The following is a 45,480-nucleotide window of genomic DNA, read 5'->3' as shown; positions in this document are numbered from 1 at the left end:
CCCGCACCCCGGACCATCTCCTGCGCCATCCGGCCGAGCCCCTGCCTCCCGGGGAGGGGCCGGCCGCGCCGGATCCGGCCCCCGCCGACGCGCCGTTCGCGCCCGATACTCGGTCCGACCGGCTCGACGCGCCGGCCGGTGCCGACGAGCCCGCCGCCGGGCCGACGGTCGCTCAGGCCGTCGCCGCGGCCGACCCGGTCGCCGGGATCGCCGACGATCTCGCCGCGGCGCCCGCCGACGCGGCGGTGCCGTCCTGCGAAGCCGTGGCTTTGCCGGTCGACGAGTCCGTGGATCCGGGCGACGGGGGGCTTCCGGAGGCCGGGCCCGACGCGGCTGCCGCGGACGCGGTCTTCGAGCCGATGCCGGTCGATGCCGTCCAGGCCGAACCGCTCCCGTCCCCCGACGAGGCCGGCGCCACGCCCCTCGCCGCGGATGACGGGGCCGGTACGCTCGCCGACCCGGCGTCGCCGGACGAGGCGCACGGCTCCGAGTCCGAACTCCGCGCGGCCTACGGCCTCGACCGCCTGCTCCGCCACGACTGGACCCGGCCGCTGCCGATCGCCGAGATCCAGGACAACGACCCGGAAGCCCCCCGGCCCGACCTGGATCCGGACGCCCCCGCGACGGTCGCCCCGCACGGCGCGGTCGTCGCGGGCGAGCCGGAGGCCCCGTCCGCCGTCCCGGCGCCCCTGGCCGCGGCGGACGACGCCCCCGCGTCTCTTGCCCCCCCATCCCTTGCCCCTGCGTCTCCTGTCCCGGCGGATCTCGCCCTGTCGGCCGGGCCGGTGCCGGGCTTCGCCTCGGCGAGCTTCGGCCTGAGCCTCCCCCTGCACGTTCCGCCGCAGACGGCCGGCGAGGCTGCCGCCGCCGACGCGCCCGACGTGATCCCGCTGCCGGCGCCCGAGCCGCTGCTGGCGCTGACCTACGCCCCCACCCCGCGGGTGCCGGAGGCGCTGTGGCCGACCGTCCCGGTCACCGACCCCGCGCCGGTCGCGGCCGAGAGCCTGCACCTGCCTGTCCCGGCGGCCGACGCCGCAGTCTCCCCCGCCCCGGTCGCCGCCTTCGCGCTGTCGCCGGTGGACTGCTTCGTGCCCGGCGACGACTTCGTCCTCTCGACGGGGGGCTTCGCCCTGCCGCCGCTCGGCTGGGCCGACCTCGCTCCGGACGATGGGCCGGCCCTTGGAACCGAGGCCGGACCGCACGCGCCGGAGCCGCTGGTGGCGCCGGTCGCGACCGCCCGGCCCTTCGTCTACGTGCCGACCGGCCGCGGCGCCGCGCCCGCGCCGGCCCCGAACGCCAACCCGCGCCCGCCGCGGATCATCCTGCCGGTCGGGCAAGCCCAACCGGTGCCGGTCGGGCAGGCGGAGCCGGTGAGGGTCGAACACGCCTACCTGGAGCCGGCCGAAGCCGCGATCCAGGCCGCCGCCGAGCCGCCATCCGCCGAGGAGCCGGCCTGGCTCCCGGCCGACGACGCGCCGGCCTTCGAGGCCGCGGCGCCGTCGCCCGAGCCCGCCCCGGCCTGGCCGGACGAGAGCCCGGTGCCGATGATCGGCGGGTCGGGCTTCGACATCGATCTCGGCCTCGACCTCGACGACCCCGAGGACGACGACGACATCCTGGCGCCGGTGCCGTCCGAGGCCCCTGCCCTGCGCCTGCTGCCGTCCCGGGCGCCCGACGCGCCCTACGCGCTGCCGCCCCTGGAACTGCTCGCCGAGCCGCGGCTGTCGGACGGCAGCGAACTCGACACCGACCTCCTGGAGCGCAACGCCGTCGACCTGCAGCAGGTGATCCAGGATTTCGGGGTGCGCGGCGAGATCCTGGCGGTGCGCCCGGGTCCGGTCGTCACGCTCTACGAGATGGAGCCGGCGCCGGGCACCAAGTCCTCGCGCGTCATCTCCCTCGCCGACGACATCGCCCGCTCGATGTCGGCCGTCTCCGCCCGCGTCGCCGTCGTCCAGGGCCGCAACGCCATCGGCATCGAGCTGCCCAACGCCAAGCGCGAGACCGTGTACCTGCGCGAGCTCCTCGCCTCGCCGGTCTTCGCCGAGACCAAGCAGAAGCTCGCCCTGTGTCTGGGCAAGAACATCGGCGGCGAGCCGATCATCGCCGACCTCGCCCGCATGCCCCACCTGCTGGTCGCCGGCACCACCGGCTCGGGCAAGTCGGTGGCGATCAACACCATGATCCTCAGCCTGCTCTACCGGATGAAGCCGGAGGAGTGCCGGCTCATCATGGTCGATCCCAAGATGCTGGAACTGTCGGTCTACGACGGCATCCCGCACCTGCTCTCGCCCGTCGTCACCGACCCCAAGAAGGCGGTCATCGCCCTCAAGTGGGCCGTGCGCGAGATGGAGGAGCGCTATCGCAAGATGGCCCGCCTCGGCGTTCGCAACATCGACGGGTTCAACGCCCGGGTGGCGGAGGCGCGGGCGCGGGGCGAGGTGATCACCCGGACGGTGCAGACCGGGTTCGACCGGGAGACCGGGGAGGCGGTGTACGAGGACGAGGTGATGGACCTCTCGGCGCTGCCCTACATCGTCATCATCGTCGACGAGATGGCCGACCTGATGATGGTGGCGGGCAAGGACATCGAGGGGGCGATCCAGCGGCTCGCGCAGATGGCGCGGGCGGCGGGGCTTCACCTCATCATGGCGACGCAGCGTCCGTCGGTGGACGTGATCACCGGGACGATCAAGGCGAACTTCCCGACGCGGATCTCGTTCCAGGTGACGAGCAAGATCGACTCGCGCACGATTCTGGGCGAGATGGGCGCCGAGCAGCTGCTGGGCCAGGGCGACATGCTGTTCATGGCCGGCGGCGGGCGCACGACGCGAGTGCACGGCCCGTTCTGCTCGGACGACGAGGTCGAGCAGGTGGTGGCCCACCTCAAGCGCCAGGGCCGTCCGTCCTACCTCGACTCGATCACCGTCGACGAGGAGGCCGAGCCCGAGGCGGCCGCCGAGGCGCCGGTGTTCGATGGGGGCAACTTCGCCGAGCCGGCGGCCGACGTCTACGATCAGGCGGTGGCGGTGGTGCTGCGCGACAGGAAGGCCTCGACGAGCTACATCCAGCGCCGTCTCCAGATCGGCTACAACCGGGCCGCCTCGCTGATGGAGCGGATGGAGCGCGAGGGCATCGTCGGCCCCGCCAACCACGCCGGCAAGCGCGAGATCCTGGTCGAGCCCACCGCCCCGTCGGCCGACGAGGGCTGACAGGGGCGTCAAGCCCCGCAGGTCCCTACTTCCGCCACAGGGCGGGGCTCTAAGATCCGGTGAGCCGGATCCGGCGCCCCGTCCCCCTGCCCGCCTCCACAGGAGAACGCTGCCGATGACAGGCCGTCGCCCCCGATCCCGCCCTCCGGCGGGCGTGCGCCCCGCCGCGGCCGGCGCGGTCCTCGCGCTGCTCGTCGGGACCGGGACGGCCCAGGCGCAGGTCTCCTCCTTCCTCGACGGCCTGTTCGGCCGCAAGGACCCGGCGCCGCAGGCCGAGCCGGCCCCGGTCCCGGCGGCACCCGAGGCCCCGGCCGCCACCCCGGGCGCCGCGGCGGCCGTGCGCGCGCCGCTGCCGCCGCGGCGTCCGGCGGCGCTCGGCGGGAGCCGGGCCGCCCCGGTCGAGGCGGTCGCCGAGTCCCCAGCCCCGGCCGGCCAGCAGGTCGCCGCCGTCGCCACCCCGGTCGCCCTCGACGCCGCCAACCCGGCCTCGGTGATCGAGCGCGCCAACGCCTATTTCAACGGCGTCTCGACGCTGACCGGCAACTTCGTCCAGATCGGCGCCGACGGCCGCAAGATCGGCGGCAAGCTCACCCTGGCCAAGCCGGGCCGCCTGCGCTTCGACTACGACCAGCCCTCCTCGCTGGAGGTGGTGGCCGACGGCACCTCGGTGGCGGTACGCGACCGCAAGCTCGCGACCCAGGACCTGTACTTCATCTCGCAGACGCCGCTGAAATTCCTGCTGCGCGACAAGATCGACCTCGCCCGCGACCTGACGGTGACCGACGTCGCGGCCGATCCCGGCGGCGTGCGCCTGACCCTCGACGACCGCTCGACGCTCGGCGGCACCTCCCGGATCATGCTGTTCTTCGACGCCGACATGAAGACCCTGAGCCAGTGGCGGATCACCGATCCGCAGGGCTACCAGACCACCGTCGTGCTCTCGAACCTCCAGCGCGGCCGCGCCGTCGACGGGATGCTGTTCGTCATCAATTACGGCCGCGCCGAGGACAAGGAACTCGAGCGCCGCATGCAGCAGGCCAAATGATCCTTGCTTGAGGTTTTCCTCCGTTGCGCCTCACCGTCTCGACCTGGAACATCAACTCCGTCCGCCTGCGCATCGACCTCGTCCGCCGCTTCCTCGACGAAGCCAGGCCCGACGTGCTCTGTCTCCAGGAGACCAAGTGCCCGGACGACCGCTTCCCGCTCAAGGAATTGCAGGGCTTCGGCTACCCGCACGTCGTGTTCGCCGGCCAGAAGGGCTATAACGGCGTCGCGATCCTGTCGCGGCTGCCGCTGGCCACCCGCGACGTGATGAGCTTCTGCGAGCGCCAGGACGCCCGCCACATCTCGGCGGCGCTCGGGCCGGAGGCCGGCGCGGCGGCCGGCATCGTGCTGCACGACTTCTACGTCCCGGCCGGCGGCGACGTGCCGGACGCCGCTCTCAACGACAAGTTCGCCCACAAGCTCGCCTTCATGGACGAGCTGCGTGCCTGGGGCGGCCGGCGCCCGTCCGGCCCGGCGATCCTCGTCGGCGACCTCAACGTGGCGCCGCTGGAGCACGACGTCTGGTCGCACAAGCAGTTGCTCGACGTGGTGAGCCACACCCCGATCGAGACCGAGCGCCTGGAGACCCTGCGGGGCGAGGCCGGCTGGGTCGACACGATGCGCCACCTGCGCCCGCCGCCGGAGAAGATTTTTACGTGGTGGAGCTACCGCTCCCCTGACTGGGCCGCCGCCGACAAGGGAAGGCGCCTCGACCACATCTGGGTCACGCCCGACCTCGCCGGCACCGTGAAGGCGGTGACGGTGGCCAGGCACGTCCGCGCCTGGGAGAAGCCGTCGGATCATGTGCCGGTGACGGTGGAACTGGAGTTGTGAACCGCGACCCGGCCTGAAGATGCGCGGCTCGCGCGCCAGGGCGCACGAGCCTCGCATCTTCGGCCAGCGGGGACCTGTCCGGGCCTTATCGATCCGCCTTCTTCCCCGCCGCCTCGCGCTCGGCATAGGCCAGCGTCACCGGCTTGATCTGCGCGAACACCGCCTCGGCCATCCGCTCCTCCTCCTTCAGGGAGAGCGTGAGCAGGTCGAGGTCCTTGCGGTGCCCCGCCGCCTCGGCCAGCGCGATCAGCGAGGTGTAGGCGGCGACCTCGTAGGTCTCGACCGAGTAGTCGGTGTAGAGGTTCTTCAGCACCTCGTCGGAGGTGACGCTGTGGACGAGGGCCGCGACGTTGCCCACCGTCTGGGTCACCACGTCCTTGAGCAGCGAGCGGTCCTCGCCGTGGCCGTGCAGGAGGTCCGACAGGCGGGTGGCCTGCTGGTCGGTCTCGCTCCGGTGCAGCCGCAGGGCCTGGACCAGATCCGGGTAGTTCTCGTAGCGCTCGATCTGCCGTTGCAGCATCTGCGCCGCCTGCTTCTCCAGGGCGTGGGTGTTGCGCAGGGCGGTGATGTAGAGCGTCTGAACAGACTCGCTCCCGGCCAGGGTGTCGGGCGCAGCCGTCGCGGTGCTCGTCATGGCGTGACCTCTGAGGTGGGTTGGAATGCCGGCCCAACGGGCGGGCAGGACTTCGGTTCGACCTTGGCGGCAGCGGGCGGCCGCGTGGCGAAACCGCGCGGATGGCGCCGCGATAAGCGGTGGCCTCGGCGGCCGGATGCGTGTATGGCTTCGCGCAACCTCGCCCCGAACGCGAGGCTTTCCGCCATGGCGGACCGCGCTGGACGACATCCCGGCCCGGCCGAGCCCTGCCGGAAGCGGCCGATCACGCCGCCCCCACCACCCCGACACCCGAAAGGACACGCGATGTCGATCACGGCGGAGCGCAAGACCGCGCTCATCAAGGACCATGCCCGCGGCAGCAGCGACACCGGCTCGCCGGAGGTGCAGGTCGCGATCCTCACCGAGCGGATCCAGAACCTCACCGGGCACTTCAAGACCCACACCAAGGACAACCACTCGCGCCGCGGCCTGCTCAAGCTGGTCTCGCAGCGCCGGTCGCTCCTCGACTACCTGAAGCGCAAGGACGAGGCGCGCTACCGCAGCCTCATCGAGCGCCTCGGCATCCGCCGCTAAAGGCGCGCCGACGCGGTCCGGGCCCGGCTCGGGCCGCGTTTTCGCTTCGCACGCCCCCTTGCCGCGCCCCCGGGGCCGGCGGCGGGGAGGCGGAGCCCCGGGCGGGCCGGAATGGGTCCGGCCGCCCAAACCCCCGGGCCCGGGCGCGACCGCCAGGGCAGGATCGCCGGGGGCTGGCGAGGGTGTCTTGCCCTGCCAGCCCCTCGCCGTCTTGCGCTGGCGCCGCCCGGACCGGTCCGCAGGAAGGCAGAGAAGAATGTTCGACGTTCAACGCGAAGAGCTGCTGTGGGGCGGGCGCAAGCTCGTGCTCGAGACCGGCAAGGTCGCCCGGCAGGCCGACGGCGCCGTGCTCGCCACCTACGGCGAGACCACGGTGCTCGCCACCGTGGTGTCGATGAAGGAGCCCAAGCCCGGCATCGACTTTCTCCCCCTCACGGTGAACTACCAGGAGCGCACCTACGCCGCCGGTCGCATCCCGGGCGGCTACTTCAAGCGCGAGGGCCGTCCCTCCGAGAAGGAGACCCTGGTCTCCCGCCTCATCGACCGGCCGATCCGCCCCCTCTTCGTCGAGGGCTGGCGCAACGACACCCAGGTCGTCGTGACGGTGCTGTCGCACGACCTCGAGAACGACCCCGACGTGCTCGCGATGGTTGCGGCCTCGGCGGCGCTCACCCTGTCGGGCGTGCCGTTCATGGGCCCGATCGGCGCCGCCCGCGTCGGCTATGTCGGCGGCCAGTACAAGCTCAACCCCCTCGTCCAGGAGATGGAGGCGTCGAGCCTCGACCTCGTGGTGGCCGGCACCGACGCCGCCGTGCTGATGGTCGAGTCGGAAGCCAAGGAGCTGCCCGAGGACGTGATGCTCGGGGCCGTGATGTTCGGCCACAAGCACTTCCAGCCGGTGATCGAGGCGATCATCCGGCTCGCCGAGAAGGCCGCCAAGGAGCCGCGCAACTTCCAGCCGGCGGACAACGCCGAGGTCGAGAAGGCGGTGCTGGAGGTCGGCGAGGCCGAGCTGCGCGAGGCCTACAAGAAGACCGTCAAGCAGGAGCGCTACGCCGCCGTCGACGCCGTGAAGGCGAAGGTGATGGCCGCCCTGGTCCCGGCCGAGGGCGAGGCCCGCTTCGAGGCCGAGAAGATCAAGGCCGCCTTCAAGGAGGCGCAGTCGAAGGTCGTTCGCTGGAACATCCTCGACACCGGCTCGCGCATCGACGGCCGCGACGTGAAGACCGTCCGCCCGATCGTGTCCGAGGTCGGCGTGCTGCCGCGTGCCCACGGTTCGGCGCTGTTCACCCGCGGCGAGACCCAGGCGATGGTCGTGGCGACCCTCGGCACCGGCGACGACGAGCAGTTCATCGACGCGCTGGAGGGCACCTACAAGGAGACATTCCTCCTCCACTACAACTTCCCGCCCTATTCGGTCGGCGAGACCGGCCGCATGGGCTCGCCCGGCCGGCGCGAGATCGGCCACGGCAAGCTCGCCTGGCGCGCCGTCCACCCGGTCCTACCGGCTGCCCACGAGTTCCCCTACACGATCCGCGTCGTGTCGGAGATCACCGAGTCGAACGGCTCGTCCTCGATGGCCTCGGTCTGCGGCGCCTCGCTGTCGCTGATGGATGCCGGCGTGCCCCTGCGCCGTCCGGTGGCGGGCATCGCCATGGGCCTCATCCTCGAGGGTGAGCGCTACGCGGTGCTGTCCGACATCCTCGGCGACGAGGACCATCTCGGCGACATGGACTTCAAGGTCGCCGGCACCAGCGAGGGCATCACCTCGCTGCAGATGGACATCAAGATCGCCGGCATCACCGAGGAGATCATGCGGGTCGCCCTCGACCAGGCGAGGGACGGCCGCGCCCACATCCTCGACGAGATGGCCAAGGCCCTCAACGAGGCCCGGCCCGAGCTCGGCGAGCACGCGCCGCGCATCGAGACGATGCAGATCCCGACCGACAAGATCCGGGAAGTGATCGGCACCGGCGGCAAGGTCATCCGCGAGATCGTGGAAAAGACCGGCGCCAAGATCGACATCCAGGACACCGGCACGATCAAGATCGCGTCGTCGGACGGCAAGGCGATCAAGGCGGCCTACAACTGGATCCGCTCGATCGTGGCCGAGGCCGAGGTCGGGGCGATCTACGACGGCACGGTCGTCAAGACGATGGAGTTCGGCGCCTTCGTCAACTTCTTCGGCGCCAAGGACGGCCTCGTCCACATCTCGGAGCTCGCCGCCCAGCGCGTCGCCAAGGTCACCGACGTGGTGAAGGAAGGCGACAAGGTGAAGGTGAAGTTCCTCGGTCAGGACGACCGCGGCAAGATCCGCCTGTCGATGAAGGTCGTCGACCAGCAGACCGGCGAGGACATCACCGAAAAGGTGAAGGCCCAGCGCGACGCCGAGCGCCCGCGCGAGCGCAACGAGGGCGGCAACGACGACGGCCCCCGCTCCTACCGCGGCGGCCGCCGCAACGACGCCGGCGAGTAACCGCCCGCGGCAAGAGCCGGTGAGGCATGAGGCGCGGCCCTTCGGGGCCGCGCTTTTTTGTTGTGCGCGCCGCACGCATGCACAACCCATTGCCCGCAACGGGGAGCAACGCTACGCATTCTATATCAAACTGCGATGGAGCCGATGCCAGTTGTCACGCAGGCGCGAGTCTGGGAGGCAAAGGAAAGATGGCCCCACGCGGCGAACGCCCTCGACGCATGGTACCGGCTGATCAAGGCGTCCGAGCCGTCGGATTTCTCGTCCATGAAGGCTTTGTTCCCAGCGACGGACAAGGTCGGTCGCTTTCACGTCTTCGATATCGGCGGGAATAAGATCCGCCTGATTGCCGCTGTGAATTACAAATTCAAGAAAATATATATTCAATCCATCATGGATCATTCCGAGTACGACAAGGGCAAGTGGCGATGAATCCTCTCGTGAAGCAGGCGGCCGAACATTGGAGGCATGTCGCCCCCCTGCTCGCCATGCCGGCGACCGACGCCGAGTACCGGCGTCTCGTGGAGCAGATGGACGAGGTGCTGGCCTTGGCCGGCGAAGACGAGAACCATCCCCTCGCCCTGCTGGCCTCCCGCATGGGGGACCTGATCGAAGCCTACGACGAGGCGCACCGTCCGATGCCTCCGGTCGCCGGGGCCGAGGCCCTCCGCTTCATCATGCAGGAGCGCGGGCTCGGCCAGGGCGAGGTGCCCGAGGTCGGCCCGCAATCCGTCGTCTCGGAGATCCTGAGCGGCAAGCGCCGGATCAACCTTCGGCAGGCGCGGGCCCTCTCGGCCCGGTTCGGCTTTCCGGCCGGCGTGTTCCTCGGGCTGTAGCCGGCCGGGTCCAGCATGGCGCTCGTCCCGCTTTGGCGCCCTTGCCGTTCGTATCTCATGGGATACGATGGTGCATGATCGAGGTCCGCCGCACCCCCACCTTTGCCGCTTGGCTCGACGGCCTCCGCGACCGTCGCGCAGTGGCGCGGATCGCCGCCCGCCTCGACCGGCTCGCGTTCGGCCACCTCGGCGACGTCAAGCCGATCGGCGGGGGCTTGAGCGAGCTGCGGATCCACCACGGCCCGGGCTACCGGATCTACCTCGCCCAGCGCGGTGGCGCGCTGGTCATCCTGTTGTGCGGCGGCGACAAGAGCACCCAGGCTCAGGACATCGCCGCCGCCAAGCGCCTCGCCAGAACGGAGTGAGTCATGCCCCTCGACACGCAGCCCTATGATACGGCCGAGCACCTCAAGACCGACGAGGACATCGCCCTCTACCTCGAAGCCGTCATGGAGGACGGCGACCCGGAGCTGATCCGTCACGCGATCGGCGTGGTCGCCCGGGCCCGTGGCATGACCCAGATCGCCCGCGAGGCCGGGCTCGGCCGCGAGAGCCTGTACAAGGCCCTGTCAGAGACCGGGAATCCCTCCTTCGAGACGATCAGGGCCGTCCTCAAGGCACTCGGCCTGACCCTGACGGTCAAGCGGTCCGCGGAGGCGTGACGCGGCAGGACCGGCGTCCGGGTGGGATCGCGCCGGTCTCATACGATTTTTGACTGATCGCTTCGCGATGCGAAAATCGGCTATGCTCAAGCGCCGCGCAGGCTTCGATACGATTTTCGGAACTGATCGTCCGAAAATCGTATCATGCGGTTTCCGATTGATCGCTTCGCGATGCGGAAACCGGCTTCGCTCATGCGCCGCGTGGGCTGATGATGCGAAATCCAGAAGCAATCTTCCGGATTTCGCATCAGGCCGTTCCTCCGGGACGTGGCGGCATGACGCTCCGTCCCGTCAATCAGTTGGCCGTGGCCACCGCTTTGCACCGGATCGGCCTGCGGTGTTGCGCATCGACGGACGGCGAGGCCCGGCATGGATCGCGACAGGCTGTTTCTGCTGACGCCCGGCTTCGAGGATCCCGACTATCCCGGACGGCGCTTCTACTGCTGGCACTGCGCCCTGATCGAGGGCGTGCTGGCCTCGTTCCCGGCCTTGGCGACACGCCTCGCCGTCGAGCGGGTCGCGTGGCCGCGTCCGAGACGAGACGTCATCGCGGCGGTCGGCGACGAAAACCAGTCCCTGCCGCTTCTCGTCCTGGCCGAGGGCGTCCGTTCCCGGCACGAGACCGGCGCCTCCCGGGGGCGCGGGTTCGTCGCCGACAAGGACGGCATCCTGGCGGTCCTGGCGGAGCGGCACGGCTTTCCCGATCCCCACCCCTGATCCGCGAGGACCCGTCTCGCCCCCTGGTCGGACGGGCGCGGTCCCGTCGTTGTCGGCCGCGGGCCGCTGCTCCAAGACTCCCCGCGGGCGCGCGCTGATTCGCCCACCGGGGGAGATCCACCATGAGCGACGAACTCGTCTTCTACACCCACCCGATGTCCCGCGGCCGGATCGTGCGCTGGATGCTGGAGGAGGTCGGGGCGCCCTACCGGACCGAGTTGCTGACCTACGGCGCTGGCATGAAGGAATCCGCCTTCCGGGCGGTCAATCCCCTCGGCAAGGTGCCGGCCCTGCGCCATGGCGGCGTCGCCGTCACCGAGACGGCGGCGATCTGCGCCTACCTCGCCGACGCGTTTCCCGAGGCCGGCCTCGCCCCGGCGCCCGGCGATCCGCAGCGCGGCGCCTATTACCGCTGGCTGTTCTTCGCCGCCGGCCCGGTCGAGGCGGCGGTGACCGACAGGGCGCTCGGCGTCGTCGTGCCCGAGGAGCGGCGCCGGATGGTCGGCTACGGCAGCATGGCCGAGGTGCTCGATGCCCTGGAGGCGGCGGTGTCGGCGGGCGAGTACCTCGCCGGCGGGCGGTTCTCGGCCGCCGACCTCTATCTCGGCTCGCACCTGATGTGGGGGATGCAGTTCGGCGGCATCGAGCGGCGCCCGGCCTACGAGACCTACGTCGCCCGCCTCGCCGGCCGCCCGGCGGCGGTTCGGGCGCGGGAGATCGACGACCGGCTGATCGCCGATCGGCCGCAGCCCTGACGGCGCCCGGAGGGAACGACGGGCGAGACGCCGCGTTCGCACCGTGACCGATCCGAACCTTCCGGAGACCCCATGGCCAACGACCTGATCCACGACGTCTTCAGCGGCGAGCCCAACCTGTCGACCAAGGAACGCGCCATCTCGGTGGTGATCGGCCTCGGGCTGGCGGCGGCGGCGGCGCAGCCGCGTCCGAACAAGTGGCTCAGCCTCGCGGCGCTGATCGGCGGCAGCCTGCTGGCGATCCGCGGCGCCACCGGCCACTGCGCCGCCAAGGCGCTGATGGAGCAGCGCAACGACCGCCTCGACTACGCCGCCTGACCGGGACGGCCCCGCCGCGACATCCCGCAGCGAGAAAGCCCCGCCCGGTTCGACCGGGCGGGGCTTTCTCTTGCCCGGGACCGGAGCCCGGCGGGCTCCGGCGAGACCGTCAGATCGTGGTCCGGCGGCGGCCCTGGATGAAGCCCCAGATCGCCAGCACGATGATCGCGCCGACCACCGAGGCGATCAGTCCCGCGCCCTGGTTGGGACCGTACCAGCCGACCGCCTGCCCGAGAAAGGTCGCCACGAAGGCGCCGATGATGCCGAGGATCGTGGTCAGGATGAAGCCGCTCGGCTCGTTCGGCCCCGGCATGATGAACTTCGCGATGACGCCGGCGATGAAGCCGATGATGATGGTCCACAGGATCGACATGGGAATGCCCTTCGGCTCCGCTTGCGGTGATCCAGGAACGCACTGAGGGCGAACGTGGTTGCGGCAACCGCTGCTTGCGGCGGCGGAAATCGGGCCGGGCCCTTTACGCCGGCCCGGTTCCGGCGGCACAAGGCGGCGGGATTTCCGACGACAGGACGGACAGATGACGATCGAGCGCTTCGAGACCGGCACGCGGATGAGCCAGGCGGTGGTGCATGGCGGCACGGTCTACCTCGCCGGGCAGGTCTCCGACGCCGACGGCGTCGAGGCGCAGACCAGGGACATTCTCGGCCAGATCGACGAGCTCCTGGCCCAGGCCGGCAGCACCCGCGAAAACCTGCTGTCGGCCACGATCTACCTCGCCGACATGAGCACCTTCGCCGAGATGAACCGGGCCTGGGACGCCTGGGTGCCGGCCGGTCACGCCCCGGCCCGCGCCACCGTCGAGGCCAAGCTCGCCGGGCCGCAATACCGGGTCGAGATCTCGGTCGTCGCCGCCCGGAGCGCCTGAGCCGTGACCCGCCTCCTGCGCCGTACCCTGCTGGCCGCCACCGCCTTCCTCGCGGCGACCGCCCTACCGGCCGCGGCGCAGGAGCGGGTGGTCAACATCTACAACTGGTCGGACTACATCGACCCCAAGATGCTGGACGCCTTCACCCGCGAGACCGGCATCAAGGTGATCTACGACACCTACGACACCAACGAGATCGTCGAGACCAAGCTGCTCGCCGGCAGGTCCGGCTACGACATCGTGGTGCCGTCGGGCCCCTTCCTCCAGCGGCTCATCCGGGCCGGCGTGTTCCAGCCCCTCGACAAGGCGAAGCTGCCGAACCTGAAGCACGTCTGGCCCGACATCGCGGCCCGGCTCGCGGTCTACGACCCCGGCAACGTCTACGCCGTCGACTACATGTGGGGCACCACCGGCATCGGGGTGAACACCGCGCTGGTCAAGGCGCGGCTCGGGCCGAACCAGCCGCTCAACACCTGGGACATCGTCCTGCGGCCGGAGCTGATCGCCAAGCTCAAGGATTGCGGCGTCACGATGCTCGACGCCCCCGAGGACATCTTTCCCAACGTGCTGGCGGCGCTCGGCCTCAAGCCGGATTCCAAGCGCGTCGACGACCTCGACAAGGCCGGCGAGGCGCTGTTCCGCATCCGCGGCGCGGTGCAGAAGTTCCACTCGTCGGAATACATCAACCAGCTCGCCAACGGCGACGTCTGCTTGTCGGTCGGCTATTCCGGCGACGTCATCCAGGCGAAGAAGCGCGCCCAGGAAGCCAAGAGCGAGGTCGAGGTCGCCTACCTCATCCCGCAGCAGGGCGCGCTGATGTGGTTCGACGCCTTCGCGATCCCGAAGGACGCCGCCCACCCGGCCGAGGCCCACGCCTTCATCGACTTCATGATGCGGCCTGAGGTGGCGGCGGCCAACACCAACTTCGTGTCCTACGCCAGCGGCAACCTGTCGGCCAAACCCCTGGTCAAGCCGGAGATCCTGAACGACCCGGGGGTCTACCCGGACGAGGCGACCTTCCGGCGCCTGTTCACCAACACCGCCTACGACGACCGCACCCAGCGCGTCGTCACCCGGCTCTGGACCCGGGTCCGCACCGGGCGCTGAGCCGGAGTGCTGTGAGTCCGGCTCACAGCGGCCGGAGCGGAACTGCGATATACGGCGCGCCCTAGCTTTGGCACCCTCGGGGAAGCCGACGACCGCCGGGCCGACGAGAGACGACAACGTCCCGTCGCCCGACCCCGGCCCCGCGGGGGCCGGGCGGCGCGGCCGGGAGAGACGCCATGACGCCCGTTTCGCGCCGCCGCCTCATCGTGCTCGGGGCCGCGGGGATCGCCGCCCCGTGGGTCGCCCGCGCCGCCGAGCCGGAGATCCGGCTCAAGTTCGGCAACATCGTCTCGGGGGACCATCCCCTCAACCTCGCCATGGGCCGGGTCCGCGACCGGGTCGCCCGCGAGACCGACGGGCGGGTGGCGATCGAGCTGTTTCCCAAGAACCAGCTCGGCTCCGACGCCGACATGCTGAGCCAGCTCCGCTCCGGCGCCCTCGAACTCTTCGCCCAGACCGGCGTCCTGATGTCGACCCTGGTGCCGGTCGCCTCGATCAGCGGGGTCGGCTTCGCCTTCCCGAGCTACGACAAGGTGTGGGAGGCCCTCGACGGCCCGCTCGGCCGCCACATCCGCGGCGCGTTCGAGAAGGCCAACCTCGTCTGCATGGAGAAATCCTACAACCACGGCTACCGGCAGACGACCTCCTCGACCCGGCCGATCCGCACGCCCGACGACTTCAACGGCTTCAAGATCCGGGTCCCGCCCTCCCCGCTCTGGACCTCGATGTTCAAGGCGTTCGGGGCCGCGCCGGTGTCGATCCCGTGGGGCGAGACCTACTCGGCGATGCAGACCCGGATCGCCGACGGGCTGGAGCAGCCGCTGATCGGGCTCCTCGTCGACAAGATGTACGAGGTGCAGAAGTCCTGCTCGCTCACCAACCACATGTGGGACGGGTTCTGGGTCCTGGCCAACCGCCGCGCCTGGGAGCGGATCCCGCCGAACCTCCGCGAGATCGTCGAGCGCAACATCAACCAGGAGGCGCTGGTCCAGCGCCGCGAGGTCGAGCACCTCAACGCGACGCTGCAGGGCGAGCTGCAGTCGCGCGGGCTCGAATTCTTCAAGGTCAACAACCTCGACTTCCGCCAGCGGCTGGTCGGCGCCGGCTTCTACCAGGAATGGCAGAAGCGCTACGGCGACGAGGCGTGGTCGCTGCTCGAAGCCACCACCGGCAAGCTCGGCTGAGGGAGGCCCCGATGAGCTTCGGCACCAGCCGCTTCGCCGACCTCGACGGCGTCACCCTGCACTACCGCGAGGCCGGCGCCGGCGAGGACGTCGTCGTCCTCGTCCACGGCATCCCGCAGACCTCGCACGAGTGGCGCCACGTCGTGCCGCGCCTCGCCGAGCGCTACCGGGTCGTCGCCCCCGACCTGCGCGGCCTCGGCGATTCCTCGCGCCCGGCCACCGGCTACGACAAGAAGACCCTGGCCGAGGACGTCTGGCGCCTCGTGCGCGATCATCTCGGCGTCGAGCGGTTCTTCCTCGTCGGCCACGACTGGGGCGGGCCGGTGGCGTTCGCCCTCGCGGCGCACCATCCCGAGGCGGTGCGCCGGCTGGCGATCCTCGACGTGGTGATCCCGGGCGACGGCGCCGACTTCTCGCAAGGGGGGCGGCGCTGGCACCACGCCTTCTTCCGCACCCTCGACCTGCCGGAGGCCCTGTGCCACGGCCGCGAGGAACTGGTGGTCGGCTGGCTGTTCGACCATTACGGCCACCGCCCCAACGCCATCTCGCCCGAGGACCAGCGCGAGTATTTCCGCACCTACACCACCTTCGGGGCGTTCCGGGCGATGCTCGGCTTCTACCGGGCGCTGCCGGTCGACGCCGAGGACAACCGGGCGATCCTGGCCCGCAACGGCAAGCTCCGGATGCCGGTCCTGGCGCTCGGCGGCGGCGAGAGCTTCGGGCGCGGGATGGAGTGCATCGAGTCCCTGCGCCGGGTCGCCGAGGACGTGCGCGGCGGCGTGGTGCCGGAGTGCGGCCACTGGATCCCGGAGGAGCAGCCGGAGCGGCTGTGCGACGCGCTGCTGGGGTTCTTCGGCGAGGCGGGGTAGGGTTCGAGGCGCGGGCCGAGCGAGGCCGGTTGCCGCATCGCGAAGCGATCACCCGGACATCGTGTGATACGATTTTTGGACGATTCGTTCAAAAATCGTATCACGAGCCCGCGCGGCGCCTGAGCGAAGCCGAAATCCGCATCGCGAAGCGATCACTCGGATTTCGTGTGACGGCTGTCACAGTCCCGTGCGACCGGGTAGGCTCTGCTCGGACGGGCGATCGGCCCGCGCGGCGGAGCCGGCTCTGGGACGGGGACGATGCGGACAGGCCAGCACGGAGCAGCACCCCTGCGGCCGCGCCCCGGTCGGCACCCGATCCGGGAGGCCGCATGACGGCAGCCGCGAACCCGCCGCGCGATCTCGCGCGTCTCCTCTGCGCCAATCCGTTCTTCGCGAGCCTCGGCGAGGAGGTGGTCGCGGCACTGGCCGGCCTGTGCGTGACGCGCAGCCTGGAGGCCGGCCGCACCCTGTTCTGCCAGGGCGACCCCGGCGACGCGCTCTATGCGGTCCGGCGCGGGCAGGTCCGCATCGTCGCCGGGACCGGGGACGGTCGCACCACCACCCTCAACCTGCTCGGCCCCGGCGACGTCTTCGGCGAGGTCGCGCTCCTCGACGGGCAGCCGCGGACCGCCACCGCCGTCGCGGCGGAGCCGACCGAGCTGTTCGCGATCCTCCGGCGCGACCTGCTGGGCCTGATCGAGCGCCGGCCCGGCGTGGCGGTGCACCTCATCGCCGTCCTGTGCGCGCGCATCCGCTGGCTGAGCCGGCGGGCGGAGGAGGCCGCCTTCCTCAGCCTGGAGGAGCGATTGATCCGGCGCCTCGCCGGCCTGCGCGAGGATTACGGCTGCGAGATCATCGCGTCCCAGGAGGCCCTGGCCCGGTTCGTCGGCGCGAGCCGCGAGAGCGTGAACCGCCAGCTCCAGGTGTGGAAGCGGGAGGGGCTGGTCGCCCTCGGCCGCGGACGGATCACGATCCTCGACGCGGATGCGCTGACGCGCCGGGCGAAGACGGGAGGTTGACGATGCGGGTGTCCGTTCTTGTGCCGGTCTGTGCGGGCTGTCTCGTCGGGCTCGCGGGCGCGCCCGCGGACGCGCAGACCCGCGACGGCTGCCGGGCCAGCGTCCTCTCCGGGCCTCCCCGGGAGGTGATCGAGTGCCCCGGCGGGGTGAGCCTGACCGTGGAGCAGGGCGCCGCCTACCGGCTGGTCGACCGGAACCGGGACGGGCGGCCGGACGTGCTCGACCTGGAGGACAAGGCCGCGCTGATCGAGGTCGCGCCCCACCGTTCCGGCTTCCAGGTGCGCACGCCCCACGCCGTCGCGTCGGTGCGCGGCACGGTCTGGGCGGTCGACGCCCAGGGCGCCGTCACCGCCGTTCTCGTCGAGCAGGGCGTGGTGGCGGTGTCGCGCCGGGGACAGCGTCGGGCCGCCCTGCTGCGGGCGGGCGACGGCGTCGACGTCGCGGCCGGCGGCGAGCGCGGGCCCCCTCTGGTCAAGCGCTGGTCGGCCGAGCGGCGGCTGCGCCTGCTCGCCCGCTTCGGCCGCTGATGGCGCGGGCCGCCGGCTCCGGGCCCCGGCTCGCCCTCACGGCCGCGGCGGTCGCGGCCTCCCTCGCCTTCGGGGCGTTCCTCTCCCTGCCGCATCTCGCGGGCGAGGCGTCCTCCCTCGACCGGGCCGAGGCCGCCCTCGCCGACCTGCGCTTCCTGGTCGCCGGGCCGCGCCCGGCGCCGGGGGACGTGGTGATCGTGGCCATCGACGAGCGCACGATCGCGGCGGCCGGCGGCTACCCGCTGCCCCGTGCCTACCTCGCCCGGGTGTTGCAGGCGATGCGTCCCGCCGCGCCGCGGGCGGTCGCCATCGACGTGCTGTTCCTCGATCCCGGCCCGGAGGCGGCCGACGCCGAACTCGCCCGGGCGCTGGCGGCCCTGCCCGCGGTGATCGGGGCGGCCGCCGTGTTTCCCCGCACCGGCCCGGACCTGCGCGCGCGCTACGGCCCGTTCGCCGGCCTGCCGGTGGCGAGCGCCCTCGCGCGGCCGCACGAACCCCTGCGCGGCGCGGCGCGGGAGGGGCTCGTCAACGTCGCGGCCGATCCGGGCGGCACGCCCCGCCACCTGCCGCTCCTCGTGGCGCATGCGGACGGGGTGCGGCCGAGCCTCGTTCTGGCCGCCGCGACCTTGGCGGCCGCGACCCTGGCAGCCGGGAGCCGGCCGCGCCTGGAGGCCGACCGGATCGGCCTGGGGGAGACCGTCGCGCCCCTCGACCTCGGTGCCTCCCTGGCCCTGCGCTTCTACGGTCCCCAAGGCAGCCTGACGACGGTGAGCGCCGCCGCGCTTCTCGCGGGCGAGATCGATGCGGCGGCGTTGCGCGGCAGGCTGCTCGTGCTCGGGGCCGTCGCGCTCGGGAGCGGCGACCGCTTCAGCACGCCGTTCGATCCGGTCATGCCCGGCGTCGAGGTGCTCGCCACCGGCCTGTCGCACCTGATCCACGGCGACGCCCTGCGCCGCGATGCCACCGTGCGCCGGGCCGATGCGGCCATGGCGCTCGTCCTGCCGGTCCTGATGCTGCTCGGCCTGTCGCTGCCCCGCGTCGGCCTCGGGCTCGCGCTCGCGGCGCTCCCCCTCGCCGCCTTCCTCGGTGCCGCCCTGTGGCTGTTCGGGCAGGGGGTCTGGCTGTCGATGGCGCTGCCGCTCGCCGCGGCGCTGGCGCCGCTGCCGCCCTACCTCGCGGCCCGGATGCTGCTCGACCGGGCGCAGGCGCGGCGGCTCGCCGCCGCCCGCGACGATCTCCTGCGCTTCCTCCCGCCCGCCGTCGCGACGCGGCTCGCCCAGGACCCGGACTTCCTGGCGGTCCCGGTCGAGCGGCGGGCCTGCGTGCTGTTCCTCGACCTCTCCGGCTTCACCACGGCGAGCGAGGGGCTCGGCCCGGCCCGCACCCGGGAGATGCTGAAGGCGATGCACGACCGCGTCGAGGCGGAAGCCACCGCCCGCGGGGGCGCGGTGACGAGCTTCATGGGCGACGGGGCGATGGTGCTGTTCGGGCTGCCCGAGGCGGGCGGGGACGACGCCGACCGCACCGTCGCGGCGGCGCTGGCGCTGGTCGCGACGCTGCGCGACTGGCTCGCCGCGCAGGCCCCGGGCGAGGCGCCGGCCGGCCTGCGGATCGGGGCGCATGAGGGGCCGGTCGTGCTGTCGCGGCTCGGGGGCGCGCGCAACCAGCACATCACCGCGACCGGCGACACGGTGAACACCACCGCGCGCCTGCTCGACGTCGCCAAGGCCGAGGGCGTGGCCCTGGTGCTCTCCGAGGCCCTCCTGGCCGCCCGGCGGGAACCGGTGCCTCTGCCCCATCCGGGCCGGCGCGCCCGCGTGGCGATCCGCGGCCGTCGGGCCGCCCTCGACGTCGTGCTCGTCGGGGCGTGAGCCCGGCACCGGACCCGATCGGGCCCGGTCCCGGGCTTGTGTGACCCGGATCACGGAAGCCTCGGGCCGGCGGGGCCATGGTTCCTCCCACGGGGCCCGACGGTCGGGCGCCGGCCAAGAGGAGGCAAGCATGGCCACGATCCGCGGAGACGAGAACTGGTTCTTCCGGGACGACGAGCTGACCGGCACGAGCGTCCAGGACTTCATCTACGGCCTCGACGGCAACGATCGCCTGGACGGCCGGGGCGGCAACGACCGGATCTTCGGCGGCAGAGGCAGGGACACGCTGTTCGGCGGCGACGGCTTCGACGTCCTCGACGGCGGCGACGACGACGACCGGATCTTCGGCGGCGACGGCCTCGACACCCTCGACGGCGGCAACGGCAACGACACCCTGTTCGGCGGCGAAGGCAAGGACAGGCTGCTCGGCGGCTACGGCGACGACCGGATGTACGGCGATGACGGCGACGACATCTTTCGCGATCTTACCGGCATCGACCTGATGAACGGCGGCACCGGCAGCGACACGGTCGACTATGGCGGCTTCTACGGGCGGGTGATCGCCAACCTGTCGGGCGGCACCGCCCGGCAGGAGGAGGCGATCTACACGGTCAATGCCGGCATGGGTTTCTACGCGATCGGCACCGACACCCTGGCCTCGATCGAGAACCTCATCGGCGGGCGCTTCGACGACCGCATCACCGGCTCGGGGGCCGACAACCGGCTTGAGGGCGGAGAGGGCCACGACAGCCTGAGCGGGGCCGGCGGCGACGACGTGCTCGTCGGCGGGGAGGGCCGCGACACGCTGACCGGCGGCACCGGCGCCGACACGTTCGTGTTCGACACGGCGCTGAACCCGCAGACGAACTTCGACCTCATCACGGATTTCCGGCCGGTCGACGACACGATCCATCTCGACCGGACGATCTTCTCGGCGCTGGAGCGGGGCGCCCTCGACCGCGACGCCTTCAGGGTCATCGACGGCCAACAGCCAACCGGACTGGACGCGGACGACCGCATCATCGTCACGAACTGGAACGGCTTCCTCTACTACGACCCGGACGGGTCCGGCTCGCAAGCCGCCATCAGGGTGGCCGAGCTCGATACGTCGAGCGGCAGCGTCCCCGTCATGATCTCCACCATGACGGCGGCCGACTTCCTCGTGGTGTAGACGGAGGGCTGGGGCAATCTGCCCCGCGCCCCCCTACCCCGCCTCGATCCCCGCCATCCCGGCCTCGCCGTAGCGGGCGCCCGCCGCGGCGCCGGGCGGGAAAAGGGCGTCGAGCTCGGCGATCTCCGCCGGCGACAGCACGACCGCGGCGGCGCCCGCGTTCTCGGCCAGCCGCGCGACCCGCCGGGCGCCGGGGATCGGCACGACGTGGGGCTCGCGGTTGACGAGCCAGGCCAGGGCGACCTGGGCCGGGGTCAGGCCGCGGCCTTGCGCGAAGGCGGCGAGCGCCGCGACGAGGTCGCGGTTGCGCGCCAGCGCCTCGCCCTGGAAGCGCGGGTTGCCGGCCCGGAAGTCGCCCGCCGCCAGCCCCGCCACGTCGAGGGCGCCGGTGAGGAAGCCGCGGCCCAGCGGCGAATAGGCGACGAAGGTGGTGCCGAGCTCCCGGCAGGCGTCGAGCATCCCGGCCTCCGGCTCGCGGCTCCACAGGGAGTACTCGCTCTGCACCGCCGTGATCGGGTGGACCGCGTGCGCCGCCCGCAAGGTCGCGGCCGAGACCTCCGACAGGCCGAGCGCCCGCACCTTGCCGGCCGCGACGAGCCGCGCCATCGCGCCGACGAGATCCTCGACCGGCACCGCGGGGTCGCGGCGGTGGCAGTAGTACAGGTCGACGGCGTCGAGCCCGAGCCGGCGCAGGGAGGCGTCGCAGGCCGCCGCGATGTAATCCGGGCTGTTGTCGAGGGTGCGGGCATAGGCGCCCGGCGCGCGCACGATGCCGAACTTCGTCGCCACCACCACCCGGCCGCGCCGCCCCGTCTCGCGCAGGACGCCGCCGATCAGTTCCTCGTTGTGGCCGAGCCCGTAGGTGTCGGCGGTGTCGAGGAAGTCGTAGCCGAGGTCGAGGGCCTCGGCGAGGGTCCGGCGCGACTCGGCCTCGTCGGCCGGGCCGTAGAACTCGGACATGCCCATGCAGCCGAGGCCGGGGACCGAGACGGTGAGGCCGGTGCGGCCGAGGTCGCGTCGCAGCATGCGGAAGCTCCTTGAACGGTGACGGACGGGATCTGCCACGCTGGCGCCGGTGCGATAAGCTGCGCGATCGCGCATGCACTGCTGAGCCTCGTTCACCAATGAGCCGCCCCGACCTGTCCGACCTCGCCGCCTTCGCGGCGGTCGCGCGCCACCGCAGCTTCCGGCGGGCGGCGGCGGAACTCGGGGTGTCGCCCTCGGCGCTGAGTCACGCCCTGCGCGGGCTGGAGGAGCGGATCGGCGTGCGGCTCCTCAACCGCACCACCCGCAGCGTCGCCCCGACCGAGGCCGGGGACGCCCTGCTGGCGCGGCTGGCGCCGGCCCTGGTCGAGATCGCCCGCGGGGTCGAGGAGGCGGCGGCCTCCCTCGGCCGGCCGGTCGGGCGGTTGCGGATCAACGCGCCCCGCTCGGCCTGCCGGCTGGTCTTGATGCCCCTGGTCATCCGCTTCCTCGCCCGCCATCCGGGCGTGCGGGTCGAGGTGGCGTGCGACGACGCCCTCGTCGACATCGTGCGCGGCGGCTTCGATGCCGGCGTGCGCTTCGGCGAGCGGGTGGCGCGGGACATGGTGGCGGTGCCGCTCGGCGGGCCGCAGCGCTTCGCCGTGGTGGCGGCCCCGGCCTATCTCGCCGCCCGCGGCGTGCCGGCGCATCCCGACGACCTCGCCGGCCATGCCTGCCTGCGCCAGCGCTTTCCCGGCGGCGCGGTGTTCCGCTGGGAGTTCGCCCGCGACGGCGAGGAGATCGAGCCCGCCCTCGACGGGCCGCTGGTCGCCGGCGACCAGGACCTGCTGCTCCAGGCCGCCCGCGACGGGCTCGGCCTCGCCTTCGTGTTCGAGGGCCTCGCCGCCCCGGACCTCGCCGCGGGCCGGCTGGCGCGGGTGCTGGAGCCGTGGTGCCCGGCCTTTCCGGGCTTCGTCCTCTACCACCCGGGCCGGCGCCGGGTGCCGGCGCCCCTGCGCGCCTTCCTCGACATGCTGCGCGAACCCGGGGACGGCTAACCGAGCGGCCGGCTCGGGACAACGAAGAAAAAAACTTGCCGAATTGTCCCAATTCAAATGCTTCGGTCGCCCTGTTCTGTGTCGCCAAAGACACATCCGGCTCCAGTCGGCCCGGGAAGGATGCTGGTGATTGCGGGAATGTGCAATCGGACCTGCGGCTGGATTGCGGCGGGCCTGGAATCTTGGCACGTCGACGGGACGGAAGGCGCCGCACGGCGCATGAGACGACGATAAGAACCTCGGGGGGCGGGATGTCGGGCTGGCGGTACGGGCTCCTGATGACGACGATGCTGGTGCCGGGCGTGGTGGCGGCCCAGAGCCCGGCCCCTGCGCCCGCGGGCGGCACGATCGCCCTCGACCAGATCGACGTCGTGGCGGTGACACCGGTCGGCGGCACCGGCCCCGGGATCGGGTCCGGCGCCAGCCTGCCGCTGTCGAAGGTCCCGTTCACCGTCGAGACCGTCACCGCCCGCCAGTTCGAGCAGGATCGCGCCACCCTCGATCCGACCTTCACCCTCGCCCGCACGACCCCGGGCGTGAACCTGTCGGACGGCCAGGGCAACAGCTTCCGCCAGACCCTGACCTATCGCGGCTTCGACGCCTCGCCGCTCCAGGGCGCCCCGCAGGGGCTCGCCGTCTACCAGAACGGCACCCGCATCAACGAGGCGTTCGGCGACGTGGTGAACTGGGACCTGATCCCCCAGACCGCGATCAACCGCATCGACATCGTCACCGGCAACCCGATCTTCGGCCTCAACGCGCTCGGCGGCGCGGTCAACATCGAGATGAAGAACGGCTTCACCTGGCAGGGCAAGGAAGTCTCGGTGATGGGCGGCTCGGACGGCCGCATCCTCGGCACTCTCCAGTACGGCGAGGTGATCGGCCCCTGGAGCTTCTACTTCGCCGGCGAGGGCCTGCGCGACGCCGGCTGGCGCTTCCAGTCGCCGAGCGAGATCGGCCGGGTCTACGCCGATATCGGCCACCGCACGCTCGATTCCGAGTTCCACATCATCGCGTCGGGCGCCAAGACCTTCTTCGGTGCCGCCGCCGCCGCGCCGGTGGACTTCACCCGCGTCAACGAGCGGGCGATCTTCACCTATCCGCAATCCATCGACACCGAGATGGGCCAGATCCAGGTCACCGGGAAGGTCGCGGTGTCGCCGACCTGGGACCTGTCGGGCGTCGCCTACGTCCGGCGCTTCAGCCAGTTCGTGATCGACGGCAACGACGGCAACTTCGAGAATTGCAGCACCCGCTCGTCGTTCCGCGGCTCGCTCTGCTTCGAGGATGACGGCTTCACCCGGGCCGCCGGCCAGTCCGACCAGGCGTTCCGCAACCAGTTCCTGATCGTCGGGCCGAACGGCCAGCGCATCCCGTTCCGGGCCGGCGTGCCCTACGGGACGCTCGACACCGTCCGCACCGAGGCGACGAGCTACGGCGGCACGCTGCAGGCGACCAACCGCGACCGGATCTTCGACCGCCCCAACACCTTCATCGTCGGCGGCAGCATCGACGCGGCGTTCTACGGCTTCAAGTCGGGCAGCACGCTCGGCGTCATCAACCCCGACCTGAGCGTCACCACCGATCCGAACAACCCGACCTACGGCACGATCCCGGGCCTCGGGACCGGGCCGATCCGCACCGCCGCCGCGCTCGGCATCGCGCCGAGCAGCGTCACCGGCTCGAACCTCTACATGGGCCTCTACGCCCTCGACACCCTCGACCTCACCGACCGGCTCTCGCTCACCGCCGGCGCCCGGCTCAACTTCGCCCGCGTCAACACCCAGGATCTGACCGGCTTCTCGCCGGACGTGACCGGCACGCACTACTTCTCGCGCATCAACCCGGTGGCCGGCCTGACCTACCGGTTCTTCCCCTGGCTGACGCTCTACGGCGGCTATTCCGAGTCGAACCGGGCGCCGACCCCGCTGGAACTCGCCTGCGCCAACCCGGACCGGCCCTGCCTGCTGCCGAACTCGCTGGTGGCCGATCCGCCGCTCAAGCAGGTCGAGGCCCGCACCTACGAGGCCGGCTTCCGCGGCACGGTGCCGGACATCACCGAAGGCGGCCTGCTGAACTACAAGCTCGGCTTCTTCCGCACCGACCTGAGCAACGACATCCTGCAGGTCGCCGTGCCAGGCAACGCGGCGCGCGGCTACTTCGTCAACGTGCCGGCCACCCAGCGCCAGGGCATCGAGGTCGCGGCCGAGTACGTCGCCGAGCGCTGGCGGGTCTACGCCAACTACGCGCTGATCGACGCCACCTTCCAGTTCCGCGGCGACCTGTCGTCGCCCAACAATCCGCTCGCCGACGACGGTCTCATCAGCATCCGTCCGGGCAACAAGCTCCCGCTGATCCCCGAGCACCAGATCAAGGCCGGGTTCGACTACGCGGTCACGCCGTACTGGCGGGTCGGCTTCAACGTGGCATCGTTCTCCTCGTCGTACTTCCGCGGCGACGAGTCGAACCTCAACCGCAAGCTGCCCGCCTACGCGCTGGCGAACCTCAACACGAGCTTCATCCTCACGAAGAACGTCGAGGTCTTCGGACTGGTGACCAACCTGTTCAACACCCGGGTGCCGAACTTCGGCACCTTCCTCGAGCGCACGGAGCCCGGCGAGCTATTCGCCAACCGCTTCGCGCTCAACGACGCGCGCACGACGACGCTGATCCAGCCGCTCTCGGTCTATGGCGGGGTGCGGGTGACCTGGTAGCCGGCCCTTCCCATCCCGGTCCCGCTCCGCTATCCGCCCGGACGATCCGCGCCCGGGGGCGCCGGGCCGGATCGACCGAGGCGGACCCATCCATGACCACACGAGCCGGCGCGGGCGCCGGCGCCAGCCTTCCGTCCCGCCCGTCCTGGCCGGCCCTGTGGTCGGGCCGGCCGATGCGGGCGCGCCTGATGGTGGTGGTCGTGCTGATCGAGGCCGCGGCGGCGCTGGTCTCCGGCGCGGTCATCATCGTCAAGGCGCGCACCGCCACGGCGGTCGAGACCGCCGCCTCGATCGGCGTCGCCGAGCCGCTGGTCAACGAAACCGTGCAACTGCTCCAGGACGCGCCGGTCGCCGGGCTGTTCCGCACCCTCGACCTGCGCTTCCGGGCCCAGCGCCACGTCCGCGTCGTCCTGACCGACGCGCGGGGCGCGGTGGTGGGCGACGCGCCGCCCGACGAGGCGCACCGGGCCCCGGCCTGGTTCGCCGGCTTGGTCGCGCCGCCGGTGCAGCGCCACGAGGTGCCGATCGTCCTGCGCGGCCAGCGGATCGGCACCGCCCTCGTCACCACCGAGCCCTCCGACGAGATCGACGAGGTCTGGGGCTACGCCGTCGCCCTCGGGCTCACCGGGCTCGGCCTGTCGCTCGCGATGCTGGCGACCCTCTATCTCGCCTTCGGGCGGGTGCTGAGCCCGCTCGAGGCCCTGGCCGCCGGCCTGACCCGGCTGGAGCGGCAGGATTACAGCCCGCGGCTGGAGCAGCCCGACACCCGGGAGCTCGCGGTCATCGCCCGGCGCTTCAACCGCCTCGCCGAGGCGCTGGCGGCGGCGCGGGCGGCCAACCGCGACCTCACCCTCAAGCTCGTCACCGCCCAGGACGACGAGCGCCGGCGCACCGCCCTCGACCTCCACGACGAGTTCGGGCCGTGCCTGTTCACCCTGGAGGCCAACGCCGCCTCGATCGCCCGCATCGCCGCGACCCTGCCGGAGCCGGCCCGCGGCCGGCTGGAGGAGCGCACCGGCGACATCGCGGCGATCACCAAGCGGGTCCAGACCCTCAACCGCGCCCTGCTCAACCGCCTGCGGCCGGCCGGGCTCGGGCAGGCGCCGCTCGCCGCCTGCCTCGACCGCCTCGTGCGCGAGGCCGGCCGCCATCATGCCGGCGTCGCCGTCTCCGGCGAGTTCGCCGGCCTGCGCGGCGGCTACGGCGACGTCGTCGACCTCACGGTGTTCCGCTGCGTCCAGGAGGGCCTGACCAACGCCCTGCGCCACGCCCGGGCCGGGCGGATCGCGGCGCGCGCCCGCGAGGCCGACGGGGTGCTGGTGGTCGAGGTCGAGGACGACGGCGTCGGGCTCTCGGGCGAGGCCGGGGACGGACCGGGCCGCGGCCTGCCGGGGATGCGCGAGCGGGTCGAGGCGCTCGGCGGCGCGGTGCGCCTCGACGCCGGCTCCGGCACGGTGCTGCGGGCGCGGATCCCGGTCGGGGCCGAGGCGGGAGAGGCGGCGGAGGAGCCGGAATGACCTCGGTCCTCGTCGTCGACGACCATCCGATCGTGCTCCAGGGCTGCCGGCGGCTGCTGGAGGAGACCGGGGCGCAGGTGCGCGAGGCGGCCGGCCTCGCCGCCGGCTACCGCGCGGTGCTGCGCCACCGGCCCGACGTCGCGGTGGTCGACCTCGCCTATCCGGGGCGCGACCTCGGCGGGCTGGCGCTGCTGCGCCGGGTCCGGGCGCGGGCGCCGGCGACCCGCACGCTGGTGTTCAGCATGCATGCCGACCCGGCGGTGATCGCCCGGGCGATGGCGGCCGGGGCGCTCGGTTACGTGCTCAAGGACGCCCCGGCCGGCGACCTGCTTGCCGCCTTCGACCGGGTCCGGGCCGGGCGGCCCTATCTCGACGGCAGCCTCGCGGCGGAGGTGGCGCTGCTCGGCGCCGACCCGCGCCGCGGGGCGGTGTCGGGGATGAGCGCCCGCGAGCGGCGCATCCTCGCCGGCCTCGCCCGCGGGCGGACCTACGCGGCGATCGCCCGCGACCTCTCGGTGAGCTACAAGACCGTCGTCAACGCCTGCGCGGCCCTGCGCCAGCGCCTCGGGCTCGCGACGCTGACCGAGCTCACCCATTTCGCGGTCCAGCACGCGGGCGAGCTGGACTGAACCCGGTTCAGTCCGGAAACAGCCGCAGGCCGTCGTCGGGCAGCAGGTTGCGGGCGGGACCGCCGGTCTGCTGGCCCTTGCCCTGCTGGTAGTAGGGCAGCTCCGGCCGGCGGTCGTTGCCGCTGCCGGTGTCGTAGGACCACGGCGGCGACCACGGCGCCCGGCCGCCGACCGTGCCGGTGGTGTAGGGGTCGTAGGGAATGCCGGACGGCCGCGGCGGGATCGGCTGGGCGACGGCCGCGGCCGGGACCAGGAATGCGGCCGCGAGGAGCGCGGGGCGGAGCAGGGATCGCATCGGAGACTCCGGACAGGGGGCGGCCGGGTCGCGGCCGTGATGATGGCTAACGGCCAAGCCCGGGGCGACGTTCCGTCAGGTCGCCATCCCGCCGGCCGTCGGTTGCGAAAGCGTGAACGAGCCCCACGGGTGCGTGTTTCGTCGCGGGACGCCCGACGCAATCTTTCCGGGCCGTCCACGCAATCCACCGGCAAAGCGCGCGGCTTAGCCAGGCTTCCACAGACGGCCGCAGAGGCCGCGCAGGGGAGCGCATTGATGATCCAGTCCTTCCGCATCGCGACGTCCGGAATCGCCCTCGCCGCCTTCGCCCTGCTGGCGACCGGCACGGTGCAGGGCTGGCCGCTCCCCTCCTCCCCGGCGACGGGCGCCAAGCTCTACGCCGACCGCCTGCCGGCGGTGCAGGAGCGCGACGCCGGTTCGGGCGCCCGGTCGCCGCGGACCTGCAGCGCCTGGCCCTACGAGGGCGCGCGCTGCGTCGCGTCGGTGACGGTCGAGGAGCGCCCGGAGCCCGGCCTGTCGCGGCTGGTGCGCGTGCCGGCGGACCTCACCGTCGCGCAGGCCGACACCGCCGGGATGCCGCGCTGATGCTCCGGTTCGAGACCCTCGTCCTCGCCGCCGGCTTCGGCTGCGGATTCGTCCTCGCGGTGGCGATCGCGCCGCTGTTCTGAGCGTTCATAGGGGCCGGTCGGCGCGCAAGGTCAGCGGCGCCGCGCTCCAGGGCAGGCTGATCGGGCTGTCGACGAGCAGCATCAGCACCTCGCGCAGCAGATCGGCCGCCGCCGGCGCGTCGCCGATCACCCCGAGGGCCGGGCCGCCGCCCGCGTTCAGGCCGCGCTCGACCTCGGCCGAGCCGCCGAGGAACGCCATCGCCCAGCCGCCGAAGCGGCGGGCGGGCACGAGATCCATCTCGATCACCGACAGGGTGTGGTGGCGCCGGTCGACGAGCAGGGTCTCGAAGACCGTCTGGACCGCCGGGCGCGACCCCTCCAGCACCTGCAGGAAGCCGGCCCCGGTATAGACCAGGACGCCGCTCACCCCGGTGGCGGCGTTGCGGCGCCGGGAGGCGCGCAGGATCGCCGCGACGTGGCCCTGGCCCAGCATCACCGGTGCCGGATGGGCCGCGGTGCTCTTGTAGATGATACGGAAGATGTCGGTCTGCATGCGGACGCGCCCGGTGCGGCAGATCCGTCCTTAACGCAGGGCATTCAGCTCCGCCAGCGCAGTTCCCGCGGTTCCAGCGGGTTCGCGAAAGCCTCGCCGGCGGCGCGGGCGCGCAGGAACTCGCGCTTGAGACTGAAGTACCATTGGGACTGTACGTCGCTCTCGCCCATCAGCACCATCGCGGGCTTGCGGTCGAGACCCCGCTGGGCGATCTGCAGCACGTCGCGGTCCTGGCCGAGGAACTGCCGCATCAGGCGCCGGCCGAGCGGCTTGAAGGCGTTGAGCAGCGGCCAGTTCCAGTACATCGCGTTGATCAGCGCGGTGCGGCCGTTCGGCAGCGGCGACGCGAAGGTGTAGTTCGCGATCTGGCGCCGGCCGGCGTCGATCCGCTCCAGCCGCACCCCGGGCAGGCGGAACTCGATCTCGACCTGCGGCACCGCGCCGAGCAGCCGGTAGGCGAGCGAGGCGGTCTTCGCCGTGTGGCTCGTCATGGTGAAGCCGAACGGCGAGGGCGCGAAGTGCTTCACCTTCTCCTTCAGGGTCTTCGACGGGCGCCACCACCACAGGTCGTGGACGTAGGCGACGTGGGCCGGGTCGACGAAGCTGAGGGCGACGAGGTCGTAGGACGCCTCGACCTCCAGGATCTCGACGAGCTGGCCGCAGGGCTCGAAGGTCAGTTCGGGGATCGGCGGCGCCGCGCCGGTCTCGCCGGTCGCGACCCAGATCAGGCCGGCCCGCTCCGCCACCGCGAAGCGCGGCAGGCGCACCGAGCCGAACTGCGCCTCGTCGCGCCGGGCGAGCGCCGGAATCGCCGTGCAGCGCCCGTCGGGCGCGAAGCGCCAGCCGTGGAACGGGCAGACGAGGGCGCCCTCGACGAGTTTGCCGGCCGACAGCGCCATGCCCCGGTGCGGGCAGCGGTCGCGCAGGGCGAACAGCGCGCCGGATTCCTCGCGCCCGACCACGATCGCCTCGTCGCCGACGGCCACGGCGGCGAGACGCCCGGGCCGGACGAGCCGGCTCTCGCCGACGCAGTACCAGACGTCGTCGAGGGGCCGGCGCAGCGGATCTCCGGTCATGGGGCGGGCGTGGCTCCGGTTCGGGGGCCCGGCGCAGGCCGGGTGCCCGGCATCGGCCGGGTGCCGCTCCTTAGCTCCCCGTTTCCGGCGCGACCAGGGCGAAGGGCCCGCCGCGATCGGCGGGCGGACCGGAACAGGTGTCGCACCGCCTCGTTAAGCCTCCGCCATTCCGGCGGCGCCCCCGCGCCGCGGCGACGAGGGAGACCACCATGAGCCTGCTCGGGACGATCGTCAGCAAGATCCTGCACCCCTTCGGCGGCGGCGAGGCCAAGGCCGACACGCCCGCGACCGAGACCGCCGGCGCCGGCGGCGCGGCCGGCGCCCCGTCCGGCACCGGCACGATCCCGACCGCCGAGGGCGGCAAGGTCGACGTCGAGGCGGTGCTGAACGACATGGCGTCGAAGGCCGGCCAGACGCTGAACTGGCGCACCTCGATCGTCGACCTGATGAAGCTGCTCGGCCTCGACAGCAGCCTGTCGGCGCGCAAGGAGCTGGCGCAGGAGCTGCACTACAGCGGCGACACCAACGACTCGGCGACGATGAACGTCTGGCTGCACAAGCAGGTCATCAAGAAGCTCGAGGAGAACGGCGGCAAGGTGCCGGACGATCTGAAGGATTGAGCTCGGCAGGGCGGGCGCCGGGTTCGGCGCCCGGCCCCGACTGCGCGAACGACGGCTTGGAGCGCTGGCAGCGCGCCGCGGCCGTCGTTCGCGCCTCAGAACCGGCCCGCCAAGGTCAACCGCACGGCGGCCGGCTCGACCGGGTGGAAGTGCCGGTCGGCGATTCCGGCGGCGTCCTCGCCCGGCAGACGTGACACGTAGGAGTAGGTGATCTGGTCCGACTTCGCGTTGGTCAGGTTCAGCACGTCGAGCGACAGGCTGACGCCGCCGTCGAAGTTGTAGCCGAGCCGGCCGTTGAGCAGGGCCGTCGGCCTGGACCGGACCGCATTGTCCTCGATCAACGGACGGGGACCGAAGTAGCGGAAGCGCAGGGAGCCGAACCAGCCCGCGCCCTCCCCGAAGGTGATCCCGGCCGAGGCGATGGTGGTCGGGGCCTCGGGCACCCGCCGGCCCGCCGGATCACGGTCGGAGAAGCGGGCATTGGTGATCGTCAGGTCGCCCTCCAGGGCGAGCCAGGGGGTGAGCGCGTAGTGGTTGCTCCACTCGATGCCGAAGCGGCGCGTCGGCCGGCTCGGCTCGGTGGTGCCGGTGTCGCCCTGGAACAGGTTCTCGGACGCGAAGTCGAGGCGGAACAGCGCCAGGGTGGTTTCGAGCCCGGCGATCGAGCGGTTGCGGAGGCCGACCTCGTAGCCGGTCGAGGGCACCAGGAACGGCGAGCGCGCGATGGTGAACAGCGGGCTCACCGGATCGACCGTGGCGACCACGCCACGGGCGTCGTTCGAGTGGAAGCCGCCGCCGTAGTTCAGGTAGATCTCGGTCTCCTGCCACGGCCCGAACACCGCCCCGAGCTTCGGATTGACGATGCCGTCGCGGGCCTTGCCCGAGTTGGCGAGCGTGTCCGAGCGAACGTCGGCATAGTACCCATCGGCGCGAAAGCCGACGCTGGTGCGCAGCCAGTCGGTCCAGCGCACCCGGTTCTCGACGTAGAACGCCGCGCTCGCTTCCAGCACGCGGTCGTCCAGCACCGTCGAGCGGTACCGACGCGCGGTGGTGTCGAACAGGCCCACCCGGATGTCGTCGGTGCGGGTCTGCACGCCGATCTCGTTCTCCATGGCCAGACCGAACAGGTCACCCTGGAACACGCGGGAGATCTCGCCGCCGCCGAGGACGCGGCTGTCGCGCTGGCGGAACTGGTCGCCGCCGACCGGATCGTTGAGGAAATACGTGAAGTTGTTCCAGAGGTTCATCCCGTAGCGGATTGCGTAGGCCGAGGCCCGGGTGACGCCGCCGGAATCCGACTGGCTCCAGCGCCCCGACAGCGAGAACCGGCCGGTGTCGCCGCCGTCGGTCGGGTCGAGGGTGCCGTAGCGGCCGGTGAGGCCCTCCGCCACCGCCCGCTCGGGGATCTGGTTGGTGGCATTCCACCTGCCCCAGTAGCCCATGCCGGTGACGGCGAAGCCGTCGAGCGGCGTGCCCTGGCTGTAGCGCACCACCCCGTTAAGCTTGCGCAGGGTGTCCGGCACCGCCCACGGCCCGTCGTAGGTCTGCGCCTCGCCGGCCACCAGCAGATTGCCCTCGCCGAGCGGCGTCGAGGCGGCCGAGAGGGCGCGCCTGAGCCCGAAGCTGCCGACCGTGGCAAGAGCGATGGTGCGGTTGAGCGTGTCGAGATAGTCGATCCGCACCGAGCCGGCCGAGGCGAAGTCGCCGTCGCGGACGAAGTACGGGCCCTTGTGGAACTCGACCGCGCCGACGAGTTCCGGGATCAGGAAGTTGAGGTCGGCATAGCCCTGGCCGTGGGCGTGGGTGCGCATGTTCACCGGCATGCCGTCGACGCTGATGGCGATGTCCGTGCCGTGGTCGAGGTTGAAGCCGCGCAGGAAGTACTGGTTGGCTTTGCCCTCGCCCGAATGCTGCGTGATGATGAGGCCGGGCACCTCTTCCAGCACCTCGCCGGGCCGGGTGACCGGACGGCTGTTGATCTGCGCGCCCGTGATGAGGCCGGCGCTCGCGGCATCGACCGGCCGCAGCGTCCCGCCGATGCCGGTCACGCCGCCGACATAGGCGGCGCTGGCATTGGGCGTGGCCGAGGTGGTGGCCGCCGGCGCCTCGGCCACCACCGAGATCTCCGACAGCGCGATCGTGTCGGGAGACCCGGCCGCCGGTGCGGCCCAGGCGTGCGGGGCGACCAGCACGAGGCCGACGGGGCCGAGCAGCGCGCCGGCGCGCGCGGAGAGGGCGAAGCGGGACAACGGCGTTCCGGATGCGGCATCGGGGCGTGCCCCTCGCACGCTCCGCGTATGAGGAACCTACGCAAAAATCACACCGCCGGCTGTGACCGGCGATCCTCACCCGCCGGTGTCGTCGCCGTGCGGGTGATCGTCCGGCCCGGCGCCGTTCCCGGGGATGAGCCGCAGGTGGCCGTAGCGCACGCCGCGCTGCGTGACGACGCTGTCGGCATAGGCCTGCAGAGCCGTCGCCGAGCCGCGGAGCACCGCGACTTCCAGGCAATCGTCCCGCGTCAGGTGCACGTGCAGGCTGGCGACCGAGACCCCGTGGTGGTGGCCCTCGTCGGTCAGGCGGCGTGCCAGGTCGCGCGTGCCGTGATCGTAGACGTAGCTCAGTGCCCCGTAGCAGGGCGCGCCGCCGTCCCGGGCCACCCGCGACGGGGCGACCGCGTCGCGGACGAGGTCGCGCACCGCCTCGGAGCGGCTGGCGTAGCCGCGCTCGCTGCAGAGCCGGTCGACCGCCGCCAGCAGCTCGTCGTCGATGGTGATCGTGATGCGCTGCATGCCCGCCCCGCCCGTTTCCCTCGGTTCGCCGGCGGCCTTGGTAGGGGCACGGACGGGGGCTGAACAGCCGGAGCGGGGGGCAGGCTCCCGGCGGAACCGGGCTTTCCGGGCGGTGGATGGGCGGTCCGGCCGGAACGGGTGCCGGAGCTACCCCGACAGGATCACCCGGTCCGGCAGCTCGTTGCGGTCCTCCGGGCCGGGCGGCGCCGCCTCGGCCAGGATCGCGCCGGTCTCCTCCACCGCCCGGATCAGCCCCTCGGTCAGCGCCCCGCGGCCCAGCGCCTCGATCAGGCCGGTCAGGGTCCGGCGCCACGCCTCCTCCGGCACCCGGTCGCGGATTGCCGCGTCGGCGATGATCTCGGCGTAGCGCTCGGCCAGCGCGACGTAGATCAGCACGCCGGTGCGCCCGCGGGTGCGGCTGAGCCCGCGCGACCAGAATTCCCGCGCCGCCGCGTCCCGCGCCCGCGCCCGCCGCAGCCGGCGCGGCACCAGGGCGAGGCGGCGCAGGGCCGCGAGGACGAGGAGCAGCGCCACCGCCGCGGCGAGCTGGACCAGGGCGATCCGCCCGGCGCTGAGCCCGGTGAAGAGGATCAGCGGCCAGGGCACCGCGAGGGTGCCGAGCAGGGTCAGCGCCAGCGGCACCGTGCGGTAGGCGCCGGCCCGTGCCGCCACCATCACGACGATCTCGCCGGCGGTGCCGCGCTCGGCCGCCGCCACCGCCGCGGTGATCCGGTCGCGGGCCGCCTCGTCGGGCAGGGCCAGGATGCGGGGAAGACCACGGGACGCCATCACCAGTCTCCCGAGGCGCCGCCGCCACCCGACGAGCCGCCGCCGCCCGAGAACCCGCCGTCGAACCCGCCTCCCCCGCCGAACCCGCCGCCCCAGCCGCCGCCGGAGGGGGTCGGCACGACGATCCAGCCGCCGCCCCGCTGCCGGTGCGGCCGCCCGCCCCCGCCGCCCCCGCGCCCGCCGCCGAGGAAGCGCGACAGCACGAGGCACAGCACGATGACGAGGATCGCCACCAGGATCGGGTCGATGCCGTGGCCCTCGTCGTTGCGCACCTCCGGCCGGCGCTGCCACTCGCCGGCGTCGCGGTCGAGGATGCCGAGGATCGCGTCGGTGCCGGCCCGGATGCCGCCGGCGAAGTCGCCGGCCTTGAACTTCGGCGCGATCGAGCCGGAGATGACGACCTTGGTCAGGGCGTCGGTGAGCGCGCCCTCCAGCCCGTACCCGACCTCGATCCGCACCTTGCGCTCGGTCGGCGCCACGAGGAGCAGCACGCCGTTGTTCCTGTCCTTGCCGCCGAGGCCCCAGTGGCGAAACAGCCGGTTGGCGTAGTCCTCGACCGTGAGGCCCTGGAGCGAGGCCACGGTGGCGACCGCGACCTGATCGCCGGTCTTGTCCTCGTGCGCCTTGAGCGGCGCAGCGATCGCCGCCGCCTGCTCGGGCGTCAGGATCCCGGCGGCGTCGACCACCCGGCCGGTCAGGGCCGGGAAGGCCGGGCCCTGCTGCGCCAGCGCCGCGCAACAGAGCAGCAGCAGCGCCAGCAGCGGGCCGGCGAGGCGCAGCGGCGCTCCCCGCGTCATCGGGCGGTCAGAACTTCACGCTCGGCGGCCGGTCCGACTCCGGGGTCGCCGCGAAGGACTGCATCGGCTTGGCGTCGGGATACAGCACCGCGGCGATCCAGCGGCCCGGGATGGTGCAGATCTCGGTGTTGTAGGCCTGCACCGACTGGATGTAGTCGCGCCGCGCCACCGCGATGCGGTTCTCGGTGCCCTCCAGCTGCGATTGCAGCGCCAGGAAGTTGGCGTTGGACTTCAGGTCCGGGTAGCGCTCGACGGTGACGAGCAGCCGCCCGAGGGCGCCCGAAAGCTGGTTCTGGGCGTCCTGGAACTGCTTGAATTTCTCCGGGTCCTGGATCGACGAGGCGTCGACCTTCACCGAACTCGCCTTGGCGCGCGCCTCGGTGACCTGGGTCAGCACCTCGCGCTCCTGCTGGGCGTAGCCCTTCACGGTCTCGACGAGGTTGGGGATCAGGTCGGCCCGGCGCTGGTACTGGTTCTGGACCTCGCCCCAGCGCGACTTGGCGTCCTCCTCCAGGGTCGGCACCCGGTTGATCGCGCCGCAGGCCGACAGGGTCGTGGCGAGGACGATCGCGGTGAGCGCGAGGCGCAGGCGCCCGGCGAGGGAGGGGGACGGGGCGAGGCTGGCGGCACGCATGGGGATCCTCGTCGGGTCTCCGGACCACGGGCGCCGGGCGGCGTCCCGTCCGCCACAGCTAGGGTGCGCGCCCGGCGCGGCCACCCGTCCGCTCGCATTCCCGTGAGGATGGGGTAGAGGCGGGAGCCGGCGGGACCGGTGATTCGGAGCGACGGCATGGGCGGGCGGAGCGGCCGGGCATGAGCGCGGCCTCGGAGTGGCGCGAGACGCGCAACGTCGCGGCGCGCGTCCGGCTGGAGCGGGCGCTGCCGGCGGTGTTTCCGGCCGCGGTGCTGGCCCACGCCCTGTCGCGGCCGCTGGTGCCGCCGACGCCGCGCCTCGCCGTCGAGAGCTACTGGCGCCACCACCTCGTGCGGGCCGACCGCCTCGCCCGCGGCCTCGCCGCCCGCTCCGGCACCCCGGAGGGCTGGACGTGGCGCCTCGGGGCCCTGCGCGAGGACGGGCTGCCGCTGAGCTTCCGGATGCCGCCGGCGCCGTTCCGCGAGCCGGCCTTCGCTCGGGAGCGCGGCCATTGCCGCATCTGCGGCCAGCCGGTCTACCGCTTCGGCTGGCACGCCGACCTCTGGGGGGCGGGCGTGCCGAACCGCAACGCCGGCTGGCACGCCGCCTGCGTCGCCGCCTGGAAGCTGTGGACCGCGCCGGCCGAGCAGGTGAAGGCGCTCAAGGCGCGCCAGCGCCACCGCTGCGCCGAATCCGGCAAGCGCCTGCTGCGCACCGCCGAGGTCGACCACCGCACGCCGCTCTACCGGGTCTGGCGCGAGCACCGCGAGGCGCCCTGGCCGGTCCTGCTCGGCTACTGGGGCGTGCCGAACCTCCAGGTGGTCAACCGCACCATCCACGCGGCGAAATGCGCCGAGGAGGCCGGCGAGCGCGCCCAGCGCCGCCGCGACCTGCCGCCGCCGGGGTGAGGAGCCTCACACCCGCGGCGCGATCTTGAGGATGCGCCCGCCCGATTCCGCGTCGGTCGCGGCGTAGATCGCCCCGTCCGGGCCGACCCGGACGTCGCGGATGCGGGCTTCGAGCGGCACCCGCTCCTCGGTGACGACCCGGTCGCCGTCGAGCTTCAGCACCACCAGCCCCCGGGAGACGAGGCCGCCGATCACCATCGCGTCCTGCCAAGCGGGAAACAGCGGCCCGTCGTAGCGCGCCATGCCCGAGGGGCCGATCACCGGGTCCCAGTAATAGACCGGCTGCTCGGTGCCGGGCTTCTGGGTCAGCCCCTGCCCCACCGGCGCGCCGCTGTACTCGATGCCGTAGGTCACCTCGGGCCAGCCGTAGTTCAGGCCCGCCTGCGGCCGGTTCAGCTCGTCGCCGCCCCGCGGCCCGTGCTCGACGGTCCACAGCCGGCCCTTCTGGTCGAGGGTGGCGGCCTGGATGTTGCGGTGGCCGTAGGACCAGATCGCCGGCTGGACGTCCTTGCGGCCCGCGAACGGGTTGTCGGACGGGATGCCGCCGTCGGCCTTGATGCGGAAGACCTTGCCGAGGCCGCTGGCGAGGCTCTGGGCCTGGACCCGCGGCTTGGGGTCGGAGCGCTCGCCGACCGTGACGTAGAGCGTGCCGTCGCCGGAGAAGACCAGCCGCGAGCCGAAATGCTTGTCGCCGTCATAGGCCGGGTTCTGGCGGAAGATCACCTCGACGTCCTCCAGCCGGGCCCGGCCGCCCTCCTCCACCAGCCGGGCGCGGGCGACGGTGGTGCCGTTGCCGCCCTCGCGCTTCTCGGCGTAGCTGAAGTAGATCCGCCCGTCAGCGACGAAGGACGGACCGACCGCGAGGTCGAGCAGGCCGCCCTGCCCGCGGGCCTCGACCTTCGGCACGCCGGCGACCGGCGGGCCGGCCTCGCCCTCCGGCGAGACGAGGCGCATCCGCCCGCCCTTCTCGGTGACGAGGAGGCGCCCGCCGGGCAGGAAGGCGAACGCCCAGACGCCGTTGAGGCCGTGCGCCACCGTGGTGACCGCGAGCTTCGTCGCCGTGCCGGGCTGCATCGCCCGGGTCTGCCCGGAAAAGGCCGGCTTCTGGTCGGGGGCGTTCGGCGGCGCGGTCTCGATCGGCGGCCGGGGCGGCTTGTCGGCCGCCGCCGGGACCGGCAGGGCGAGGACGGCACAGGCGCAGAGGAGACGCAGGCGCATCGCGGCACTCACAGGGGGGCGGATCCGGGGCAGCAGCGCAGCTAGGCGGCCCGAACGCAGCGTCAATGCGACAATGGACGGCGCGGACCGGCGGGATGAAACCGCGCCCCTGATCGTATGCGGCGTGCGCGGGCGCACCCTCGAGCCGCCGGCGACGCCCCACATCGTGTCCCATCACGGCGCGCGACGCGCCGGCCCGGCGGTTCCGAGGAGCCGCCCCGCACCATGGAGACCGCATCATGGTCCGTCTCGTCAAGGCGACCTTCGTCGCCGCCCTCGTCTCGATCCCCGGCGCCGTGCTGGCGCAGAGCGGCGGCGACCGCATGCCGGCCGGCGGCGCCTTCATGAGCAGCTACGCCCGGCCCTACGACGACCCCCGCTCGCCCTATGCCGGCGTGCAGGCGCCGGCGCCCGCATTCCTGGCGCAGCCGGAGGCCACCGGCAGCCTGCGCGAGCGCGCCGCGCCGCACGCCGCGCGGCACGGCCGGGCGCGCTGAGCGTCCCCGCCGCGTCAGGCTTCCGAGGGCACGCCCTCCCGGGGCGTACCGGACGGCGCGGCGGGCGGGCGCCGGCGAGGCCGGGCGCGCAGCGACCGCGGCGGCACGCCGTAGGCGTCGCGGAACAGACGGGTCATGTGGGCCGGGCTGGCGAAGCCGTGGTCGTGGGCGAGATCCGCGAGCTTGCGCCGCTCGGCCGGCGACAGCAGCGCCGCGTGGACGCGGGCGAGGCGGCTCGCCTGGATGTGCTGCGCCACGCCGCCGTGGCGGGCGAACGCCTCGTAGAGCCGGCTGCGCGACACCCCGACCTGCCGCGCCACGAAGCCCGGGGTGAGGTGGCGGGCGGGCAGATGGGTCTCGATCACCGCCCGCGCCCGGTCACGCAATGCCCCGTCGGAGGCCGACGGCGCCGCCGGCCGGGCCGCGCGGGAAAAGAGCGGCGCGAGGCGGCCCATCAGGCCGTCGAAGGCGCCCTGCGCCTCCGCCGCCGGCAGGGTGTCGAGGCGCCGCACGAGGTCCATCATCGCCGCGGCCGCCGGGCCGGCGCCGTCGAGCAGCGCCCCGTGCAGCGCCGCCGGATCGCCGAACCAGCGCGCCGCGAGCGGGCGCGGCAGGCCGATCATGAGGTAGCGCATCGGGTCGTCGTCGGCCTCGATCCGGCACGGCCGGGCGAAGTCGAAGCCGTAGACCGACCCCTCCGGCGCCTCCACCGGCAGGCCCGCGAAGTCGCCCCGCGCCCGCCCCTGGATCAGGTGGACGATCATGACGTGGTCGAGCCGGTCGGAGTCGATCTTGGCCCGGAGACGCTCGACCCGGTAGGGCGCGGTCTCGAACAGCCGCATCCGGACCGGGCCGAGCCAGTAGGTCAGCACCCTCGCGTGGAACGGGGCGGCGCGGGGCTGGATCAGGCTCGGCGCGCCGACGATGTGCTGGAACTGCACCAGCCGCTCCGCCTCCGGGAAGGCGGCGGTATCGAAGACCGCGCGCTCGACGAGGCCCGCCCGACGCCGGGCCTCGGCCTCGCCCCGTGCGGCGTCCCCAGCCGTGCCCGTCATCGCCGCGCCCTCCGGTCCCCGGGCCGAGACATATTTCGTCGCAAACCGCGCGACGCAACATTCCGATCCCGGTCTCGGTACTTTGCCCCCGGCGACGCAAAACGCCGGACATCGCGGGGCCCTACACCGCCTCCTCAAGACGGCCCGGGAACACGGGCGGGACGGGGGCGGTGCCATGACGACGACCACGACGACGACGATGCGGGTGATGCTGGTCTGCGCCGGCGCGACGGGGGCGGCCTGGGCCGCGGCCTTGAGCGCCGCGGCCGGGCCGGGGATGCCGGACCGGCCGGCCCCGGTCCGGCAGGAGGCCGCCGCGTCCGCCTGCGCCGCCGCCGTCTGGCCCTATCGGCCTGCCGGCTGCCCCGGCGCGCGGCCGGTCCGGATGGTCGGGCCCGCCCCGGCTTCCCGCTGAGCCCGGATCCGGGAGACGGCGCCATGCCTCACTTCGATGCCGCGATCCTCGACGGCGACCCCGCGGGGGCGCTCGTCCTGCGCGAGATCCTCGGCCTCGCCCCGCCCGCCGGCGAGGCGGGACGCGGCCTGGGAAAGCCCCGGCCGGACGCGCGGGCGTCCGGCGGGACCGGGCCGGGGCGTTCGCGCAAGAACCTTCCGGGTCCGACCCGGAGGGGCGCCGCCGGGGCGGCCTCCGGGCGCTCGCCCGCCCATCCTTGCCGGAGGGCCTGAACGGGCCGTATGAATCGCGCTCCGGCACGGGGCGAGGCGGGATGCGGGTCGGCCATAGGATCCTCCTGGTCGGCGGTCTTCCGATCGCCATCGCGGCCCTGATCGCGCTCGCCGGCTGGCTGCTCCTCGCCGAGGCCGAGCGGGCGCGCGCCGGCGCGGTGTTGGCGGGCACGATCTACCGGACGCTCACGGTCGCCACGACGGTGCGCGACGAGTATCTCGGCGCGAGGCCCGAGGAGCGCGCCGACCACGCCGAGCGCTTCGCCCGCCTGACCTCGGACGCCGCCGGCCGCCTCGCCGACCTGCGCCGCTTCGCCCGCACCGCCGACCAGGACGCCCGCATCGACGCGGCCCGGCGCGCCCTCGCGGAATCGGTCGACCGGATGCAGGGGCTGGTGCGGATCACCCGCGAGAACGACGGCCTGATCGCCGAGATGGCCGACCGGGCCGCGACCCTGATCGCGCTCGCCGACCAGGCCCGCGACCGCCAGCGCGCCGCCAACACCGACCTCGTCGCCTCGCTCACCGAGAAGGCCCGCCGCCTGCGGCTGGTCCGCGACGTCGTCACGGCGGTCAACGACCTGCGCGCCGCGGTCGCCGAGGCCGAGATCGGCGCGGCCCGGGAGACGGCCCGCGAGGTCCCCGGCGCGGCGCAGGCGGCCGAGGTTCCGCTCGCGGCGAGCCTCGTGCGGGTGCGCAACGCCGCCCGCACCGTCGGGGCGGCCCTGCGCGACGACGGCCGCCCCGACGAGGCCGGGGAACTCCTGATCCTCGCCGCCGCCTACGAGGGCTCGCGCGCCGGCGCCGAGCCCGGCATCCTCGCCGTCGCCGGCGCCCCGGCCGCCCTGCCCTCGCCGGCCAACGTGCTCGGCGAGTGGTGCGAGCGGGTCCTCAAGCTCGACGGCACCGCCCAGCGCTCCCTGCACGACGAGGTCTCGCAGCTCCTCGCCTACGCGGTCCAGGCCAACGAGACCGAGCAGGCGACCCAGAACATCGCGCTCGCCACCCTCAAGCTCGGCCAGCGCACCGCCGAGGCCCTGAGCCGGCGCGACCCCGCCGCCGCCCGGGCGATGCTGGCCGAGGGCGAGGCGCTGTCGGCCACCGCCGCCGCCCTGCCGATCTCGCCGCTGATCCAGGGCGAGATGGTCGACGCCATCGACGGCTGGCGCGAGCGCCTCGAGACCACGATCGGCCGCCTGCGGCGGCAGAACTCCGACATCGTCGAGATGGACCGCCTCGCCGCGACGATCGGCGAGACGGCGCGCGGCCTGAACGAGCTGTTCATCACCGACGCCGACCGCTACGGCGAGTCGATCCGCAGCCTGCTCCTCGTCGGCGCCACCGCCGGCCTCGTCCTCGGTTCGGCCGCGGCGCTCGCCGTGGCGCGCTCGATCACCGGGCCGCTGCGGGGCCTGCAGCGCGACATGCTGGCGCTCGCCGCCGACCCGTCGCGCCGGCATCTCGGGGCGGTGGAGCGCCGCGACGAGCTCGGCGACATGGCCCGGGCGACGCGGGTGTTCGTCGACGAGATCGGCCGGCGCGAGCGGGCGCTGCGCCGGGCCAAGGAGGAGGCCGACCGCACCCTGGCCGAGCTGCGCCAGACCCAGGCCGACCTGATCCAGGCGGAGAAGCTCGCCTCCCTCGGCCAGCTCGTCGCCGGGGTCGCCCACGAGATCAACACGCCGCTCGGCATCGCGCTGACCACCGCGACCCTCGTGCGCGACGAGGCCCGCGACTTCCGCCCGGTCGCCGCCGGCAACCAGCTCTCGCGCTCGCGGCTGCTGGCCTATGTCGACCGGGTGCAGGAGGGCGCGCACCTGCTCGCCGCCAACCTGTCGCGGGCGGCCGACCTCGTGCACAGCTTCAAGCAGGTCGCGGTCGACCGGGTCAGCGACGAGCGCCGGCGCTTCCCGATGCGCGAATGGCTCGACGACCTGCTGCGCAGCCTCGGGCCGCTGACGCGCCAGGGCGGCCACCGCCTCGACCTCGTGGCGCCCGAGACCTTCGAGGCCGAGACCTATCCGGGCGCCCTGGCGCAGGTCGTCACGAACCTCGTCAAGAACGCCGTCGTGCACGCCTTCCCCGAGGGCGCTCCCCCCGGGCGCATCGCGGTCGCGCTGTCGCGCGAGGGCGCCTGGGTGCGGCTGGAGGTGCGCGACGACGGACGCGGCATCGCCCCGGCCGACCGCGAGCGGATCTTCGACCCGTTCTTCACCACCGCCCGCCACCGCGGCAGCTCGGGACTCGGCATGCACATCGTCTACAACCTCGTCACCGGGCGCCTCCAGGGGCGGATCGCGGTCGAGAGCCGCGAGGGCGAGGGCACCGTGATCCGGGTCGAGTTCCCGGCCGAGCCGGCGCCGGAGGGAGCGACGCGCCGCCTGCCGGCGGGCGCCGCCGAGGAGCACTCCGCGTGATCCGGATCCCGGCCCTCGCGGTCCTCGCCGCCCTGCTGGCGCCGGCGCCCGCCGCCGCCCGCACCCTGGTGTTCTGCTCCGAGGGCAACCCGGAATCGCTCAACCCGCAGCTCGTCACCACGACGACCGGCATGGACGCGACCTGGCCGCTCTACAACACGCTGGTCGAGTTCGCCCCGGGCTCGACCACGATCCGCCCGGCGCTGGCCGAATCCTGGACGATCTCGCCGGACGGGCGCGACTACGTCTTCCGCCTGCGCGAGGGCGTCGCCTTCCACCGCAGCGCCCGCTTCCGGCCGACCCGGCCGCTGACCGCCGAGGACGTGGTGTTCTCGATCGAGCGGCAATGGAAGCCCGACCACCCGTTCCACCCGGTGTCGGGGGGCACCTACTCGTACTTCAACGACCTCGGCCTGCCGGGCCTGCTCGCGGCGGTCGAGGCACTCGACCCGCGCACGGTGCGCCTGCGCCTGCGCGAGCCCGACGCGACGTTCCTCGCCAACCTCGCGGTGGCGCTCGGCGGCATCCTGTCGGCGGAATACGCCGCGGCCCTGCGCGCCGCCGGCGAGCCGGAGCGGATCGACCGCGAGCCGATCGGCACCGGGCCGTTCAGCTTCGCCGGGTTCCAGCCCGATGTCGGCCTGCGCTACCGGGCCTTCCCGGACTACTGGGGCGGGCGCCAGCCGGTCGACACCCTGGTGTTCTCGATCACCCCCAACGCCGCGGTGCGCCTCGCCAAGCTCAAGGCGGGGGAGTGCCACCTGATGCCGTTCCCCAACCCGGCCGACCTCGCCGGCATCGCCGCCGACCCGGCCCTGATGCTGCTGCGCGAGGAGGAGCTGAACATCGGCTACCTGTCGCTCAACACGAGCAAGCCGCCCTTCGACGACGTGCGGGTGCGCCGGGCCGTCACCCTGGCGATCGACAAGGAGGCGATCGTCGCCGGCGTCTACGGCGCCGGCGGCACCCCGGCGCGCACGCCGATCCCGCCGAACCTGTGGGCCTACGACCCGGCGATCCGCGACGAGCCCCTCGACCGCGCCGCGGCGGTGCGGCTGCTCGCCGAGGCCGGCTTCCCGGAGGGGTTCGAGGCCGAGCTGTGGTATCCGCCGATCAGCCGCGCCTACAGCCCGGACGGGCGCCGGATCGCCGAGCTGATCCAGGCCGACCTCGCCCGGATCGGCATCCGCCTGCGGCTGGTGACCCAGGAATGGAGCGCCTACCGGGCGACGATGCTCGCCGGCCGGCCGCAGATGGCCCTGTTCGGCTGGACCGCCGACAACGCCGACCCGGACAACTTCCTCGGCGTGCTGCTCGGCTGCGGCGCCGCCCGGCCCGGGGGCAGCAACATCGCCCGCTGGTGCGACCCGGCCTTCGACGCCCTCGTCACCGAGGCCCGCGGCATCGCCGACCAGGAGCGCCGGGCCGCGCTCTACGCCCGGGCCCTGCGCCGATTCAAGGCCGAGGCGCCGTGGGTGCCGATCGCCCATTCGGCGACCTTCGTGGCGGCGCGGCGCGAGGTGACCGGCTACCGCATGGACCCCCTCGGCCGCCACCTGTTCCGCGACGTGAGCCTGCGCGATCCGCCCTGACCCGGGGCCATCGCTTCAGAGCGATGGCCCTGCGCCCTGACCCCGGCGCCATTCCCTTCGGGCGGCGCCGGCCCTATGACGGAAGGCCCCGGCCACCTCGAAGCCCGCCCCCGATGCCGAAGCTCTATGTCTGTCCCCTGTCGCGCCTGCCCGACACCGTCGCGGCGGCGGAGGCCAGCCACGTGGTGACGCTCATCAACGTCGGCACGGCGGTGACGCGGCCGGCCTCGGTCGCGGCGGCCAACTACCTGTTCATCGGCGTCAGCGACATCACCGCGCCGATGCAGGACCACATCCTGCCCGACCGCGCCCATGTCGAGGGCTTCCTCGACTTCGTCCGCGCCTGGGGGCGGGAGAAGCCGCTGGTCATCCACTGCTACGCCGGCATCAGCCGCTCGACCGCGGCGGCCTTCATCGCCGCCTGCGCCCTGCGGCCGGAGCGCGACGAGGCCGAGATCGCCGGGCGGCTGCGCCTCGCCTCGCCCTCGGCGACGCCGAACCGGCGCCTGATCGCCGTCGCCGACGAGATGCTGGGACGCGACGGGCGCATGGTCGCCGCCGCCGAGGCGATCGGGCGCGGGAGCGACGCCTTCGAGGGCGAGCCGTTCTGCCTCGACCTCGACTGAGATCGTTCCCGGTGTGACCCGAATGCTGCCCCGGCGCGGAAACTGACCGGCGCGGACGCGGGATCGTGCCCGAGGGTTGTTTCACGCCGCCGCGAGGGCCATAACCCGGCGCTCGACAAGGAGCATCCCGCATGACCGCAGCACGGTCCGAGGCCGCGCCGGCGGCCTCCCCGCCCGGCCCCGGCGACCTTCCCTTCGAGAAGGCGCTGGAGGAGCTCGAGGGCATCGTGCAGCGGCTCGAACAGGGCAACGTCCCGCTCGACGAGTCGGTCGCGATCTACGAGCGCGGCGAGGCGCTGAAGCGGCATTGCGAGTCCCTGCTGCAGCGGGCCGAGGCCCGCATCCAGCGCATCACCCTCGGCGCCGACGGTCAGGCTGCCGGGACGGCGCCCCTGGACGTGGCCTGAGGCGCTCCGGTGACGTCGCGCGACCACGCCTGCGGAATCCGGGCCGTCGGCCCGGCCCTGCGCCGGCGCGGCCGCACCGCCGCAGGGCCGGCCCGTCCGGTCCGCCCCGCCGGAGCGTGGAACGACGGGCCCGTGCCCGGCTCCCCCGCTCCCGCCCGCGGGTTTCCCCCTTTCCGGACATGAGGACGTTCGGTGTCGACGCTCACGCTTCCCCTCCTCGATCAGGTCCGGGTCCCGTCTGATCTTCGCCGGCTCCCCGAGAGCGACCTGCCGCAGGTCGCCGCGGAGCTGCGCGCCGAGACCATCGACGCGGTGTCGGTCACCGGCGGCCATCTCGGCGCGGGCCTCGGCGTCGTCGA

48 protein-coding genes are annotated in these 45,480 nt (G+C 73.1%); 35 read left to right on the top strand and 13 right to left on the bottom strand.

Annotated elements, in window-relative coordinates; genetic code table 11:
* Positions 1–359: 359 nt before the first annotated feature.
* From EOE48_RS29385 to xth, 3 genes are all read left to right on the top strand, one after another.
* Positions 360–3,212, top strand: a complete 2,853-nt coding sequence (locus EOE48_RS29385; protein WP_246154891.1) for a DNA translocase FtsK — start codon at positions 360–362, stop codon at positions 3,210–3,212.
* A gap of 115 nt (positions 3,213–3,327) precedes the next feature.
* Positions 3,328–4,257 carry an outer-membrane lipoprotein carrier protein LolA gene (locus EOE48_RS25930; RefSeq protein WP_127733775.1) on the top strand — a complete coding sequence of 310 codons (930 nt, stop codon included), beginning with the start codon at positions 3,328–3,330 and terminating at the stop codon, positions 4,255–4,257.
* 23 nt (positions 4,258–4,280) lie between these two features.
* Entirely contained in the window at positions 4,281–5,090 is an 810-nt protein-coding gene (xth, locus tag EOE48_RS25925) for an exodeoxyribonuclease III (protein ID WP_127733774.1), read from the top strand.
* Positions 5,091–5,175: 85 nt separating this feature from the next.
* Here xth and EOE48_RS29380 read toward each other — a convergent pair whose 3' ends face one another.
* Positions 5,176–5,724: a DUF892 family protein gene (locus EOE48_RS29380; protein WP_187371552.1), complete on the bottom strand. Its 549-nt coding sequence runs from the start codon at positions 5,722–5,724 to the stop codon at positions 5,176–5,178.
* Between the two features lie 285 nt (positions 5,725–6,009).
* On the opposite strand from EOE48_RS29380, the gene rpsO reads away from it, so the two are divergent.
* The 9 genes from rpsO to EOE48_RS25875 all read left to right on the top strand — a co-directional run bounded on the left by rpsO (position 6,010) and on the right by EOE48_RS25875 (position 12,040).
* Positions 6,010–6,279, top strand: a complete 270-nt coding sequence (gene rpsO / locus EOE48_RS25915) for a 30S ribosomal protein S15 (protein WP_127733772.1) — start codon at positions 6,010–6,012, stop codon at positions 6,277–6,279.
* 256 nt (positions 6,280–6,535) lie between these two features.
* Complete coding sequence (pnp, locus tag EOE48_RS25910; protein WP_127733771.1) at positions 6,536–8,755, top strand: polyribonucleotide nucleotidyltransferase; 2,220 nt, start codon at positions 6,536–6,538, stop codon at positions 8,753–8,755.
* A 144-nt stretch (positions 8,756–8,899) separates the two neighbouring features.
* A complete protein-coding gene (locus EOE48_RS25905) occupies positions 8,900–9,184 on the top strand; it encodes a type II toxin-antitoxin system HigB family toxin (protein WP_127733770.1) in 285 nt (94 codons plus the stop codon).
* A complete protein-coding gene (locus EOE48_RS25900) occupies positions 9,181–9,588 on the top strand; it encodes a helix-turn-helix domain-containing protein (RefSeq protein ID WP_127733769.1) in 408 nt (135 codons plus the stop codon). The genes EOE48_RS25905 and EOE48_RS25900 overlap by 4 nt, the downstream gene beginning before the upstream one ends.
* A 74-nt stretch (positions 9,589–9,662) precedes the next feature.
* A complete protein-coding gene (locus tag EOE48_RS25895) occupies positions 9,663–9,953 on the top strand; it encodes a type II toxin-antitoxin system RelE/ParE family toxin (RefSeq protein ID WP_127733768.1) in 291 nt (96 codons plus the stop codon).
* A gap of 3 nt (positions 9,954–9,956) precedes the next feature.
* Positions 9,957–10,250, top strand: a complete 294-nt coding sequence (locus EOE48_RS25890) for an addiction module antidote protein (protein ID WP_127733767.1) — start codon at positions 9,957–9,959, stop codon at positions 10,248–10,250.
* A 369-nt stretch (positions 10,251–10,619) separates the two neighbouring features.
* Positions 10,620–10,967, top strand: a complete 348-nt coding sequence (locus EOE48_RS25885) for a DUF3088 domain-containing protein (RefSeq protein ID WP_127733766.1) — start codon at positions 10,620–10,622, stop codon at positions 10,965–10,967.
* 122 nt (positions 10,968–11,089) lie between these two features.
* Positions 11,090–11,722: a glutathione S-transferase family protein gene (locus EOE48_RS25880; protein WP_127733765.1), complete on the top strand. Its 633-nt coding sequence runs from the start codon at positions 11,090–11,092 to the stop codon at positions 11,720–11,722.
* A gap of 72 nt (positions 11,723–11,794) precedes the next feature.
* Complete coding sequence (locus EOE48_RS25875) at positions 11,795–12,040, top strand: YgaP family membrane protein (RefSeq protein WP_127733764.1); 246 nt, start codon at positions 11,795–11,797, stop codon at positions 12,038–12,040.
* Positions 12,041–12,149: 109 nt separating this feature from the next.
* On the opposite strand, the gene EOE48_RS25870 is transcribed toward EOE48_RS25875, so the two are convergent.
* The gene (locus tag EOE48_RS25870) at positions 12,150–12,413 is read right to left on the bottom strand and encodes a GlsB/YeaQ/YmgE family stress response membrane protein (protein ID WP_127733763.1); all 264 of its coding nucleotides are present in this window, start codon (positions 12,411–12,413) and stop codon (positions 12,150–12,152) included.
* A 163-nt stretch (positions 12,414–12,576) separates the two neighbouring features.
* Between EOE48_RS25870 and EOE48_RS25865 the strand changes: the two genes are divergently transcribed.
* From EOE48_RS25865 to EOE48_RS30330, 8 genes are all read left to right on the top strand, one after another.
* Positions 12,577–12,924: a RidA family protein gene (locus EOE48_RS25865; RefSeq protein WP_127733762.1), complete on the top strand. Its 348-nt coding sequence runs from the start codon at positions 12,577–12,579 to the stop codon at positions 12,922–12,924.
* A gap of 3 nt (positions 12,925–12,927) precedes the next feature.
* Positions 12,928–14,031 carry a polyamine ABC transporter substrate-binding protein gene (locus tag EOE48_RS25860; RefSeq protein WP_425463690.1) on the top strand — a complete coding sequence of 368 codons (1,104 nt, stop codon included), beginning with the start codon at positions 12,928–12,930 and terminating at the stop codon, positions 14,029–14,031.
* A gap of 176 nt (positions 14,032–14,207) precedes the next feature.
* On the top strand, positions 14,208–15,215 hold the full coding sequence (locus EOE48_RS25855; RefSeq protein ID WP_127733761.1) for a TRAP transporter substrate-binding protein: 1,008 nt from the start codon (positions 14,208–14,210) through the stop codon (positions 15,213–15,215).
* Between the two features lie 11 nt (positions 15,216–15,226).
* Complete coding sequence (locus EOE48_RS25850; protein WP_127733760.1) at positions 15,227–16,084, top strand: alpha/beta fold hydrolase; 858 nt, start codon at positions 15,227–15,229, stop codon at positions 16,082–16,084.
* A 329-nt stretch (positions 16,085–16,413) separates the two neighbouring features.
* The gene (locus EOE48_RS25845) at positions 16,414–17,103 is read left to right on the top strand and encodes a Crp/Fnr family transcriptional regulator (RefSeq protein ID WP_127733759.1); all 690 of its coding nucleotides are present in this window, start codon (positions 16,414–16,416) and stop codon (positions 17,101–17,103) included.
* A 2-nt stretch (positions 17,104–17,105) separates the two neighbouring features.
* Positions 17,106–17,630, top strand: coding sequence for a FecR domain-containing protein (locus EOE48_RS25840; protein WP_127733758.1), 525 nt, complete (start codon positions 17,106–17,108; stop codon positions 17,628–17,630).
* Positions 17,630–19,501 (top strand): CHASE2 domain-containing protein, encoded by a 1,872-nt coding sequence (locus tag EOE48_RS25835; RefSeq protein ID WP_127733757.1) that lies wholly within the window; start codon positions 17,630–17,632, stop codon positions 19,499–19,501. Before EOE48_RS25840 ends, EOE48_RS25835 begins: the two co-directional genes overlap by 1 nt.
* A 130-nt stretch (positions 19,502–19,631) precedes the next feature.
* Positions 19,632–20,672, top strand: coding sequence for a calcium-binding protein (locus EOE48_RS30330; RefSeq protein WP_127733756.1), 1,041 nt, complete (start codon positions 19,632–19,634; stop codon positions 20,670–20,672).
* Between the two features lie 33 nt (positions 20,673–20,705).
* Here the strand turns inward: EOE48_RS30330 and EOE48_RS25825 are convergent, their stop codons facing one another.
* Positions 20,706–21,698: an aldo/keto reductase gene (locus EOE48_RS25825; protein WP_127733755.1), complete on the bottom strand. Its 993-nt coding sequence runs from the start codon at positions 21,696–21,698 to the stop codon at positions 20,706–20,708.
* Positions 21,699–21,796: 98 nt separating this feature from the next.
* Here EOE48_RS25825 and EOE48_RS25820 point away from each other — a divergent pair, with 98 nt between their 5' ends.
* The 4 genes from EOE48_RS25820 to EOE48_RS25805 all read left to right on the top strand — a co-directional run bounded on the left by EOE48_RS25820 (position 21,797) and on the right by EOE48_RS25805 (position 27,553).
* Positions 21,797–22,693: a LysR family transcriptional regulator gene (locus EOE48_RS25820; RefSeq protein ID WP_127733754.1), complete on the top strand. Its 897-nt coding sequence runs from the start codon at positions 21,797–21,799 to the stop codon at positions 22,691–22,693.
* 251 nt (positions 22,694–22,944) lie between these two features.
* On the top strand, positions 22,945–25,407 hold the full coding sequence (locus tag EOE48_RS25815) for a TonB-dependent receptor (protein WP_127733753.1): 2,463 nt from the start codon (positions 22,945–22,947) through the stop codon (positions 25,405–25,407).
* A gap of 92 nt (positions 25,408–25,499) precedes the next feature.
* Positions 25,500–26,924: an ATP-binding protein gene (locus EOE48_RS25810; RefSeq protein WP_127733752.1), complete on the top strand. Its 1,425-nt coding sequence runs from the start codon at positions 25,500–25,502 to the stop codon at positions 26,922–26,924.
* Positions 26,921–27,553: a response regulator gene (locus tag EOE48_RS25805; protein ID WP_127733751.1), complete on the top strand. Its 633-nt coding sequence runs from the start codon at positions 26,921–26,923 to the stop codon at positions 27,551–27,553. Before EOE48_RS25810 ends, EOE48_RS25805 begins: the two co-directional genes overlap by 4 nt.
* A gap of 7 nt (positions 27,554–27,560) precedes the next feature.
* Here the strand turns inward: EOE48_RS25805 and EOE48_RS25800 are convergent, their stop codons facing one another.
* Complete coding sequence (locus EOE48_RS25800; RefSeq protein WP_127733750.1) at positions 27,561–27,848, bottom strand: hypothetical protein; 288 nt, start codon at positions 27,846–27,848, stop codon at positions 27,561–27,563.
* Positions 27,849–28,103: 255 nt separating this feature from the next.
* Between EOE48_RS25800 and EOE48_RS25795 the strand changes: the two genes are divergently transcribed.
* Positions 28,104–28,433 (top strand): hypothetical protein, encoded by a 330-nt coding sequence (locus EOE48_RS25795; protein ID WP_127733749.1) that lies wholly within the window; start codon positions 28,104–28,106, stop codon positions 28,431–28,433.
* An 87-nt stretch (positions 28,434–28,520) separates the two neighbouring features.
* Here the strand turns inward: EOE48_RS25795 and EOE48_RS25790 are convergent, their stop codons facing one another.
* Positions 28,521–29,009: a BLUF domain-containing protein gene (locus EOE48_RS25790; RefSeq protein ID WP_127733748.1), complete on the bottom strand. Its 489-nt coding sequence runs from the start codon at positions 29,007–29,009 to the stop codon at positions 28,521–28,523.
* Between the two features lie 44 nt (positions 29,010–29,053).
* Positions 29,054–30,085, bottom strand: coding sequence for an aromatic ring-hydroxylating oxygenase subunit alpha (locus tag EOE48_RS25785; protein WP_127733747.1), 1,032 nt, complete (start codon positions 30,083–30,085; stop codon positions 29,054–29,056).
* 209 nt (positions 30,086–30,294) lie between these two features.
* Between EOE48_RS25785 and EOE48_RS25780 the strand changes: the two genes are divergently transcribed.
* Entirely contained in the window at positions 30,295–30,705 is a 411-nt protein-coding gene (locus EOE48_RS25780; protein WP_127733746.1) for a DUF3597 domain-containing protein, read from the top strand.
* Positions 30,706–30,800: 95 nt separating this feature from the next.
* On the opposite strand, the gene EOE48_RS25775 is transcribed toward EOE48_RS25780, so the two are convergent.
* The 5 genes from EOE48_RS25775 to EOE48_RS25755 form a co-directional block, all read right to left on the bottom strand.
* The gene (locus EOE48_RS25775; protein WP_127733776.1) at positions 30,801–32,819 is read right to left on the bottom strand and encodes a TonB-dependent receptor; all 2,019 of its coding nucleotides are present in this window, start codon (positions 32,817–32,819) and stop codon (positions 30,801–30,803) included.
* A 231-nt stretch (positions 32,820–33,050) separates the two neighbouring features.
* Entirely contained in the window at positions 33,051–33,494 is a 444-nt protein-coding gene (gene nikR / locus EOE48_RS25770) for a nickel-responsive transcriptional regulator NikR (RefSeq protein WP_127733745.1), read from the bottom strand.
* A gap of 147 nt (positions 33,495–33,641) precedes the next feature.
* Complete coding sequence (locus EOE48_RS25765) at positions 33,642–34,283, bottom strand: TPM domain-containing protein (RefSeq protein WP_127733744.1); 642 nt, start codon at positions 34,281–34,283, stop codon at positions 33,642–33,644.
* Positions 34,283–35,080 (bottom strand): TPM domain-containing protein, encoded by a 798-nt coding sequence (locus EOE48_RS30325; RefSeq protein WP_127733743.1) that lies wholly within the window; start codon positions 35,078–35,080, stop codon positions 34,283–34,285. The genes EOE48_RS25765 and EOE48_RS30325 overlap by 1 nt, the downstream gene beginning before the upstream one ends.
* Positions 35,081–35,087: 7 nt before the next feature.
* Positions 35,088–35,714, bottom strand: coding sequence for a LemA family protein (locus EOE48_RS25755; RefSeq protein ID WP_127733742.1), 627 nt, complete (start codon positions 35,712–35,714; stop codon positions 35,088–35,090).
* A 179-nt stretch (positions 35,715–35,893) separates the two neighbouring features.
* On the opposite strand from EOE48_RS25755, the gene EOE48_RS25750 reads away from it, so the two are divergent.
* Positions 35,894–36,622 carry a hypothetical protein gene (locus EOE48_RS25750; protein WP_127733741.1) on the top strand — a complete coding sequence of 243 codons (729 nt, stop codon included), beginning with the start codon at positions 35,894–35,896 and terminating at the stop codon, positions 36,620–36,622.
* Between the two features lie 6 nt (positions 36,623–36,628).
* On the opposite strand, the gene EOE48_RS25745 is transcribed toward EOE48_RS25750, so the two are convergent.
* Entirely contained in the window at positions 36,629–37,840 is a 1,212-nt protein-coding gene (locus tag EOE48_RS25745; RefSeq protein WP_127733740.1) for a PQQ-dependent sugar dehydrogenase, read from the bottom strand.
* A 239-nt stretch (positions 37,841–38,079) separates the two neighbouring features.
* On the opposite strand from EOE48_RS25745, the gene EOE48_RS25740 reads away from it, so the two are divergent.
* Positions 38,080–38,337, top strand: coding sequence for a hypothetical protein (locus EOE48_RS25740; RefSeq protein WP_127733739.1), 258 nt, complete (start codon positions 38,080–38,082; stop codon positions 38,335–38,337).
* Between the two features lie 14 nt (positions 38,338–38,351).
* Here the strand turns inward: EOE48_RS25740 and EOE48_RS25735 are convergent, their stop codons facing one another.
* Entirely contained in the window at positions 38,352–39,392 is a 1,041-nt protein-coding gene (locus tag EOE48_RS25735; RefSeq protein ID WP_127733738.1) for a helix-turn-helix domain-containing protein, read from the bottom strand.
* Between the two features lie 175 nt (positions 39,393–39,567).
* Between EOE48_RS25735 and EOE48_RS25730 the strand changes: the two genes are divergently transcribed.
* The 7 genes from EOE48_RS25730 to EOE48_RS25700 form a co-directional block, all read left to right on the top strand.
* On the top strand, positions 39,568–39,807 hold the full coding sequence (locus tag EOE48_RS25730; RefSeq protein WP_127733737.1) for a hypothetical protein: 240 nt from the start codon (positions 39,568–39,570) through the stop codon (positions 39,805–39,807).
* Positions 39,808–39,830: 23 nt separating this feature from the next.
* Entirely contained in the window at positions 39,831–40,079 is a 249-nt protein-coding gene (locus EOE48_RS25725; RefSeq protein ID WP_127733736.1) for a hypothetical protein, read from the top strand.
* 41 nt (positions 40,080–40,120) lie between these two features.
* The gene (locus EOE48_RS25720; protein WP_127733735.1) at positions 40,121–42,496 is read left to right on the top strand and encodes a sensor histidine kinase; all 2,376 of its coding nucleotides are present in this window, start codon (positions 40,121–40,123) and stop codon (positions 42,494–42,496) included.
* Positions 42,493–44,088 carry an ABC transporter substrate-binding protein gene (locus EOE48_RS25715; RefSeq protein ID WP_127733734.1) on the top strand — a complete coding sequence of 532 codons (1,596 nt, stop codon included), beginning with the start codon at positions 42,493–42,495 and terminating at the stop codon, positions 44,086–44,088. Before EOE48_RS25720 ends, EOE48_RS25715 begins: the two co-directional genes overlap by 4 nt.
* 113 nt (positions 44,089–44,201) lie before the next feature.
* Positions 44,202–44,714 carry a tyrosine phosphatase family protein gene (locus EOE48_RS25710; protein ID WP_127733733.1) on the top strand — a complete coding sequence of 171 codons (513 nt, stop codon included), beginning with the start codon at positions 44,202–44,204 and terminating at the stop codon, positions 44,712–44,714.
* A 131-nt stretch (positions 44,715–44,845) separates the two neighbouring features.
* A complete protein-coding gene (locus EOE48_RS25705; protein WP_127733732.1) occupies positions 44,846–45,121 on the top strand; it encodes an exodeoxyribonuclease VII small subunit in 276 nt (91 codons plus the stop codon).
* 192 nt (positions 45,122–45,313) lie between these two features.
* Positions 45,314–45,480: 1-deoxy-D-xylulose-5-phosphate synthase N-terminal domain-containing protein (locus tag EOE48_RS25700; protein WP_148239802.1), on the top strand; the 167-nt coding region annotated here is incomplete at its 3' end.

The organism is Methylobacterium oryzihabitans (genome assembly GCF_004004555.2).
Lineage (GTDB): Bacteria > Pseudomonadota > Alphaproteobacteria > Rhizobiales > Beijerinckiaceae > Methylobacterium > Methylobacterium oryzihabitans.
This window is presented reverse-complemented; position numbering and strand designations above follow the sequence as displayed.

Coding starts and splice junctions, on each gene's coding strand:
- EOE48_RS25825 (WP_127733755.1), bottom strand. CDS start 21,698: ATGCTGCGACGCGACCTCGGCCGCACCGGCCTCACCGTCTCGGTCCCC.
- EOE48_RS25895 (WP_127733768.1), top strand. CDS start 9,663: ATGATCGAGGTCCGCCGCACCCCCACCTTTGCCGCTTGGCTCGACGGC.
- rpsO (WP_127733772.1), top strand. CDS start 6,010: ATGTCGATCACGGCGGAGCGCAAGACCGCGCTCATCAAGGACCATGCC.
- EOE48_RS25765 (WP_127733744.1), bottom strand. CDS start 34,283: ATGGCGTCCCGTGGTCTTCCCCGCATCCTGGCCCTGCCCGACGAGGCG.
- EOE48_RS25835 (WP_127733757.1), top strand. CDS start 17,630: ATGGCGCGGGCCGCCGGCTCCGGGCCCCGGCTCGCCCTCACGGCCGCG.
- EOE48_RS25710 (WP_127733733.1), top strand. CDS start 44,202: ATGCCGAAGCTCTATGTCTGTCCCCTGTCGCGCCTGCCCGACACCGTC.
- EOE48_RS25885 (WP_127733766.1), top strand. CDS start 10,620: ATGGATCGCGACAGGCTGTTTCTGCTGACGCCCGGCTTCGAGGATCCC.
- EOE48_RS25750 (WP_127733741.1), top strand. CDS start 35,894: ATGAGCGCGGCCTCGGAGTGGCGCGAGACGCGCAACGTCGCGGCGCGC.
- EOE48_RS25880 (WP_127733765.1), top strand. CDS start 11,090: ATGAGCGACGAACTCGTCTTCTACACCCACCCGATGTCCCGCGGCCGG.
- EOE48_RS25815 (WP_127733753.1), top strand. CDS start 22,945: ATGTCGGGCTGGCGGTACGGGCTCCTGATGACGACGATGCTGGTGCCG.
- EOE48_RS25745 (WP_127733740.1), bottom strand. CDS start 37,840: ATGCGCCTGCGTCTCCTCTGCGCCTGTGCCGTCCTCGCCCTGCCGGTC.
- EOE48_RS25785 (WP_127733747.1), bottom strand. CDS start 30,085: ATGACCGGAGATCCGCTGCGCCGGCCCCTCGACGACGTCTGGTACTGC.
- EOE48_RS25850 (WP_127733760.1), top strand. CDS start 15,227: ATGAGCTTCGGCACCAGCCGCTTCGCCGACCTCGACGGCGTCACCCTG.
- pnp (WP_127733771.1), top strand. CDS start 6,536: ATGTTCGACGTTCAACGCGAAGAGCTGCTGTGGGGCGGGCGCAAGCTC.
- EOE48_RS25890 (WP_127733767.1), top strand. CDS start 9,957: ATGCCCCTCGACACGCAGCCCTATGATACGGCCGAGCACCTCAAGACC.
- EOE48_RS25755 (WP_127733742.1), bottom strand. CDS start 35,714: ATGCGTGCCGCCAGCCTCGCCCCGTCCCCCTCCCTCGCCGGGCGCCTG.
- EOE48_RS25905 (WP_127733770.1), top strand. CDS start 8,900: ATGCCAGTTGTCACGCAGGCGCGAGTCTGGGAGGCAAAGGAAAGATGG.
- EOE48_RS25720 (WP_127733735.1), top strand. CDS start 40,121: ATGCGGGTCGGCCATAGGATCCTCCTGGTCGGCGGTCTTCCGATCGCC.
- EOE48_RS25805 (WP_127733751.1), top strand. CDS start 26,921: ATGACCTCGGTCCTCGTCGTCGACGACCATCCGATCGTGCTCCAGGGC.
- EOE48_RS25780 (WP_127733746.1), top strand. CDS start 30,295: ATGAGCCTGCTCGGGACGATCGTCAGCAAGATCCTGCACCCCTTCGGC.
- EOE48_RS25790 (WP_127733748.1), bottom strand. CDS start 29,009: ATGCAGACCGACATCTTCCGTATCATCTACAAGAGCACCGCGGCCCAT.
- EOE48_RS29380 (WP_187371552.1), bottom strand. CDS start 5,724: ATGACGAGCACCGCGACGGCTGCGCCCGACACCCTGGCCGGGAGCGAG.
- EOE48_RS30330 (WP_127733756.1), top strand. CDS start 19,632: ATGGCCACGATCCGCGGAGACGAGAACTGGTTCTTCCGGGACGACGAG.
- EOE48_RS25740 (WP_127733739.1), top strand. CDS start 38,080: ATGGTCCGTCTCGTCAAGGCGACCTTCGTCGCCGCCCTCGTCTCGATC.
- EOE48_RS25865 (WP_127733762.1), top strand. CDS start 12,577: ATGACGATCGAGCGCTTCGAGACCGGCACGCGGATGAGCCAGGCGGTG.
- EOE48_RS25730 (WP_127733737.1), top strand. CDS start 39,568: ATGACGACGACCACGACGACGACGATGCGGGTGATGCTGGTCTGCGCC.
- nikR (WP_127733745.1), bottom strand. CDS start 33,494: ATGCAGCGCATCACGATCACCATCGACGACGAGCTGCTGGCGGCGGTC.
- EOE48_RS25840 (WP_127733758.1), top strand. CDS start 17,106: ATGCGGGTGTCCGTTCTTGTGCCGGTCTGTGCGGGCTGTCTCGTCGGG.
- EOE48_RS25705 (WP_127733732.1), top strand. CDS start 44,846: ATGACCGCAGCACGGTCCGAGGCCGCGCCGGCGGCCTCCCCGCCCGGC.
- EOE48_RS25795 (WP_127733749.1), top strand. CDS start 28,104: ATGATCCAGTCCTTCCGCATCGCGACGTCCGGAATCGCCCTCGCCGCC.
- EOE48_RS25900 (WP_127733769.1), top strand. CDS start 9,181: ATGAATCCTCTCGTGAAGCAGGCGGCCGAACATTGGAGGCATGTCGCC.
- EOE48_RS25735 (WP_127733738.1), bottom strand. CDS start 39,392: ATGACGGGCACGGCTGGGGACGCCGCACGGGGCGAGGCCGAGGCCCGG.
- EOE48_RS25855 (WP_127733761.1), top strand. CDS start 14,208: ATGACGCCCGTTTCGCGCCGCCGCCTCATCGTGCTCGGGGCCGCGGGG.
- EOE48_RS25930 (WP_127733775.1), top strand. CDS start 3,328: ATGACAGGCCGTCGCCCCCGATCCCGCCCTCCGGCGGGCGTGCGCCCC.
- EOE48_RS25800 (WP_127733750.1), bottom strand. CDS start 27,848: ATGCGATCCCTGCTCCGCCCCGCGCTCCTCGCGGCCGCATTCCTGGTC.
- EOE48_RS29385 (WP_246154891.1), top strand. CDS start 360: ATGCCGGTCGATGCCGTCCAGGCCGAACCGCTCCCGTCCCCCGACGAG.
- EOE48_RS25820 (WP_127733754.1), top strand. CDS start 21,797: ATGAGCCGCCCCGACCTGTCCGACCTCGCCGCCTTCGCGGCGGTCGCG.
- EOE48_RS25810 (WP_127733752.1), top strand. CDS start 25,500: ATGACCACACGAGCCGGCGCGGGCGCCGGCGCCAGCCTTCCGTCCCGC.
- EOE48_RS30325 (WP_127733743.1), bottom strand. CDS start 35,080: ATGACGCGGGGAGCGCCGCTGCGCCTCGCCGGCCCGCTGCTGGCGCTG.
- EOE48_RS25875 (WP_127733764.1), top strand. CDS start 11,795: ATGGCCAACGACCTGATCCACGACGTCTTCAGCGGCGAGCCCAACCTG.
- EOE48_RS25725 (WP_127733736.1), top strand. CDS start 39,831: ATGCCTCACTTCGATGCCGCGATCCTCGACGGCGACCCCGCGGGGGCG.
- EOE48_RS25870 (WP_127733763.1), bottom strand. CDS start 12,413: ATGTCGATCCTGTGGACCATCATCATCGGCTTCATCGCCGGCGTCATC.
- EOE48_RS25845 (WP_127733759.1), top strand. CDS start 16,414: ATGACGGCAGCCGCGAACCCGCCGCGCGATCTCGCGCGTCTCCTCTGC.